This is a genomic window from Leptospira yasudae (genome assembly GCF_003545925.1).
GTDB lineage: Bacteria > Spirochaetota > Leptospiria > Leptospirales > Leptospiraceae > Leptospira > Leptospira yasudae.
This window is the reverse complement of record NZ_QHCU01000003.1, coordinates 170,001-227,520: the sequence shown is the minus strand read 5'-3', so window position 1 is coordinate 227,520 and position 57,520 is coordinate 170,001. Positions and strand designations below refer to the sequence as shown.

The window sequence follows — 57,520 nt, the reverse complement described above, 5'->3', positions numbered from 1 at the left end:
TATTCTGCGACATTCCGAAGCGAAGAATATTCGGATCTGCTGGATTAAGGAGAGCAATCATCTCGCTTTAAAAGTAATCAACGACGGAAAGAAATTCGAATTCAACTCGGAGGAACCTTCCGGAATCGGGATGAGCAGTATTCGAATGCGGGCCGAAAAGCTCGGCGCTCACTATGATTTTCTTTTCAAGAACGAAGAGAATCAATTCGTTCTATATATTCCAATTATTTAATATATAGAAATATTCAGCCTTCCAAAGTCGCTTTCGTCTATAACAGGAAAATCCTCTTACTATAACTTCCTAAGAGTTTCCGGGTTCGTAAAAAGGACGTTAATCCGAATTAGACTGATTGACCCGAGCTTCGACTTCGATCGGACCGGATAGAATCTTGATATTCACGGATCGAATCGAAGGTTCAAAACGATGCAACCGATCGAGTTTCACGAGCAGATCCCGGAGCAATAAAAGGACGACGCGCGAATTAGCGCTTCCGCTCGCAACATTTGCGGAATGTTTCCAAAACGTGCGCGGTTCTTTGATATCCCAATCGTGCATATAAAAGAGTTTTTTAGCGCGGATCGTAAAGGATTCCAAAAGCGCCGAAATCGCTTCTTGATTTCGATCGCTTGCGACGTTCAGCTCCAATACGAACCATTTGTAAAACCCCGACTCGGGATGTTCTAAGATTTCTCGATAGCCGTTTACGGAAATCGTAAGATTTTTAAGAGCGCGTTCGAAAAGAAGCTTCCGAAACCATTCGATACAAAGAATGACGGGCGGAATCAAGGCCAAAGTTTTCACCGTAGGCGATTCGAAAAAATCGGGGACCAAACAAAGGACGTAAAAGGTGGGAAGAGAAAACAAAAGTATAAATATTATAAAACTATAATTTACGATCCAGAAATCCGCGAGGAAAAACCGGAAATAACGTTTGAGTCCGATCCACAACGAAGTTTCCGCGACGAATTCAAAAGAGGACGCGAACGATCGTTTCAATCGCTCCATTCTTTCGGCCCGAGTTTTTCCCCGCAAAACCTCGGAACGTTCGATTTTTTTCAGTTTTTCTCGTTCTTGGAGCGCTTTTTTTATGGGGTCTGTCGTCATCCGAATCTTCCTTTTGCAAGTCCCAAACAAGAATTACATAAGAATTATAGAATATTCAAAAATAATCAATATTTTGCGACTAACGCCGCATCATCGGAAAGATAAAATTGATCCCGAAGATCATGCCCTGGGCTTTCACTTCATCCGGAACCTTTCCGAAATTCTGACCTCGGATGGAATCCATACACGCCTGACTGACTACGTCCTGTCCTTGACTGGAAACGAGTTTCACGTCCAAAACCTGACCGCCGTCGCTTAACATAAAAAGGACTTTGACTTGTCCCGGAAGAATTCCTTCGCGCACCACGGTTCCGGCCATATCGCGATACGCGAAATTTCCTCCGCCCGGAGGAGCGAAACTTCCTTCGATCTGCTTCAACATCCGTTTGAAGTATTCGTAACCGGCGAGTTTCTTTCTCGGAATCGATAAGGCTTGGTTTCCGTCCCATCGAAATAAAAAGTCCTGCTCGAAACGATAGTTGAACGGAATCTTCGTCATTCTTCCGTAGGTTTGCGAACTTTGTTTCGTTTCCTCGGTGGTCGTCGTTTGGACCGGATCGATTTTGTAGATCCCTACTTCAAAGGCCTTCTCGTCGTTCTTCTCTTTAGCTTCCTGTTTTTGAGCCTCGGAAGGCCTGCGAGCCATACTGCCCATGATGAATTCGCGGAACGGACTTGCGGAATGAAATCCTTCCTTCTTCGTAATCCCGCCGGCGCCCGCGGCGTCTACGTTGGAAAGGGCCTTGTATTCGTCCTTGATATTCTTATCCACAAAGTCCTGTTCCAGAAGAACCTCGTAGATCTTTTCCTTTTCCTCGTTGCTTTCCATTTTGACCATGGGCTCGCTGCCGAGAATTTTCCAGAGCATGTTGCGTGTAAGTAGATGTGCGGTAAAAAAGGACGCGAGCGCAAGAACGAGAAAAGATGCGTAGATCATCCTCTTGTCGTCCTCGGGGATTCCGGAATATTCAGAATAAAGTCGGGTCTTGTCCATGGTTTCCGGAAAATTCTTCCAAACGCTTCAGTTGCCGATACGCCTTTTCGGTCGCAACGCGACCGGCGGGTGTTCTGTTGATGAGACCGATCCGAACCATAAAGGATTCATACGTATCTTCAATGGTCTTCTCTTCCTCGCCCACGACGACCGCGATCGCCTTTAAGCCGACAGGGCCGCCCTTATAACGATCGATCATACAACCGAGGATCTGTCTATCCATAGCATCCAGTCCCAGGTCGTCAATCCCCATCTTTTCAAAGGCTTTGAGACAAAGCTCCTTTTTCACGGAAGGATTGCCTTCCACTTCGCTGAAGTCGCGGATTCTTTTTAAAAGATGGTTTGCGATCCGCGGAGTTTTTCGGGAACGTTTTCCGATTTCCAGCGCGGCATCGTCTTCGATCTTCACTCCGAGAATTTTAGAAGAACGCAGAACGATCTCCCTCATTTCTTCGTCTCCGTAATAATCGAGACGAAGTTGAATTCCGAAGCGGCTTTTGAGAGGTTCGCTGATCAGACCGCTGCGGGTGGTAGCGCCTATGAGAGTAAACGGTTTCAAAGGAATCTGAACGGTTTGCGCGGTCACGCCTTCGCCGATCACGAGATCGATCATGTAATTCTCCATTGCCGGATAGAGAATCTCTTCGAGTTTTTTATGAAGAGTATGAATCTCGTCTATGAATAGGATTTCATTTTCACCCATGCTCGTAAGAAGACGGGCCAAGTCCGCCCCTTTGGTAATGACGGGCGCGGACGTTACGGTAAGTCTGGTTCCGAGTTCGTTGGAAACGATTCCCGCAAGAGTCGTCTTTCCGAGACCGGGAGGACCGGAAATCAATACGTGATCGAGTGCGCGTCTGCGGTTCTTTGCCGCTTGAACGTAAACGCTTAGATTTTCGAGGACTTCTTTCTGGCCTATAAATTCGGAAAGAAGAGAAGGGCGTAAACCCGACTCTTCTTCAAATTCTTCTTCCGGATTGAGCGTATGGGATTTTGACAATCAGTTCGGTCTTTCCTTGAGCTGGATCGAAAGTCTCGAAACGTTTCCTTGACGAATGATCGTGATGTTGATCCGATCTCCCACCTTGCTCTTCTTCACCGTGTTGACCACTTCTTCGGGAGAATTGATCTTCACTCCGGAAATTTCGGTGATGATATCCATCAACTGAATCCCGGCACGATCCGCTGGAGAATCGTTCATGATCTGTACCACGACCGCTCCGCCGGAAATTTTCAACTGCTTCGCGTCTTCTTCGTGAAGATAATCCACTCCGACTCCGAGCCAAGCCTGCGCGGGACGTTTGACCTTGCCGGTGGTTTTCAATTCCTCCATGATCGCCTTCGCTTCGTTAATCGGAATCGCGAAACCGATTCCCACCGAACCTCCGCTTTGCGAAGCGATCATACGATTGATTCCGATGACTCGACCGTTGATGTCGAGAAGAGGTCCGCCGGAATTTCCTTGGTTGATGGAAGCGTCCGTTTGCAGATAATGAACGCCGCTGTTGTCGATTCCCGTTCTACCCACGGCGCTCACGATTCCGGCCGTTAAAGATTGTTCGTAACCGAGAGGAGCGCCGATCGCGATCGCCCAGTCCCCTACTTTCACTGCGGAAGAATCGCCGAGTTCGATCGGAACGAGTTCTCCGTCCGGTTTGATTTTTAAAAGTGCAAGGTCGATCACCGCATCGGAACCCACGAGTTCCGCGTTATACGTCTTTCCCGTTTTTAAACGAACGGTGAGTTTATCCATGGAACGAACCACGTGTTCGTTGGTGAGAATATAACCCTGTGTGTTGAGGATGATTCCGGAACCGAGACCGGTTTGTTTTTGTTTCATCACTCTTCCTCCTCCGCCTTGACCTCTTCCGAAGAATTGATCAAAGAAAGGATCTCCGAACGGTCCCGGATGAACGGGAACGTTTTGTGTTCTCTCGGTGGCGATGGAGACTACGCTGGGAGAAGCGGTTTGATACACTTCTTCGAACGCTTGCTGAATCGTGATCGCCTGACGCGTAGCAGGACTCGGTTCCTTGTCGCCTTTTGCGTTGAGAAACAACGGACTACTTTGGCCCGTTCCGCAAAACATAACAGGAGATAAGAATGCCCCGAGTAGAAGTGAAATGCTTACGACCGCAACATACTTCAGTTTTTCCATATTTTTCATTGAATTCTATCCCTCTGAAAATGAATTTCCGCTCGGTACCTGAAAGAATCGGCTCGCTTCGTTGACTGTCAAGTTGGATTTGGAAGCAAGACCTTCGGTACACATTCGGATTTGAAATTGGATTGGGACGAGAGGAAGAATTCTCCCGTCTTTATCACTTAGACCGAAAATCCCCGGAAAGAGTTTCCAATTTTCAGCGAGCAATCGCCCGAGAGAAATTACTAAGCGGAAGTACGATTCTTATTTTTCGCGGCTTCCCGGTTTTTGCGGATCTGAATCTTCGCGTTGATGTATTTTTGGATCGCGGCTTCCCCTTTTTGATGCGTGTAGTAATCCAGCTTCTCGACGGGAACGATGTCTTCGTCCGGAGTTACTTGCAAAATCGCTAAATCGATTCGTTTATCCTGACCGATGACGATCGCTTCGTACGACTTGCCCGATTTTACCCGAACCATGAGATGATCGTGCGACTTGATAACGTGCGCGTTGGTAAGAATATAACCTTGTTTGTTATAGATGATTCCGCTGCCGAGCATCACTAAAATCTTTTCGGAAAGATGTCCTCCCTTGTGGTGAATCGCGGAGGACTTGACCGTCTTTTCGGTGAAGATCGAAACGACACTCGGGGAAGAAGTCGGATACACTTCCTCGAAAATATGATGCACTCGGATTCCGCTTTTGGTATGTTTGGAAGTTTTACCGTCGGCCGGAAGATCGTCGAACTCGCGTTCCAATTCCCGTTCGGGGTCTTCCGAACCGTTCGAGGATTGCGTTTGTGTTTGAACCTGCGTCGCCGCGGAAGAGGAACAGAAGTCCAACATCACGCCGAGAACGACGACGATGGAAAGAAGTTTCAGAATTGAAAATATATGTTTCATAGAGGATTTTTTTTCGTTGGATTCTCCCTTTCGAAAAGAATCCATGTAGTAGAAGAATGATTTCTTAGAAATTCTTCTTTGTCAAGAATTGAACGGGAAACCTTAGAATGAAGATCGAAAAACCTGTGTTCGTAGTTTTTGAAGGAATCGACGGAAGCGGAAAATCCACACTTTGCAAATCATTGACCGAAAAACTCGTAGAAAGAGGAATTCCTTCCGTAGGTTTCACCGAACCGACAAACCTGGAAACGGGAAAGGTTCTTCGAAAATTTCTGCGCGGTGAAATCGAACTCGGAAGAGAAGAACAGATCGAAGCGTTCTTGAACGACAGGGAAGAATCGTTGCAACAAAACATCCTTCCTTCTCTGCAATCCGGGAAAAACGTTCTGCTGGATCGTTATATGTATTCCACCGCCGCCTATCAAAGCGGTGACGACTTATCTCCCGAAGCCATTCTTACCCAAAATTTAAACCGAAACTTTCGAGCGCCGGACCTTCTCTTTTATCTGGATTTGAATCCGGCGACCGCGCTGGAAAGATTGAGCCGAAGAAAAGAGGACAAGGAACGTTTTGAAACCCTTGCACAGCTGAAAAAAGTTCACGCGGCTTACGAGAGAATTCTTCCTAAGGAAGCGATCCGCATCGACGGTGAACGGGGGCCGGACGAGATCGCGCAGGAATGTCTTTCGATTCTTTTAAAACGAATCGAACGTTAAATTAATTTTTTTGAATCAATGACTTTCGATCTGAAATTCTTTGAGGGCGGCTTCGTGGCGTTCCGCTTGGCGATCCAATGAATCCGCCATTTTGAAAAGTTTTTCCTTACGCACGCGTGCCTGGAGAAATTTTTCGCCGCGGGAAAGTTTTGCCAACTCTCTGAGTTCGCTCGCTCTGGCTCGTTTTGCGGTCGCAGTTGCTCTCAGATAATTCGCGATCGCTTGTTTTTGACCGGGCGTAACCGCGCTCTCCAAAAGGGCTTTTTCGAGAAGACGCTCTTCTTCCTCTTCGCTCACTCCAAACGCCGGAGAAACCGACCCGCATACGAGAACTAATATAAAAACGTAAACTACCTTTCGCAGGGAGAATCCTTCCCATCGGTTCAGAATATCAACCTTCATCTCTACCTCTATCTTTTAGGATTAGGATTTCTGGTCCGATTCCTTTTTCAAGGACTTTCCTTTCGATTGTTCCTGCGGTCGATTTGCATTTGACAGTTCGACCCTCTCCAAAAGACTCACTTGTAAGCGTACCTATAGCTCAACGGATAGAGTACAGGCCTCCGGAGCCTGGGGTCCGGGTTCGAGTCCCGGTAGGTACATTGCGACCCGTAGGGAGCAGTGTAGCTTGAGGTAGCAGAGCGTTACCGAAAGCTCTCAACGAAGTTGAGAAAGCCATAGGAAGCAAAGAAACCAAACTGCAATCATATCTTTAAATCATATACACTACCGGGACTCGAAGCGAGCTTTGGTAAAGCATTTCAAGCTTCCATAAGAAGCGAAGAAATGCTTCCGAGGAATAGATAGGTTTCGATCCGTAGAGAGAAACCTGCTGAGTTTTTCGTTCCGAGGCCAAAGCGAGACGCCGTGGAGCCAAGTCGAACAGGATGTGAGACTGCGTAACGGCGAGTCCTTGAACTCATACCGATCCCACACTCTTACCGGGCTTTGATCCCGTCGATTGCACCGATAAAAATTTCAGGGGAAATGGGATAAGAAGCGGACCTGTAGTCCGAATCCATTCGTTTCACCAAACGATCTTTCACTTCTTCGGACAAAAGACGACTCCAGCAAATTAGAAAATCACGTTTCGGTAAAGCGAATTCGAAATCGTTTCCTAAACGTTGAACGAGTCGTTCGCGAAATTTAGGCAATAGAATTCGCGCCGCGTTATACGAATCGAACATGCTGACTGCGACGATACCGGAACCCACCTCTACGATCCTTACGTTTGGATTGACTCGATCCAAATTCTCAACCGCATTCCGGAACATTTCCTCTTCCGCAACCATCCAAGAATAAGGAAGCTTCTTACGAACGAAAACCTCAATTCACCAAGAAGGAAGGATCGCCAGTTTGTCCGTCAAGGGAACCGCGATTCTCCAAAAGAATTCGTTCCAAACGATCGATCTGCTATCGAGCTTCGCACAAATCCTTCAGAGCTTTTAACGCCTTGGGCCACATATCTTCGAACATCGGCTTGTATTCTTCGGCGACCTGCATCTCGACGATCAATTCCGTCTTACCGGGACCTTGTTCTTTGAACGTATAATTTTCGAAAGCGGGCGTCCACTTCTTCACCTCTTCGCTTTCCGTATCGACGACTCCGTTGCTGATCATTCCTAAATGTTCGATCGAAATAAACTGATGCGCGATGTTTTCTTTGATCCGGCTGTACATACCACCTAAGCCGCCGTTTTCATCCGGTCCCAAAAAACGAATGATACTTCCCTTGTCCCAACTTCCTTCATAATACGAACCCGCGTGAAACGCTTCCGTCCAAATCCGATAGGTTTTATCCTCGAGCATTTTGTTCCATACGGTTTTTACGTCTGCGTGAATCAAAGTTGAAAAGCTGATTGTTTCCAAAATACGGTTCCCCCGAAAAATTTATTTCTTAAATGCCGATTCATAGTATCAGTCTTTCGAATTCCAATCTTCTCCTTTTTTGAATTTAGGATCCTTTACCAATCCTATTTTCCGGTCTTGGAACAATGTTCTCTCTCCAATTCCTCGTTGATTTTTTGGATTTCATCGGAGTTTTTCCTTTGGAAATACGGAAGCGAAAGCAAAGGAATAAACCCCGGATATCCGAATCCGAAAACGATCGTTAACGAAGCAAACGATACAATCGCGTTCGTCTTCCTGTTTTCAAACTGCACCGCCTTCATCTGTCTTCTCGCGTGCAGAAAATAGGCTGCACATTCGTCCGAATCGTTCGTGGGATTTTCCGGAACCGAAACGCAAAACGTCGAGAACAAAAGGGAGAAGATTACAGATTTGAGGAAATTTCTTTTACACATCTGCTGATCGCTTTTAGATTTGCCGTTTCGATCATTTCCTCGAAGTCGGTGGTCCGATACATTCCATAAACGTAAAGTGTCAAAGAATCTTTCTCAAGGATGGAACCGGTTTTGACAACCTGATCCGCTTTCAAAAGAGTGTAGTCGATTCTTACCTCGTATTCACCGGTTCGAACCTGCGCAGGCCAAAGACCTACGAACGGATAAATGCTCGGCCAAGTCCACCAGTAATTGTAATCGTCGGAGTATTTGGGTGTAACCTCTACATCCAGCACGTAGGAGCCGTTCTTAAAAGAGATCGCTTCGTTCAAATCCAAGACTTCGTAAAAAACGCGATTCTGTTTTAAGATGGTCTTGAAGGTATACTTCCACGCACCGCTTAGATTATAACTTTCGGCCGATATTACGTCGAATTTTCCGATATAAGAAGTCTCTTTTGATTTGGCTAAGTTGATCGCGCTGAAATCGCGAGGCTGCGGTAATTGTTTTAGATCGATCTTGCAATCGGATAAAAATAGAAATGCGAGCGATACTACGCCGATACAAACGATCATTTTGAAAACGGCAGCGTTTTTGTTTTTCATTCTTTAATTTTTTTAATGGCGATCGGATCGCAGATTTATCAGACTTCCAAAAGCTTCGCTTCCGCGGAGTTTCCTCTTTCTAAAGCGATCGCTTGCGGAGTTTGATCTTCCGAACTTCGTTTGGATTTGTCCGCACCTTTTTTTAAAAGAAGCTGAATGATTTCGAGGCTCCCCGGACGGCTCGCTGCTACGTGTAACGGAGTGATGCTGCCCGGATTTTGAAGCGCGTTCGCATCGGCTCCTTTTTCCAGAAGAAGTTCGACGATCGCTTTTTTTCCGGTTGCGACCGCGGAATGAAGCGCCGTGTTTCCGAAGGACAATTTACTTTTAGAGGTGAGGCCCAGATCGGCGCCGGAGGAAATTAGAAATTTTGCAACTTCCAGATGACCGAAGTAAGCCGCGAGATGAAGCGCGGACCAACCGTCCTTGGAAAACGAATTGATCGAATCTGCAGAACTCGAAACGATCTTTTTGACTTCCTCCAAATCGCCGAGCGCCGCGGCTTCGAACAGATTCCGCTCCGGATGAATCTCGTAAATCTCTTTAGAAATATCTAATTTTCCATAATAGAGTGAAAATAATACAGGAGTGATTCCTTCTTCCGTTACACTTTGGAACAGACTCGGATCTCTTTTTAAAAGACCGATAACCTTCGCCTTGAGTCCGCTCGCGATTGCCTGAAAGATTTCCTGCATAACACACCGTCGCTTTTTTGTGAGAGGATTAAATCCCGTTTTCGGAAAAAATTCAAGAGAATTATTTCAATTCGATAATATCGTACGGCTGCAGATCGACCGAGATCGGATTCGGGGTCAAGAGTGCGTTTCCTCGTTCCGTGTCGAACATCGTCACGCCCGGTTTCTGAAACTGGGTATTCCCCACGTATAAAATCTTATCGGATGCGAGAAGAATGCTCGAAAGACTCGCATCGTAGCTCGACGGAATGGTGAGAAGCGTGGCAAGTTTTTCCCCCGTGGCCGGATTAAATACCTGAAGCGTTTTCGTAAAACCCGAATCCAGCACGGAAGCGTATCCGATCGAATCCGATTTCACCTGAACGGTAAGGATGTCGCCGCCCGCGACGGCTTCGGAATAAAGCAAACGGGAAACGAAACTCCGCGTCGACAAACGAAACGCGCTCACGCCGCCGTCGATCTGACTCAAGAAACCCATTCTCCCCGGAGTCGCGATCACAAGATGAGGTTCTCCGAAAAGATCTACGAGCTGCGGTTTATTGGCGGGATTGGAACTGGGAAACGTATAAACGCCCAGGACCGAATCCGTCGCGATGCTGATCTCGACCAAAAGAGAAGTCGTGTTCGGCGGAAAATAACCGGAAGGATCGTTGCGATCCAATCTTTGAATGCAGACAAAGAGAGAATCGCCCACGATTTTCATTCCGTTCATTTCGGGAATCCCGTCGGGAGCGCCTCCTGTGGAAAACGTTTCCGCGTAACCTCCGAGATCGATCGAACCCGTGACGGTCAAATACGTCGGGTCGACGATCAAAAGACGATTGGAACCGTAAAGGCTCACGTATGCTTTGGAAGCGCTCGCAAATTCCATGTCGACCGGATTGACTTTCAAACCGAGGGAAAGCTCCGCGATCGTCGCAAAACCGTAGTTAGGTTCCAAAACCTGAATGCTGTCCCGGTTGAGTCGGTTTAAAACGAAAACTCTTCCGATTCCAAAACGAGCCACGGCGTCCGAATGAATCGGAGTCAAACCGGGATATGAGTACAACAAAGAGGGATTTACGACCTTAAAACGCCCACCCCCTCCGAAATCGGTCGTAACGACTCCGATATTGCCGGGAGAATTCAGCGTCAAAAGAAGACTCAAAAAAGAAGGCCTTTCAATATCCCTGCAAAACACATTCAAAAAAAAGAATACAATTAAAATCTTAAGTTTTGAATTCATCTCAAAACCTCATACTCAGAGTCGCATACCAGCTTCTCCCCGGAAGAGGATAACCGATCAGATCCGAGATTCTTTTGTCCGTAAAATTCTTCACCTCGAAGGTGAGAAGGAATTCCTTTGCGGGAGCCGATTCCTTTACGTTTCCGAGAGAATCCTTTACGGGTTCTCCGGGCTCCGAAAATAAAACCCATGTGAAAAAATAATTCCAGATTTGTCTCGCGGGAATGTAGTTCACGTATTCGTTCGTTCTATCCCGAAACACCGCTCCTATATACAACAATTCGATCCCCGTTTCCAATTTCTTACCCTTCCAAGAGAACGTGCTGGAAAATTCGTGTCTCGGTCTCAAAGGAAGAATCTTTCCGTGCAGATACGGGGACGAAGAAGCGTTGACCGCATCCTGATACGTATAATTGAACAGGAACTTAAAACCGTATTTCCAATCCTCTCGATGGGAGAATTCGACGCCTCGAATTCTCGCGGAGTCCACGTTTTCGGGACGAAGGGTAAACTGAGAATTGGGAAGAAACAGGATCATATCCTTGATGTCTTTGGAAAAATACGAAACGCTCGATTTCGTTTTTAAGAAAGAATGATCGGTTTTGAATACGAAACCGGCGTCTCCGTTTCCGCTTTGTTCCGGTTTCAGATTCGGATTTGCGATGACGGTTCCTTGTTCGCCGAACATTTCCAAAAAGGAAGGAATTCTATATTGTTTGGAAACGTTCGCCTGAAACTGAACGTCCCAATTCTCCCGTTCGAACAACTTCCAAACAAAACCGAATTTAGGATTCGTGAATCCCGTCTTTTTTTGATCGCTTGCGAGAGGATTCTCCCTTCGATACCAAGGTTCTTCCGATGGAAAGCGGTCTTTGTATTGATCCCAAGTCACGGAGGGAATCAACAAAACCTTCGCTTCAAAAAGTCGGATCTCGTCCTCCAATCGAAAGGAAGAATACGTTCTTTCCTTCAACGGTTCGACGCGGCCGACGATGTTGGAAGGAGTCAGACGTTCCCGGTCGAAGGTTTCCTTTTCCAAAGAAGCGAAACCGCGTATGATCTGATAATAATCGGTAAGATACAGGGTCGGCATCACTTGAACGCCCATCTGACGGATCTCCGCTCTTGAGTTCGGCACTCCTTTGGAAAACTCGGAAGCGGGATCGAACAAATCGTCCTTGGCCGCGGTATAAAAGCTTCTCGTTTCCAATCGAAACGAATCGATCAGCAATCCTTTCGTATCCGTCGCGAACGAACCCGTATATCGATCGTATTTCCGATGGACCTGATTGGTCTGATTCGAGCCTGGTCCGGGTAAACCGTGAATTCTATGATTGAAGTCGTTTAATAATTTCAGTTCCGTTTTGCCGATCCGGTATTTGAGGGTTCCGAAAAGAGCGGCCCGTTCGAACGAAGCGTTCCTTCTTCTGTCAACGGTATCGTCTAACGTGTTTAAAACGACCGTACCGTGATCGTTTTTAAAGGAGAAGTTCTGATCCGATTTTTCGCCGAGCGCCAAAAAACTCGCTCCGACACCGTTGTAAGTTCCCGTGTGAGATACGCTCGCCTTTCCCGTGTTAAACGAACCTCCCCCGATGTTGATTCGAGTGCGCGGTTTGCCCGTATCCTTTCTCGTAACGAGGTTGACCGAACCTCCGATCGCCGAACCCGAAAATCCGATCGGGTTTCCCGAGCGATAGACCTCCACGCTTTCCAAACTGTCAAAGGGCAAATCCGCGAGATTGACTTCTCCGCCTTGGGAATTATTGATCGGAATTCCGTCCAAATAAATCCGGGATTGGTTCGGATTGGTTCCTCGGATCGAAAGAGTGGAATACGAACCCAACCCCCCGAACGAACGAACGCGCAGACCGGCCTCGCGTTCCAAAACCTCGGGCAAAGAAGTATAACGCGCCGAGGTTTCGTCTAGTTTGATCGCGGATTGAAATCCGCTCGGGTTGGACCTGAAATTTTGGGAACCGGAATCGGGAATCTTTCCGACCACTTGAACGGTTTCGGCTTTTTGAACGGAATCCGTTTTTGGCGCGGAGGGAGAATTCGAATTCTGTTGAGAATAAACGTTCGAAACGCCGAAAAATAAAAACAGGATTATAGAATATTCTAAAATTCGAATGTAATTATTCTGTCCCATTTTTCGCCCGGGAATGAAGGGAAAGAAAAACCGGAAAATCCGAGCGGGGTTTCGAGTAAACGAAAGCCTATTTTTCAAACCCGACCTTAACTCCCGAAAGTCCCATCAGTTTGTTCGGCTTGTTAGGTCTTCTGGCTTTCGCCGATTTCGCATCCTTCCCGCGTCATAACGCAGTGGTTTTATTGCAAAATCTCTAAAGGCGATTACAGCTGCGGGTTCAGCTCCGGATTTAAACCGGATTCCCTTCCTCTTGGAGGATGAACAAGCTTCCGTTCCAAGATTTCCGGGCTATACTCCGCGAGCAAGAGAATTCTAAACGAAGAATCCGAGAACGCAAAAGTTTGCGTTTTCGGATAAACTTCGAAAGAAAAAACGGGACTTTTTGAAAAGGCATTGCCGATCAAAAAACGGCCCGATCGGCATTCGAAAAAGCTTCAAGCCCCCGGAAGAATCGTTCCGTCTTCGGAAATCTTCGGCCCCTTGCCGGGGAAATCTTCCTTGGTGAGCTTTTTCATCAGATCGATGGTTTTCTTTTCGGGATCGTATTCCGGAATCGAAGCGGAGTCCAACTGCAACGGAATGATCTTTCCTTTTACGAACTTGCCTTGAGCGTCCACTTCCGCTTCCAACACGAGAGAATAACCAACGATTCCTCTGGACGACAAAGCGCGGTATCCCATAAAGTTTCCGAGAGAATACGCGATCAGTCTTCCTTTATACAACTCCATCGCGCGCACTAAGTGAGGACCGTGACCGATCACGAGATCCGCGCCCGCGTCGATGAGAGAATGACTGAACTCGACTAAGTTTCCTCTGTATTCTCCGTAAAAACGTTCCATCTGATTTTTAACGTGAAGAGCCGGACCGCCCTCCGCGCCTCCGTGAAAGGAGATGAACACGAGCTGCGCTTTTTTCTTCGCTTCTTTGACGAGTTCCACTCCCTCTTCGATTTCGTTTACGTTGTTATGCGACTTCAAATGGGAGAATCCGATCCACGCGATGGAGACGTTTTTCACGTTCATATACGTGATCATTCCCTTCTTACCCGTATAACGGATTCCCGCGTCGGAAAGATTTTTCTGAGTGTCGTCGAAACCCTGCTGGTGAAAATCCAAGGAATGATTATTAGCAATGCTTAAAATATCAAAACCCACGTCCTTCAAAACCTTCGCGTAGGAAGGAGGCGTTCTGAAGGCGAAGATCATTCTTCTCGAAGTGTCCTTGGACGTGTTCGGATAGTTGGTCAACGTGCTTTCGAAATTTCCGAAAAGAATGTCCGCGCCTTTCAGATAATTCTCCACTTTGCCGAATAAGAACGATCTCGGATCTTGGATATTCAACGGCTCTGGAAAATTCGTACCGGGAACCATGTCTCCCACGGCTTTGATTTTGATCGTCGTGTTCGCCTGTGGATCGGCGGAAAGAACGGATGAAAAAAGAAATAAAACGGATACGACGGAAAGAAATACGGACTGTTTCATGTCCTTTCATCAGTTTCAAGACGAAGATCCTCGTAAAGCAGAATTTCTATCAAAGGAATCGCGCTTCTTCCCGATACGATATATAGAATGGAACGCATCCCCTGCAATACCTGCGGCTCTTTCGAGTTCAAACCGTTATTCTCCAAATCCAATCATAAGAACGAACTCTTTCACATCGTACAGTGCAAACGTTGCGCTCTCGTTCAAGTAAGCCCTCAGCCTTCTCCCGAAGAAGTCGCGTCCTACTATTCGGAAGAATATTTTTTAAAACGAAGCGACCGAGGATATGATAACTATTTTTCGGACGGAATCCGAAGCGAGATCTCGCGCGTATTCGGACTCAATCTGAAGGACTTGGACTTCGAGTCCTGGGAAGAATCCTTGTCCGAACCGAAACGTTCTCTCGACGTCGGCTGCGCGGCCGGTTATTTCGTGGATTACATGCAGCAAAGAGGATGGGATTCGCACGGGATGGACATCGCCGAAGCTCCGGTAAAATTCGCACGCGAGAAGCTGAAACTCAAAGTGGAGCGGATGGATTTTTTAGAATGGAAGCCGTCTAACGCGGAACGATTCGACTTAATCACCCTTTGGGCGTCGATCGAACATCTCCACAAACCGAAAGAAACATTAGAAAAGATTCATACACATTTGAAACCGGGAGGAAGAATCATACTTTCCACGTGTCGATGGGGACTTCTCGCCAAACTTCAAGGACCTTCCTGGAGATACTTAAACGTTCCGGAACATCTCTACTATTATTCTCTTCCGGGAATCGTTCGACTCTGCGAATCGATCGGTTTTCAAAAGAAAAAACACGTCACGTACGGAAGCGGATTGACCGCAAAAAAAGACGCGTCCGTATTTTATAAGACCTTAAAGTGGATTGCGGACCCGGGCGTGAAATTTTTCGATCAAGGGGATATGATGGCCCTTTGTTTCGAAAAACGTTAACGGTCGTTCGAGAAACCGGCCGGGACATAAAAAAGGTTCGTTTCCCGGATTTTTTTCGTCGATTACTTCAGAAAATTCTAAAATACCATCTCGCAAAGACAAGACAAGAAATAAATTTCTTGCGGCAAATTCGCCGGTAAATACAATAATTTCTTCGATTGAGGTTCGCTTTGAAGAATACGATTGAAAAGAACGTCGTCCTTGGATTGATCGTCGTCGTATTTTTAAACACGGTCATCGCCGGTGCGACTTTTTACGGACTCAGACAATCCGAAAACCTGAAGAAGTGGGAAACGCATACGCAAGAAGTCATCATTCATCTGGAGGAAACCCTTTCCTCTTTCAGCGAACTTCACTCCGCGATCCGCGGTTATATTCTTTTTAAGGACCGATCCCTTTTTGAAAACTTTTACAAAAATAAAACCACAATCTATGAAAATCTCGAACAAGTTCGAAACTTTACCGCGGACAATCCCGTACAACAAAAACAGATCGCCGTTATACGTTCGTTAGTCGATCAAAAACTCGCTTATTTGGAGGAACAAGTAATCCAAAGGGAAATGCGCAGCCTAGCGAGTTACAGCATTCCGTTCCGTTCTCCGCAAGGAATTCCTCTTACCGAAAAGATTAGAAACCTTTTGTACGAAATGAAAGCGGAGGAATTCCGTCTGTTGGCGATCCGTCAAAAGGACTCCGAACGAAATCTCGCGATCTCGACCACGTTGGTGTTCTTAGGAATCGCCTTGAATCTTTCCTTTATCGTAGTTCAGAATCTGCTGATCTATAAGGAAAGCAAGCGCCGCAAAACCGCGGAGAGCGTTGCGGAACGATCCAACGAGGATCTAAAAAAATATTCCAAACAACTCGAACGTTCGAACAAGGACCTCGAGGCGTTTTCGTATTCCGTTTCCCACGACCTTCGGGCTCCAATCCGAGGAATATCAGGATTTTCTAAAATTCTAATGGAAGATCATGGAAACGAACTCGACAATGAAGGCAGAAGAATTCTAAACATCATCTCCCAAAATTCGGAGAATATGGGTCAACTCATCGACGATCTTCTGGAATATTCCAGACTAGGAAGAAAAGAGATCACGTTTTCCGTTGTGAATATGAAGATGATGGCAAAAAAGGTTCTCGAAGAAGTGTCGAATTATTATCCCGATATCAGGATGAATACCGTGGTGGGCGATCTTCCACAGGCAAGGGCGGATTCCGGTCTCCTGAAACAGCTTCTTTTCAATCTCGTTTCCAATTCCTTCAAGTATTCCAAAAAGAAGGAACAACCGAAAATCGAAATCGGTTCCTATCAAAACGGCGGCGAAACGGTTTTCTTCGTCAAGGACAACGGGGCCGGATTCGATATGAAATACGGACACAAGCTTTTCAATATGTTTCAAAGATTGCATCATTCGGATCAGTTCGAAGGTACCGGCGTAGGTTTGGCGATCGTCAAAAGGGCGGTCGAAAAACACGAAGGAAGGGTTTGGGGAGAAGGCAAATTGAACGAAGGCGCCTGTTTTTATTTTACGTTAGGAGTTCATGAAAATCATGAATAATCTTCAGGACAATCTGATTTCGATTCTTTACGCCGAAGACAATCCGCAGGATTCCGAACTCACTCTAAGAAGTTTAAAAAAACATAATCTAACCAATCAGGTAAAACTGGTCCGCGACGGAGAAGAGGCGTTGGAATATCTTTACGCGACGGGACGTTACGAAAATCGGGATAAAAATCAACTCCCTTCCCTCATTCTTTTGGATTTAAAGATGCCGAAGGTGGACGGCATAGAGGTTTTGCGTAAAGTAAGAAGCGAAGAACGCACCAAAATGATTCCAGTGGTCATCCTCACGTCTTCTGCGGAAGAAAAAGACATCGTGGAAAGTTACAGACTCGGTGTGAACAGCTACGTGGTCAAACCTTTGGAGTTCGGCAAATTCAGCGACGTCGCAAGCGAAATCGGATTTTATTGGATTCTAATGAACAAAAGCGTATCCTAATGATTCAAAAAAAAGTTTATATCATCTGCATCGAGGACAATCCGAACGATCTGGCCCTGATGATCCGGCAGATCAGCTCGAGCGGTCTGGATTTTTCCTATAAACAAATTCAAACCAAGGAAGAATTGATTCAGGAATTAAAGACCAGCGAACCGGATCTGATTCTATCCGATTTTTCCTTACCTTCCTTCGACGGAATGGAAGCCTTATATGCGGTTAAAAAATATCATCCGAACGTTCCCTTCCTTTTCGTTTCAGGTTGGCTGGGAGAAGACGCGGCGATCGAAGCGCTCAAACAGGGAGCGACGGATTATATTTCCAAAAACAAGATCACCAAACTGATGCTCGCCGTCGAACGTGCGCTCAAGGAATCCGAAGAAAGACAACTTCTCGAAAAAGCCGAAAAGGAAAACGAAACTCTCAAGTCTCAGCTGATCCAAGCGCAAAAACTCGAAGTCATCAGCCTTCTCGCGACCGGTGTCGCGCACGAGATCAGCAATCCGTTGACGATCATGATCAACTACGCGCAGCTGATTCTCGCGCAAAGCAAGGACGATTCGATTCTCAAATACGCGAGCAATATTTTGGACGAAGGCGAGCGGATCTCAAAGATCACGAAGGATCTTTTACGATTGGCAAGGCAGGAAAAGAACGTTTTTTCCCAAGTGAATTTTCAGGAAATCATTCAAAAGACAGTGACTCTTTGCGAGCAATTGTTTAAAAAAGATATGATTCGTATCGAACTCGATATGCATTCTTCCATCTCGGAAATACAATGCGTCCCTCAACAGATCCAGCAAGTCGTATTAAATCTTTTGAACAATGCGAGAGACGCGCTCAATCTGAAATATCCGAAATTCGATTCGAATAAGGTGATTCTAATTCGTGCGAACCCGTTCGACAAAGAAGGAAGATCCTGGATTCAATTGAGCATAGAGGACCACGGCGTCGGAATTCCTCCCGAAGAAGCGATGAAGATCTTCAGCCCGTTTTTTACGACCAAAAAGGTCGATCAAGGAACCGGATTGGGTCTTTCCGTCAGCATCGGAATCATCAAGGATCACGGCGGAGAACTCTATTACGAAAGTATAGAAAACGAATATACTCGTTTCTTTATAGACCTTCCGATCAATCCCGAAAGACGCAACGGGTCCGGCGGCAGCGTGCAAAAGAACTTCGCTTGAGAATTTTCCGTCGTTGAACGATCCTTCTTTCGTAAACTGCGGGGCGATTCCGACACGAAAAACATCTTCTCTTTGAAAGACAACTCGTACGCCGTTATCCTTTTTCTTTGACGATGACGTAATGGCCGCGAGCGCGCTTCTTTGTGGGAAAGATAAAGTGAAGATATGCGTCCTCACTTCCGTTGAAGTAACGAATGGAGAGCCCATCGTAACCTTCCGGAAGTTCTTTCGACGAATTTAGATCGAAAACTTCCAAGGGTAATCTCGCTCCCGGTTTACATTCCGAATCGGGAGATGCGGAAGTGAATTCTATCATGCAGCTTCCGATCATCGTATGTCCCGTTTCACAATCGATCGGCAGACACTTTGAAGTAATCGTCCCATCATACCAGCGATAACGGATTTGGAGATCAAAATTTTCGTACAGAACAAGTTCTTGAAAGGGAGAACCGGCGGGAAGTTTTGTCGGAACCGCAATAAAACAGGAAGATAAAGCGAATGCAACAAATACCGTATAGAGCATTCCGAACAAGAATATTCTTGAAATCTTATTCATGCACTTTCGCTCCACCGATTTTTCCACGCCCATTGATCTCAAAGTCAAAACCGTATCAGAATTAAATTCACCTAACAAAGTTTAGGTGCAATGATTGCGATTGAAAACCGAGCCAATCCCTACTCCGCTCCGATTCCAAGATACGTTCTTATTTTCTCCGATTCGTACAATTTCTGTGCCGTTTCCTCCGGGAAGAATTTGGAGAACACATACGCGCTGAAAAACGAAAGAGTCATCGATACGACGGCAGGATTTTTCAACGGGAAGATCGCTTTTTCAAAACCGAACACGTCCACCCAAATCGTCGGACTGAGTATGATTAAAAGAACTGCGGAAACGGAACCGGTTAAGATCGAGACCACTCCGCCGACCGTGCTGAAATTTTTCCAAACGATGGACAAGAAGAGCGCCGGGAAGTTTCCGCTGGCGGCCACCGCAAACGCAAGTCCGACTAAAAACGCGACGTTCTGATCCTTGAACAGGATTCCGAAAAGAATACTCAAAATTCCGAATGCGATCGTGGCCTTTTTTGCTAAACCGACTTCCTCTCCTTCCGTCGCCTTTCCTCCCTTTACGACGTTCACATAGATATCGTGGGAAATCGTTGAAGCCGCCGCCAAGGTCAATCCTGCGACCACCGCAAGAATCGTAGCAAACGCAACCGCCGCGATAAATCCCATCAACAGAGTTCCGCCTAAAAGTTCGGCCAACAACGCGGCGGCCATGTTTCCACCCTTATCGATGTTTGCGATCGGTTCCCTTCCGATCAGCACGGCCGCGGAAAATCCTACGATCGGAATGATCAGATAAAAATAACCGATAAACGTAGTCGCGTAGGCCACGGACTTACGGGCTTCCTTCGCGTCGGGTACGGTATAAAAGCGCATTAGAATATGAGGAAGTCCTAATAAACCGAGCATCAACGCAAGTCCCAAAGAAATCGCGTCGATCGGATTGGCGACCAATCCGCCGGGCTCCAAGGAACTTTTGCCGAATTTCTGATCCACCGCTCCGTATAAATTTTCCAAACTGAATCCGAAATGCGACAAGGATAAGACCGTAAGCAAGGTTACGCCGAACAAAAGCAGACAAGCCTTGATGATCTGAACCCAAGTCGTCGCAATCATCCCTCCGAACAAAACGTAAAGAAGCATAACGACTCCGACGGTGATCACCGCGATTTCATACGGAAGACCGAACATCAGATTGATGAGTTTGCCGGAACCCACGATCTGCGCGATCGAATACGTCAACGTAACGAGAATTCCTCCGATCGCGGCGGCGATGCGGATCGGTTTTTGTTTGAGTCGATACGCGACCACGTCCGCAAACGTGAACTTTCCCAAGTTACGCAGAGGTTCCGCGACGAGAAACAACAACGCGGGCCAGCCTACGAGCCAACCCACCGCGTATAACATTCCGTCATAACCTTTTAATGCAACCATGCCCGAAATTCCGAGAAAGGAAGCCGCGGACATAAAATCTCCGGATAAGGCCAATCCGTTTTGAAAACCGGTGATGCTTCTTCCCGCAGCGTAAAATTCGCTCGAGGTTTTGGTTTTTTTCGCGGCCCAGTATGTTACGCCTAACGTGAACGCGACGAACAAAAAGAAGAATAGAATGGATAAAAAGTTCGGTTGTCCTAATTGCGATTCCATTTTCAATCCTCGAGTTTCTTTTTTAAGGAATTAACGCTGCGATCATAGGATCGATTCGCCCAAAAGACGTAGATCAAGGTCAAGAACCAGGAGAATAAAATGACGAGAGCGCTCCCGAGAATTCCCACGTTGGAAAACGTTCCCACTTTACGGGTCAACAATTCGGGGTAAAACGCAACGATAAGAATATATCCGTAATACGATGCGAATAGGAGCGCAAGCAGACCGAAGCTTACGATCCAACGCGTTGAAACAAGCTTTTTAAATTCGGGTTCGTCGACGAGTTTGTGTGCCGTGATTTTCATTTTCCTTTTTCCTATGCACGTAAAACGAAAGAGTTTCCAAAGAACGGGCTTTGCACGCTTATCCCGCGAAACGGAAATATAAAAACGCCGCCAAGTTCCTCAAGGAGAATTTATTTTCGAATGGAAAATATAGTTCATTCCTTCAAGAACGCAGCGATTCTTTCCCAAACCTTAGGGTCGTTTAGAAGATCCGAATGTTCCGCTTCCGTGATAAAACTTTGATAAGCGACCTCATCGGGAGGAATCGAACTCTCGAACGTAACCCTTCCGTCTCCCGGCGCGCGGATCGAATTCTTAAAATCCCACATCCAATGATCCGGAATCTTTTCGGGTAAAAGGGTGCGCATCGTCATTCGATTCTTAGCATGAATCACAAGAGCGGGAGGAAGTTTGTTTCCTTTTCGGATTTCGAGAGAATTCCGAAACGCAAGAGCCAAATCCAATCTGGATTGAAACTCCTTCAACGATGGAGGAGGTTCGCAATGCGCTTCGTGAGAATACGGGCCCAATTCGTATTTTTCCCAATCGGAAGCATTAAAAAAACGGAATGGAATCGTTTTGCGATCCGCGTCCTGGATGGCGTCCTTGAGGTCGAAACTTCCTTCTCTCGGAAAAAACGTATAAACCGAAATGAAACTCGAAACGACACAAGCGCTCGTGATCTCGGGATTCAATCCGGTGGGAACTCCCGAGATCAAGTCTTCCATAAATCCGATCCCTCCTCGAAACGGGACTCCCGCAAAAACCGCCTTCGAAACGAGATCCGGTCTTCGATGGATCACGGAAAGGGAAAGATTTCCGCCGTTGCTATGACCGACTAACACGGGTAATACGCCATTCTCCCTTTGAACGGTTTCCAAAAACGTTTCTAACTTTAGGGAATTCTCCCCGTTATCCTTGCGCCAATCGTACGGGAACACATACAACTTTACCGTTCCTAACGAGGAGATAAACCGTAACCACGGCTCGTAGACTTTCGCTTCGATCAAGGAAGGAATCAAAGTCACCGAGGTCAAAATTCCTCCCGCTTCGATTCGATCGTTCTTTTTGAGAGTCAGATCGGGAACGGTAAGATTGAGAGCCTGCCAAGGACTGAGCCACAAACGGTCCCAAGAACCGTCCTCGTTTTTTTGAAAGAGTTCCGAACCCTTATACCCGGGAACGAACACGATCGGAATCGGAGTTCCCGCGACGACGGAATGACTTCCAGGTTCTTTCTGCCATAACCCCGGACCGAACCCGGTTCCCTTCGAGACGGAACAAGAAGAAATCAAAAAAGAAAAGACGATCAAAACGCTTGGAAAGAATTTCACGGAAGCAAGAATCGTTGCGGGAAGAAACTTTGTCTATGGTAAAAACGTTCCGATTTTCTTTTTAGCTTGTCAGCGCTTCGGATTCTGGTATTGGTGAGATCAAGGTTCCGCTTGATGAAATTCGTTTTTTGGACGACGCTTCTATCGCTTTCTTTATTGCGTTGTGCCACGTATTCTACTTCCGTTTATTCCCAGTTCGAACAGGAAAAACTCGTCAACAGCAGCAGCGTTTCCTCGAACAAACTCAGTCTCCTTACGACTCGGTATTTAAAGAGCAACGATCTCTTCGAAAAGTTCGAACGCGATCCGTTAGTCGTCATCTACGATTTGGACAATCTTCTTCTCGCACACAAGTCGAGAGAACTCTCCTACTTCCTTTCCGAACTCTGTTATCTCACCGGAAACGAAATGGATATGGAGGATCCTCAGTTCGCGAAGATGTATGCGTCGGCTTTGGTTTACGCATATACGTATTTATTCGATAAGAAAGCGAGTCCCGCTCCCGATCCGTTTTCGGCGGAGTTTCGATTCGCGCTTCTTACGTACAACCGGTCGCTCGCACAGTTGGTGCGTTATGCGAAGAAGAACCGCAAACTCGCAAGCATCACCGACTTAAACCTTCCTTTGATTCGGGGAACCCTGGAGATGATCGGTGCGGAAACCGAATCCGCTTGGAGTCCGCAGAATTTTCTGCAGGTAGAAGTCGCCTACGACTATCGCGTCAAAGGTTTTTCCAATCACATCAGCAAATACGGAATCGGAACTCCTCTGATTCTCAATCGAAAATTTCCGCAAGACGGATCACAGACGGAGCGAACCAAATACGAATTCATCGCCGGAGTCGGACAAGCGTATCCCGCAACCGCGTTCATTAGTTTAGAAGAATCTTATTTAGGAAATCGTGATTTAATGAACCTTAAAGCGAAGATTCACGTCTACGATCCAGTGTTTCGAGACCGCATTCAGTTGGACGGGATGGATCTTCCTTTGGAAAGCGATACGACGACTCCGCTCGCCTACATGCTGACGATCGCGCAACAACGAGACGATCTGCTTTCGGTTTTTGACGGAGAAACGGCGATCACCCGAAAAGGTTTGTATCTCGTTTATCCCTATCACAAGAAAAAAATTCCGGTCGTATTTCTGCACGGACTCGCTTCTTCTCCGTTCATTTGGTTTCCGATGATCAACGAACTTCTGTCCGATCCCGCCATCAAGGAGAAGTATCAATTCTGCGTTTATTGGTATCCGACCGCGATGCCCATGGTCTTTTCCGCCGCAGACTTTAGAGAAACATTATATGATTTACGGAAGACATACGATCCTAAAAACGAAAATAAGAATTTCGATCGAGCCGTTCTGATCGGTCACAGCATGGGCGGACTCGTTGCCAAACTCGCAGTCACCGAAAGCAGCGTGGAAGAATGGATGGCGGCGGCCGAAATCCCGCGCAGCGTTTTCGATTCCTTGAACGAAGAATCCCGCAAGGAAATCAAAAAGGTTCTGGAGTTCAAACCGGTTCCTTTCGTCAAAAGAGCCGTGTTCATCGCGACTCCGCACCGAGGCTCCAATCTCGCGGAAGGAATTTTCGGAACCATCGCTCGGTTCGTCTTTCGGTTGCCGAAGGAAGTCTTAAAGAAAATCGAATACGGGTTTGCGTTCTTAAACGCGACCCACAAAAAGGGAGAATTGGTCGCAGGCGTTTACGGAGTAGACGGACTCGCTCCGAAAAGTCTGTTTATGAAAGTGACCGGAAATTTTAAACCCCAGGTGAAATTTCATTCCATCATCGGAAATTCCAAACTCGCGGATCTGGATTGGATCAGCGACTCCGTGGTTCCGTATGAAAGTTCTCATCTGGATCATCCGGAATCGGAAATGCTGATCGAATCCGAACATTCCGTCCAGAACCACTTGCCCACGTTCCTCGAAGTCAAGCGGATCCTAAAGGAACACGCGAAAGAAAATTAGAATATTATTGATTTCTTAATTCTTCCGCTTTGTCGATCGCCCGTTGACGGTTTTCCATCATCGCTTTTTCCACGCCTATACGCGCTTCCTCGAAACCTTTTTCGTCGAGTTTTTTCGGAATGAGAATCGGTTCGCCGTAGGAAACGACGAACGTCGTAAACGGTTTCGGAATTCTATGTTTGTCCCAAGCTTTTTCCGCGATCCACTGACGCGTACATTCGTAGTGCATCGGAATGATCGGAATTTGGGAAACCTGAGCGCAAGCGATCAAACCGGGCTGCACCACAAAAGCCGGACCTCTCGGACCGTCGGGCGTGATCGCCGCGGGAAGATTTTTTTTAAGATGAACGAATAAGGCCTTGAGAGCTTTGGAACCGCCCTTGGAAGAACTTCCTCGAATGCTGTAATTACCGAAACGATGTACGACTTCGTTGATAAAGTCTCCGTCCTTGGATTCGGAAATCAAAACGGCCGCACCTGCGTTCTTATTGAGATACGGAGAATAAAGAACGTTCGTATGCCAGATGGAAAGAATGTAAGGTTTTTTTTCCTTTCGGATTTTAGCGAGACTTTCGTCTCCGATGTTGACTCGGCGGGAAGTAAGACCGATCAATCTTTGCAGATTGACGACGAGAAACGGAATCAACCAAATTAAAAACTTTCTTTTGAACGATTGTTTTCCGTTCAAGTTAGAATTTTCTGCCATGCAACACGAGAATTTTCGGAATTCGGAAATTCATCACCTCTTTTTTGAACCGACGGAACGGCCGTTACGGCGGAAATTCGGAGGATTTATAAAGACTTGAGAATTCTTTTCCTCTCGGAAACAAAAGAAGCATCGCAACGAAGAATATTCCCATTCCGATCCAGTGAATCGAATCGGAAGTCACGAAATAAAACACCCCGTTGATCGTATAACCCGCTTCCGCAAACATCGCGGAAAGAATTTTAGACTGAGAATACGAAACGAATTTTTCCTTCGGTCCCAAATCATCCTGAATCATCTTCTTTTTGGCGAAGAAGAGAGGAACATACCAGGCGACCGGCAACAGAAAAACCGTAACCGCCAAAATGATTACACTCATTTCGCTCGGAAGAGTTCCGTTCGAATTTGCAAGAAACACGAAAAATCCGCCGAACACGACTAAGCCGATTACAAGCGCGGTATAAATGATTTTTAAGTTTCTCATCGTTTTCCCTTTATCATACAACGGAAACCCGGAAATTTATTTCCTTATTTTTCGTTCAAACGTTCGATAAAAAGGAAATTCGAAACGTAAAATTTATAAAATCCGAAAATTCCTCTGGACTGGATATTCGAAATTCAATATAGAGTTCGAAACAAAAAAAATAGGTCGTTCACTATGGAATCCAATTTGCTGACAGACGTATTTCTCCCGATCGCGTTAGGCATTATCATGCTCGGAATGGGGATGACTCTTACGATCGCCGACTTCAAAAGAATTTTCGTCCTTCCCAAGGCCGTGATAACCGGTCTTACGTTGCAGCTTCTGCTTTTACCGATCACCGGCTGGATCATCGCCAGCGTTGCCGGTCTTCCGGGAGAACTCGCCGTGGGTCTGATGCTTCTCGCGATCTGTCCGGGCGGCGCGACTTCGAACCTAATCACGCACTTGGCTAAAGGAGACGTGGCGCTTTCGATCACGTTAACCGCAATCACGAGCTGCATCACCGTTCTTTCCATCCCGTTTCTTCTGAACTTTTCGATGCATCATTTTCTAGGCGCGGGTCAGATGATCGAACTCGATATTCCGAGAACCATTCTCCAGATTTTTTTGATCACCGTTTTACCGGTAACACTCGGGATGATTCTCAACGCGAAAAAACCGGAGTTGTCTCGGAAGTTCGAAAAGACGGTCAAGATTCTTTCCGGAGTCTTTCTCGTGCTGATCATTGCAGGAGCGATCATCCGCGAACGGAACAACATCATTCCGTATTTCATCCAAGTCGGTCCCGCTTCCCTCGCGTTGAACCTGATTACGATGGTGTTGGGATTTATCGGTGCGACGATCATGAGAGTCACTCAATCCCAAAGAACCTCCATCACGATCGAAGTGGGAATTCAAAACGGAACCCTCGGAATCGCGATCGCGAGTTCGATCCTGAAAAGTCCGGCGATGGCCGTACCTTCGGCGATTTACAGTTTGATCATGTTTGCAACCGGAGCGCTCTTTTCTCTTTGGATGCACAGAGTTCCCGATTCTAAATAAGGAATTTTACGACTGAAAAAAGCGTTTCTCATCCTTTTCTGCACGGTTCAGTTTTCCTGTACGACGATCGGTTTTCATCGGGAAGCCGTACGGAAGGAAATCGACTTCGGAAAGGAGGAAACGCTTCGTCTCTGCGTCTGGAAGGACGTGAAGGTTTCCAAGGAAGAATTGATCGAACTGATCGGAGCCTGGAACCAAGAATTAGAATATTATAAAATCCGTGTTTTGTTAAGCGAAGTCCAGGATTGGGAACGTCCCGGCTGGACCGGAATGGCGATCATGGATCGGGTTTTTGCCGCAGCGCTTCCGAGCCGATGCGATCGGCTTCTCGCCGTCGCGGGCGGAAAATTCAGCGATACGGCGTTCGAACTCGTCGGAATCTTTTTGGCGTTTTTGGGAATTCCCAGCTTTCAGGTTTTAGGAGCCGTGGAAACAAAAACCGGAACGAGGGGTTATATTCTCGGTCAGACAAGAACCCTTTCGCATTGGCTGGCGGGAGGTTCAAACGGCACGTTGATCCACGAAGGTTATCATTTACTCGGATGCGGCCACGCATTCTTTCTCAGCGATTGTTACGTTCAAATCCGAAAGATCAAAGAATTAAAACGAAAAAATGCGGAATCGGGAGTTCCATTCTTCCCTTCCGTCGATGAGGACGGAAATATCTTTCTTAAAAGCCCCTGGGAATAAGTCATGGTTTTATGGAAGCCCCGGAACCCAGATGGAAACCTTTTTTAGGAGCCTCGCTCGTGCTTGCCGGAGCGGTTTTCTTTTCCGCAAAAGCGATCTTCGTAAAACTCGTCTATCGATACGAAATCGATTCGATCACCGCTCTCGCTCTTAGAATGTTGTTTGCGATTCCGTTCTTCGCTTGGATTGCGTATCGTTCGGGAAATTCGAAACCTTCCGCCGCCCTTACCAAAAAGGATGTCGCTCTAATTTTTGCGCTCGCGTTCTTAGGATATTATCTCGCGAGTTTGTTCGACTTTATGGGTTTGGAATATATTTCCGCGGGATTGGAAAGACTTACCTTATTCGTCTATCCCACGATCGTCCTCGTGATCAGCTCCTTGCTCTACAAAAGAAAGATCAAGGCCGTGGAAGTGTTCGCGATTCTTCTTACTTATTCGGGAATCGCGATCGCGTTTATCGGAGACATTCAAACCGAAGGCCCCGAAGCGAGCAAAGGAGTTCTGCTCGTATTCGCGTCCGCCGTCGCCTATTCGTTGTATCTCGTAGGAAGCGAATCCTTGATTCCGAAATTAGGTTCGGTCCGTTTTACGTCGTATCTTATGCTTTTGTCCGGTATGATCGTGGTGATTCATTTCTTTACAGTAAAGAATCCTGCGGCGCTCATACAACCCGTACCCGTTTACTTATACGGACTGGCGCTCGGAGTTTTGACGACCGTAATCCCCGCCTACTTTACGACGGAAGGGATTCGGATGATCGGTTCGGGAAGAGCCGCGATCGTCGGCTCGGTCGGCCCGATGTCTACGATCCTGCTTGCATGGATTTTTTTAGGAGAACCCATCACGTCCTCCGGAATGGCCGGAACGGTTTTGGTGTTGGCTGGAGTTCTTTCCATCGGAAAGAAAAAATCGGAAACGACTATAAAAGAATCAGCACCGGCTGCAAATGGAACGGCGGAGGCAAACGGAGCCGCATCGAACCCAAAAAATCAAGGTGAAGAAATTTCCGAAGACGCCGACAACGCCGAAATCACGATAAACTAAACGTAAAAACGCCGGAAGAACGAGAGACGGACCTGGCAAAATAAACCCGATCCGACGAATCAGTACATTCTAATGTTAGAATGTACTAAAATTAAGGTCCGTCTTTGACGCAGCGGATCGCCGCGGTAGTCGCCAAAAAGGAACTTAAAGAAATCGGACCGTAGACGAAATCCATCAGAAACAAATTCTTATTGGAAGGGTCCGGATTTGCACTGCTCGTGAGATACGTCACGTTCACGGGATTATTCTTAAAATACGCGGTATCGATCACTCCGTTTCCTACGGTAAATCCGTATTCGACGATCGAACGAAGCTCGTGAACGTTCGGAAGTCTCCAAGGTTTTCCGTCGCTCGTCGCAATGTTCGCGCAGAATTGCAGACCCGCCTGACGCGCGATGTTGGTTAACGTTCCGCTCGAGCAATTCGTTCCCGATTGTCCGTACGAACACTGAGCCCAACGAAGATTGGAGGTTTTTTCCAAAATCGTTCCGTCTCCCATGTCCACAAATTGTTTCGCGGGAAACGCACCGCTTACGACACAACGCACGGGAAGCGATCCGGTTTCGGAAAGATTGCTCGAAGTTCCCTGCGTAAAATTAAACGTCCATCGACTTGAACCCGGAGTTGCGACCGCGGTCCCGGACCAAAACGTTTGGGAAGAATTCGGAAAGAATGCAACGTCGAGATACGGGCTCGGAGTCGGATTCTCGTAAGTGGAAATCGAATACAATTCTTGAACGGATGGAATTCTCCAGGACTTATAACCCGCGTAACCGTTACCGGCGTTTAACGCGTCGCAGGCGGCAACCGCGCTCGCATACGAATGTTGAGAATTCGTTCCACTGCAGTCGATTGGATTTGTGCCTTCGGGACAATACTTCCAGGCAAGTCCCGCAATCTTATCGTGAACCACGGGCTGGGAAGAATATTCGGGAAACACGGTTTTTACGAACGAAGCCTGTGGTCCGTTTTGAAAATCCGCATCTTGATTCGGATGAACGGTGCCGCCGCAAGGAATCGAATTCAAAGTTCCGTCATAACAAATCTTTTGCCCCGCGTCCGTGATCGGGTTTGTAACGGAAACGGTAACCGTATAATTTTGTTTGGTTCCGTTTCCCGCAATGACGGTATAAGTCACGGGACTTGAAAAGTCGTTCCAACTGACTCCGCTGATCTGAGTCATTTCTCCGACCTTGACCGTTGCGTCGGCGGAAACCGTAAACGTCGGTCTAAGCCGGGCGACAACTCCGTACGGAACCGTTGCGGTAATATTCGTTCCGTTGACGACTGTCGGATAATCTTGAGAAAGAAAATTCTCCGTAGCGGAAAAGGAAAACGAAGAGAATGCGGTTCCCGATCCGAGATTACGGATGATTCCCAAACCGCCTTGCAGTAAAAGTCCGGCGTTTGAAGAAGAATCAAAACTGATCTTGTCCGCTTGCGCGCATGAAATCAAAATCAATACGGAAGAAATCCAGAAGCTACGAGTTAAGGAGCGCATGATGCTTATCTTATATATTAGAAACATCCAAATGATAATCGTTCGAATATTCTTTTATAAGACAAACTAACGTTCAAGGGGGTCAACGCTTTTCGAGGAAAAATTGGAATTCTCTCGTAGAAAAGAGGATTCTGCTCAAAAATTGCTTAAAATCAAAGCAACCTTTGTCATTCGAAACGCTACAGACAATCGAAACATCTTTTCGATGTCCGATGAAAATCTTTGAATGCGATTCCAAAAGCGATCGCAAAAAGAGAGGAAGAGTTACGACTTACGAAAGCAAATTCAGTCCGTAACACACCGAACGTAATTCTGCGTACTGACCGCCGTCGTATCGATCCGCGCATCTCCGAAACGAACACGAAATACATGGATTCCAGGATTGGAATTGCTCGTATGATAAATTCCGGTCGGCGGGGTATTGGGGAACGCGCTTGCGTCGATTTTCGCGCCCGAAGAGGGGGATGTAAAATCCACAAGACTTATCAATTCATGTGCATTCGGAAGCCTCCACGATTTTCCCGCCAGATTCGAAGTTCCGCATGTGATCAAAGCTGAGGTCCAATTATGAATCGTGGCCGTTCCGGACGTGCAGGACGGAGATCCGGACGACCAAGTTTGTCCCACGGAACATTTCTGCCAAACGAGTCCGGTCCGATTGTCTCGAACACTCCCGTCATTCAAGTCGGAATAGGAACGAGCCGGCATAGAGCCTCCGGTAACACAACGCACATAATAACCGGCGTTCGTGTCTTGAGAAAAATTCAAGCCGTTCGTATAATTAAAAACCCAACGCTTGCTCGAATCGGACTGGTCCGTATCGTTAGACCAATATCCCCCGAGCCCGTTCGGAAAATCCGCCGTGTCGATAAACGCCGAGGCTCCCGAAGTCTTAAACGTACTGAGACTGATCAATTCTTCGATGTTAGGCAATCTCCAACCTTGAAGTCCGGCGTAACCGGACCCCGCATTCATAGAATTCAAACCGGTGCAGTAAGAAGAAGCGGTCGGCTGCGTATAATTGTAAATCGTCGAGCAGGATACGTTCGACGATCCGGCCGGACAATTTTTCCAGATCAACCCGGTTTGACGATCAAACGTAACGGGCTGCGGAGAATAGCTGGATAAAACTACATTGGATTGAAAGGACGCGGGAACTCCCGTCGTATAAGCCGCATCCTGACCGGGATCGGCGGCACAAGTGGAATAACAATTCGTTTGTCCCGCGTCCGTTAGACGAAATGTCGGAATTACGTTTACGGTGTAATCGGTAAAACTCCCGTTCTTTGCGGTAACACGATATACAAGGGAAGAACTAAAATCGTTTTCGGTTTGTGCACTCGTTTGCGAAACTCCGTTGACCTGAACCCCCGCTCCCGTGTTTGCAAACGTCGCTTTCAAACGACGAATCGCTCCAAACGGAACGGAAACCGTGATCTGTGTTCCTGAAATTTCTCCGACAAAGTCGGCAGCAAACGAATTTTCGGCCGCGTTGAATCGAAACGAAGTGATTTCTTTGGAATCGGGTGTGGCACCGCTTCGATTTCGAGAAGCTTCTACTCCGCCCTGAAGCAATAATCCGGCGGTCGAAGAAGCGTCGATGCTGATCCGTTCCGCTTCGGAACAAGAAGTAAGAAGAAAAAGTCCGGCGATCAGCCGAGACAAAACCATAAGAACCTGTCCCAAAACCGGGACAGAGCCTTGCAGCTTGTTCTTTCTGATACACGAAAAGAATATTTGGGAACGCGCTGTAGATCGATTCATAAAAAAGTAATTCCCTTTGTTATGAAAATTATAGGTCGATCTTCAAGACTGATCCCACCAGTTTATAAGCTAAATCATTTTATTGCGAAATGAACAATAGAAATCGATTCAATTTCGAAAACGAAGGAGTTCCTACATTCTCCTTTTATTAAAAAGAATCGATCTATAAAAATCGAACTGCGATTTTGAAAGCAAGAACGGATTCTTTGCTTAATAAATATCTAAAATCATTAAGGCAATATCGTCTCCGAAGTTTCCGCCCGAATACGCGAATAGATCCGATACGATCAACTCGATATAATCTTCGATGGATTCCGTATCGAGATATTCTTCCAGGATGGAGATCAAACCGGGAAGATCCAAAAGTTCTCCCTGAGCGTCAAAGATCTCATACATCCCGTCCGAAAAGAATACGACCCGATCCCCGTGTAAAAGATCGATGGATTGATCGTAATACTGCGCTCCTTCAAACGCAAGAAGAGGAAGATTCATTCCGTCGAGTTCGATCCGTTTTCCGTCTCGAAACAAAAGAATCGGAGGATGTCCCGCATACGAATAGACTAAACGTTTCGATTCGGGAACATACTTCACGCGCACCGCGGAGATATGATGATCGACGACGAGAGGTTTGAGGTCTTCCACGATTCGACTTAGGCCCTCGGCGGGGGACAATCCGATTCGGGAAGAATTTTTAAACGAAATCACGACCATTCCCGAAACCATCGCCGAAGAAATCCCGTGACCCGAAACGTCCGCGAATAAGATGTCGATGCTTCCGTCCTCGTTTTCGATCGTGCTGATCACATCCCCGCCCACTTTTTCAAACGGACGAAAGTATGTTTCCATACGGAAGTATTTCGAATCGGGAAACGTTCGATCGACAAGGGACCGCTGCGTAAGTCGTCCGAGTTCGAGATCGTAGTGCATGCGATCGTAGAATGCGTTTAAGGTTCCTTCCTTTTCTTTGCGATCGAAAGCGAGAACGATCAAGTCGCCGATCAAACCGAGAATGGAGATCTCCTCTTCGGTCCAAGTCCGATCTTCCCGCACCATATCGATTCCGAAAAAACCGATCTCCTTTCCTTCATACGTCAACCGGATGACGAGCAACGATCGGATTCCTCTCGGAAGAATCAACTCGCTCAGGAAAGAATTCTCCCGTTCGATTTCTTGAACGGAATTGAACGCGATGTATCCGTCCTTTCGTATCTGTTCGAATCGATCGGCGGGAAGATTTTGCACGGGAATATTCTGGAAGTATTGAAGCTGAGAAGGGATTCCTTCGCGGCACCATTCGTATGTGTTGGAAAGAAATTTATGAGTATTCGAGTATTCTATAATATAAGCGCGGTCCGCGCCGCAGATTCTCCCTGCCTTTTCGATCGAGTTGCGGATCGCGACGTCCAATTCCATCGGAGGAAGCGTGATGAAACTTTTGGAGATTTCGGTGAGATTGCTCTGTAAAAAAAGCGAATACTTGAGTTGATCCTCGGATCGTTTCAAAGGAGTGATATCCCTCTGCGATCCCCAAATCTGAACGAGTTTTCCGTCCTTAACCACGCCGACTACGCTGTTCAGAAAGTATTTCCAGTTTCCGAACCGATCGGATTCCTTGGATTCAAAATCCTTCATATTGTATGAAGCGCGGATAAACGCGTAATACGGCTCCAGATCTTCGGGAGAATCGGACGGTACGAGCTGCGAAAGTGTTCGGCCGATCACTTCGGAAGGACCGGAATAACCGTACATTCTCGCCATGGAATCGTTGCAGATCGTCAGTCTAGCGTGTGTTAGGAGATGAGTTAGCTGTTTCGTTTCGTTTTGTTTCGTATCGAGAGGCTGATCGAGATCGAAACACCAGATTCCTTCGGCGCTGCTCAGGAAAAATTCCCGATACCGCTCCAATTCTAAAGAATCCGATTTTATCCGCATAACGTAGTCACCGAAAATCCGCCCTTTATTCTTTCCGTCGGCGATAAAGGTCAAAGGTTTTATCGAAGAAATCCGAGAAATCCGTTCTCCGTTTCGAAAAAAAATTCGAAAAAAACCTCCGAACACATCTCGTAGTTCGGCTTTTTGTCCGGGGGAAATCGTATTCTGAATCTCAGATCGGAGGCAACACCAATGCAAACCACAATGAATCAAGAATGGATGGATGAAAGAATCGAAGCGATCGCGGAAATTCTCGCGGACAAACTTATCGAAGAAATCCGCAAAAGAGCGCTCGAAAAAGAAGCAATTCGCAAAGCAAGGGAAGCGGCTTAAAACGACCGCACAAGGAGAATCGAATATGGCGGAATACGCACTCAAAGAAAAGAAAGGAAGTCTCTTTAGTAATGCAACCAAGGAAAAGGAAACACAACCCGATTACACGGGCAAGGTGCTTCTCGAAGGGAAAACCTATCGCCTGGCGGGTTGGATTCGAAAATCGGCCACCGGAAAGAATTATCTTTCTTTAAGCCTTTCCGAACCGAATCCTGAAAAAAAATCCGAAGGAAATTCTCCCGTCGGCGAAACGGACGGGAACGACTTTACGGACATAGAAGAAGATTTTCCGTTTTGAAGAATGAAAATTCGATTTACGATCGGGGTCTAATCGTAAAAGAATTACACCTCTACAGGAGAAAGAAATTTCTTGAAAACGAAGATTCGAACCAGGTTGTTTTTGGCGATTACGCTCACACTCGCGGTCTTGGGTTCCACCAACTGCGGTTATAACGCGATCCAGGAAGAAGACGAGGCCGTCACTGCGTCTTGGGCCGAGGTTTTGAACCAATATCAAAGAAGAGCCGATTTGATTCCGAACTTGGTCAACACCGTGAAAGGATACGCGGCTCAGGAAGAAAAAGTGTTAACCGAAGTGACCCGAGCCAGAGCCGGAGTCGGTTCGATTCAAGCGGACGAGAAGACTCTGAACAATCCGGAACTTTTCAAAAAATACGCGCAGGCGCAGGCGCAGATGACTTCCGCGCTTTCCCGTTTGCTCGTCGTCGCGGAAAATTATCCGCAATTGAAATCCAACGAAAACTTTCGGGACTTGCAGGCGCAGCTCGAAGGAACGGAAAATAGAATCACCGTGGCGCGCAACCGATACATCCAAGCGGTGCAAAAATACAATATCACAATCCGAAAATTTCCGAGCAATCTCACCGCAAAACTTTTCGGATTCGACGTAAAACCTTCGTTTACGGTCGAAAACGAAAAGGAAATCTCCAAACCGCCCGAAGTTAAATTTTAAGAATTTTGAATATGATCCGGTTGAAATTCGGAATCCTTTTCTTTATTTGGCTTTTTACGTTCAGCGCGGGCTGGACTTTGAAAACGGGAAATTCTTCCATTCTTCTCCTAAGGGAAGAATGGAAAGCGGAAGATCCCGTCATTCCTCCGCTGCGCACGCAGATCACGGATACGACGTCCACGCTCACCGACAAACAAAAGGCGATCCTCACTTCCACGTTAGTCGCCTTTGAAAAAAGAAAAGGAAGTCAGATCGCGGTCCTCGTAGTCGGCTCCACTCTCGATTGGACCGTGGAAGAATACGCGGTCAAAACCTTCGAGGCTTGGAAACTAGGACGCAAAGGAATCGACGACGGAATTCTGATCGTCGTCGCCATCGGCGACCATAAAACGAAGATCGAAGTCGGATACGGATTGGAAGGCGCGGTTCCCGACGTAATCGCAAAACGAATCATAGAAGATTATATGATTCCCCGGTTTCGCGACGGAAATTACTACGAAGGAATTTCGGACGCGATCGACGCGCTCATCGCAAAGATCGACGGTGAAGAACTTCCCGCAGCGAGCGGTAAAGTAGCGGGTTCCGATTCATCCTCTTCCGGCGACGGGGATTTCGAACCGGAACTTCCGAATAAACTCGTAACCGCATTCATCATTCTTGTCATTCTCGGAAAATTGTTCGGACTGATGTTCGGCAACGGATTCTCCGGAGGATTCGGAGCCGTCATCTTCGTGATCCTCGGTTTGTTTTGGTCCATCACTCTTTGGTTGTTGATTCCGGGCGCGTTCTTACTCTGGTTCTTCGTTCTCGCGAACGGAGGCGGAATCGGAGGAAGCGGCGGTTCGTCCTGGGGTTCTTCGGGAGGAGGAAGTTCCTGGAGCGGCGGTGGCGGATCGTCGGGAGGCGGAGGCGCCTCGGGAAGCTGGTAAAAAGGATTCAAATAGTATGATAAAGCAATATACGTCCGAACCTTCTCTTCTGCAAAGAATTCTGAATCACTGGCTGGAATCGATCTTCTCCCTTTTTTCCTTTACCGCGGACAAATCGAAGACCTATCGATTCAAACGGTATTTCAGCGCGGAGGATTTAAAAAGAATCGAATCCGCGGTTTCCAAATCCGAAAGTTCACACAAGGGAGAAATCAAAGTGATCCTGGAATCGGGCCTTCCCGTTTCCAGAGTTTTGTTCGGCCTGGACGCAAAACGAAGAGCGGCGGAACTCTTTTCGGAAAAACGGGTTTGGGATACGGAAGAAAACACGGGGATTTTGATCTACGTTCAACTCACCGATCGAAGGATCGAATTGCTCGCCGACCGGGGAATCTACAAGAAGATCGGACAAAACACGTTAGACGAAATCTGCGGCAAAATGCAGAACGGTTTCCGATCGGGTTCGTATCTCGAAAGCATTCTCACTGCGATCGAAACGTTTACGCAGCTTTTGCAGAAACATTTTCCGCCGGGAAAACAAAACCCGAACGAACTTCCCGATCGTCCGGAAGTCATCTAAGAAATGGTATCGATCCGAACGACCAAACCCCGTCCGGGGCGGGCTTATGACCTTCTACCGTCTCAACTATTCCGAAGAATGTTGACCATCGAATAGAGACCGTTTCTGCGAGACATGGAAAGATGTTTGTCGAGACCGATCTCTTTTAGAAATTCCAGAGAAGCGGTTTTGATTTCTTCGCGGGTTCTTCCCGAAAAAACGCGGATCAAAAGAGCGATCATACCGCGCGTAATCGCTGAATCGCTGTCGGCCTGAAACTCGATCTTGCCGTCCTTTTCTTCGGAAACGATCCAAACACGGGACTGACAACCGGGAACCAAACGCTCCGAAGTTTTGGCTTCATCGGGAAGCGAACCGAGTTCGTCTCCCATCTCGATCAAAAGTTGATAGCGTTCCTGCCAATCGGTGCATTCCGAAAATTCGGAAACGATTTCTTTTTGAACTTCCGCAACGCTGCTCATAAACTCACTTTCCAGCTTTTCCAAAACGCCTCCGCGAGCAATCAGAAAAAGAGAAGCTGATTCTCATAGCTTAGACGATGCCGGTACCGCGAAATCGATCGATCCTTTCGAAATCAAAAAATGGTTTTCTTAAAGTCCGTCCGAAAATTTGATCCTCTCATGAGAGTTTACGAAGTTCAAAATCAATTCGGTCTGGAGAATTTAAAAATCGCGGAACGCCCCGATCCGGTTCCGGGACCGGGAGAAGTTCTCGTCCGTTTCAGAGCCGCTTCTTTGAACTACAGGGATTATCTGATGGCGATCGGAAGATACAACCCGAAACAAAAACTTCCTCTTGTTCCTCTTTCGGACGGAGCCGGAGAAATCGCGCAAGTCGGTCCGGGAGTTACGAAGTGGAAAGTCGGCGACAAGATCTGCGCCAACTTCGCGCAAACCTGGCTCGACGGAGCGCCGGACAACGATATGCTGCGCAACACGCTCGGAGGTCCGCTCGATGGAACTCTCAGCGAATATAGAATTTTCGGAGAACAAGGAATCGTTCCCATGCCGGAACATCTTTCCTTTGCGGAAGCATCCACTCTTCCTTGCGCAGCGCTCACCGCTTACACCGCAATCATCACACACGGAAACATTCAACCCGGAGGGACGATCGTCGTCCAAGGAACGGGGGGCGTTTCCATATTCGCATTACAATTCGCTAAAATGATGGGGATCAAGGTCATCGCGACTTCCTCCAGCAACGACAAACTCGCAAAGCTCACCGCGCTCGGAGCGGACGAAGTCATCAACTACAACGAAAAACCGGATTGGGATAAGGAAGTCCGCAAGATCACGAACAAGAAAGGCGCGGATCTGATCATCGAAGTCGGAGGCGCGGGAACTCTGCAAAGATCGATCTCCTGCACGAGACCTTGGGGAACGATCGCATTGATCGGAGTTTTAGCGGGTGGAGAAAGCAACAACCTCTCCCTGTTTCCGATCCTGATGCACGGAATTCGAATTCAAGGAATCATCGTAGGAAGCAAACGAAACTTCGAAGATATGAACAAGGCGGTCGAAGCCAACAAGATCAAACCGGTAGTCGATCATATCTTTAAATTCGAGGAAGCTCCGCAGGCTTACGACTCGCTAAAATCGGGAAAACATTTCGGAAAAATCTGCATCGAAATTTAGAATAAAACGTTATTCTAATATAGATTCCGGAATAAACGTCGCCGCAAACGACCTTTTTCTGGCCGACAGAACCGCAAAAACGCGTCGCGTTCTTAACCGCCGCGTTTATCCACCCTTCTCCGCACCCAATCCCCGAACCACTGAATCAATTGAACTAGGATTACGAGAATCGCAACGGTTGCGAACATGATTCCGTCTTCGTAACGGTAATATCCGAAACGGATCGCAAGATCCCCGATTCCTCCCCCGCCTACGATTCCGGCCATTGCGGAAAAACCCAAAAGACTGACCGTAGTCAGAGTAATTCCCGCGACGATACCGGGGAGCGCTTCGTAAATCAGGATCTCCCGTATAATCAGTGTTAGACTGGCTCCCGTGGAAACGGAAGCCTCCAAAACTCCTTCCGGTATTTCGCGTAACGCGGATTCCACGAGTCTCGCTAAGAACGGAATCGCCGCGACGGATAAGGGAACCGATGCGGCCAAAGGACCGATCGTCGTTCCCGTGACGAATTGGGTCAAAGGCAAAAGAGCGACCAGAAGAATGACGAACGGAACCGAACGGACGATATTGGCGATCGTATTCAAAATCGAATGAAGAATCCGATTGCGGATAAAGATTCCTTTATCCGTGAGATAAATCAAAAGTCCGAGCGGGATTCCGAAAACGATAGCGACGGATAAGGAAATTCCCACCATCCAAAACGTTTGGATAAACGCCTTGGCAAATTCGTCCGAAGGAAGAGTTTCGAAGATTAAATTCATAGAATGGAATCTCCCGTTGTCGCGCGACTCGGATCCGAAGAAAAGAATTTGCCGTTGCCGTTGGAACCGATGATTTTTTTAGCCGCTTCCGATTTAGGATTCGCAAAGAAAGAATCCGTTCGATCCGATTCGACGATCTTTCCCTTTTCCATGATCGCCGTTCGATCACAAAGCTCGCGAACGACTTCCATTTCGTGCGTGACGATCAACATCGTGATCGAAAGTTTTTCCCGAATTTGTTTCAAAAGTTTTAATATGGATCTCGTGGTTTCCGGATCGAGGGCAGAAGTCGGCTCGTCGCAGAGTAGGAGCTCTGGATGATTGGCAAGAGCCCTTGCGATTCCCACTCTTTGTTTTTGTCCGCCGCTCAACTGCGCGGGATAAACGTTTTCCTTTTCCGGGATCTCGACCAAATTCAAAAGTTCCCGAACCCGAACCGCGATCTCCGCTTTGGAAAAACCGGCGGCCTTTAACGGAAAGGCGACGTTGTCGAAGACGGTTCTGCTGGAAGCGAGGTTGAACTGTTGAAAAACCATTCCGATCTTCTGACGGTGTAATCGAAGATTCTTTCCTTTGAGATCGGTTATATCCATACCTTCCAAAAAGATGCGGCCGTGATCCGGTCGTTCGAGAAGATTCGGAAAACGTAATAGAGTGCTTTTCCCCGCGCCAGTGGTCCCGATGATTCCGAAAATCTCCCCTTTGGAAATTTCCAGACTCACATGATCCACCGCGGTAAAAGAACGTCCTTTTGTTAAGCGAAACGTTTTGGAAACGTCTTTGAATTCTAAAAAGGGAATTTGAGTCATAGCGAAGAAAGAGCGAAGGCGCCTTTCTTCGATTGAAAAAAGACGCCGTATCAAAATCAAACCGGAAATCGGTTTATTTTCGATTTAAAAGCCAATCCGGTTTCTGAAACCCTTGAAAGTCGGAATCGATCACCTTTGCGAATTCGGGAGAATGAACAGCTTCCACGACGTCCTTAGCAAAGACCGCTTCCTTTTCGTTGGAACGAACCACGATGATGTTCTTGTGTTCTTCCGCAAGAGATTCGAGTTTCAACGCTTTCGTAAGATCCAAACCGGAAGCGATCGCAAAGTTTCCGTTGACCGCCGCCAACTCAGCGCTCTCCAAGGATCTCGGCAACTGAGCCGCTTCCAAAGGACGGAGATCCAACTTCTTAGGATTTTCCGTGACATCGTTTAACGATGCTTTGGCGGGGTTCGCGTTCGGAGACACTTTCAACAAACCCAATTCCTGAAACAACTTGAGCGCCCGTAACTGATTGGTCGGGTCGTTCGGAAGAGTGATCGTTCCTCCGTTCGGAACGGCTTGGATCGTTTTACTCTTACCGGCAAAAATCGCCATCGGCGCTGTAGGAACGGAAACGATCGGGGAAAGATTCAGATTCTTATCCTTGGAGAATTTATTCAGATAAACCGCGTGCTGAAACAGATTCGCGTCAATATCACCGTTTTCTAATGCAAGATTCGGCTGGATATAATCGCTGAACTCCACGATCTCGATCTTGTATCCTTTCTTTTCCAAATTCGGAAATACCGCTTTTTTTAGAAGATCGCCGTATGGTCCGGGGCAAATTCCGATCTTGAGGGACTTGCGATCGCCGGGCAACGAAGGCGCCTGCGCTTTTTTACAAACCGCAACCGATACGAAAACGGATGCGAACAAAAGGATCAAACCGAGTCGAATGGATTTCATGATGAATCACCTTATATAAATTTGAAAACGTACTGCAAAACAAAAACCGTTCTCTGAAATGCACGCAAGTAGGTTTCAATCCACGCGAACGAATCGTTAACGGCTCTTCAAAAGAAGCCGACATCAAAAGACCCGATCGGACGGACCACGTCCAGGCTAAAGCTTTAAGAGAGGCCATCGTCTTTTTCAAGGGAAGAATCGAAATTCTCCCAAATTTGAGGAAAGATGCAATTTTCAAGATTGCAACTATTTTCCGTTTTAACAGATTCTTTTTCTCAAAAACTGAACCGGACTCGAAGACCTTAAATCCAAAGGCAAAAGATTTTATGCACGATGAAGAAGATTTTGGAAGTACGTTAAAGATCAATAGGCAGAAGATCCTGAACGAAGTCAGAGATTTCTTCTTTGAGGAGTTCCCACAATCTCTGTGAAACAAGCTGTATCCATTTTATTAAATTTTTATCCACTATAGCAAATATTCCTTGCGTCTAAAAAACAGCAAGTCTTCATCGTACTTAAAAAAGACCTTTTCCAAATCCATTCCAAAGTACGATCTGGAAAACTTTCGGGGGACGTTATTCGCCATGGCAACCAAAACTCTATCCAAACCCAAAGCAAAAAGTAAGACACAAACGAAACCGAAATCTAAAACGACATCCGCTCGAAATACGAAATCAAAGTCAGTCTCCACTTTATCCAAAGGATTTATAGATTCTAAAAATCCGCTACCTGTCGTTTATCAACCGAACACGGCCGACCAAAAAAGCAAACAGGCTTTGATTCAATGGATCAAGTCCAACAAACGCGCGTTAACCGAAGACCTCAAACAATACGGCGCGATTCTTTTTAGAGGCTTCGACGTGGCTTCTCCTCAGGATTTCGAGGACGTAATCTTCAACGTGGATTCCAACTTGAAGAACAACTACTTGGGAACTTCCCCCCGCAATCAAGTTACGAAATACGCATTCACTGCAACCGAACTTCCTCCCGCATATCCGATCATGCAGCACGCTGAAATGAGCTTTCTCGATTCTCCTCCTCGGAAACTTTTTTTCTATTGCGGCAGAGCTCCCGGTCGATTCGGAGAAACTCCGATCACCGATTTAAGAAAGGTTCTTCAGGAAGTTCCTCAATCCATCCGCGATAAGTTCGAAACGAATAAAATCCGTTATTCAAGAGTGTACGACGGACCTTCCAACAAATCCCGTTTTCAGTTTTGGAAAACTAAACGCTGGGACGAAATGTTCCAGACCACCGATCGTGCGGAAGTGGAAAAGATTTCCAAAAAACAAAACTTCAACGTGGAATGGTACGGAGAAGACAATCTCAGACTCGTCAATACTACATTAGCGATTCGTAAACATCCGGAATTCAAATCTCTGGCTTGGCACAATCATTCGCAGGTGTTCCACATCGACGCGGCGCGGAAAGAATACTGGAGAATCTTCGCTCGTCAAAAAACGATCCGCGGTTTTTTCGTCGGGATCGCACTCGAAATTCTAACGTTCTTAAAAAAGATCACTACGAAAAAGGAATACTTGGACACACACTGCTCGTATGGAAACGGTCAGGAGATTTCCTCTTCCGAACTGAAACAGATTCAGGACGCTTTCTGGAACAACATCTCCCTTTTCTCTTGGCAAAACGGAGACGTGCTGGTGATCGACAACTATTCGGTTTCCCACGGAAGACATCCGTTTTCCGGTCCTAGAGAAATCTTCGTGGCTTGGGCGGATTAAAACGATGACGGAACTCGACGCGGTTCGGATCAACTTCAACGAAAGCGGTTTAGTTTTTTTGAATATTCTTCTGGGGCTGATCATGTACGGGATCGCCTTGGATCTCAGATTGGAAGACTTTAAACTGCTCTTCGAAAAACCGCGTGCGTCTTTAACCGGAATTATTTCCCAGTTCGTTTTCTTTCCGTTTGCGACGTATCTTCTGCTTTGGATCTTAAATCCGCCTCCGGGAGTGGCTCTCGGAATGCTTCTCGTAGCGGCTTGTCCGGGCGGAAACATCTCGAACTTTATCACCTCGGTCGCCAAGGGAAACACCGCGCTTTCCATTTCTCTGACGGCTTTTTCCTCCGCGCTTGCGATCGTCGCGACTCCGTTCAACTTCTTCTTCTGGGGAAATTTATATCCTCCCGTTCAGGCCACATTGAAGGAAATCAGCCTCAATCCGTGGGATGTCTTTCGAGCGATTTTGGTGATTCTTTTGATTCCGATCGCATTGGGGCTTTTAACGCAGAGATACTTACCGAAAATTACGAAGAAGATCGAAAAACCGATCAAAATTCTTTCCGCGCTGATCTTTGCCGCGTTTCTTGTGATCGCACTCGCAGCAAATTTTTCGGTCTTTTTAAAAGTGATCAACAAGGTCTTTCTTTACGTTTTTCTAATGAACTCGACCGGGTTTTTACTGGGATATTTTTTCGCAAAGCTCATGCGCTTGGATGAAAAGGACGCGCGCTGCATTTCCATCGAAACCGGAATCCAAAATTCGGGACTTGGTCTCGTATTGATCTTCGCGTTTTTCGGCGGTCAGGGAAGTATGGCGATCATCGCGGCGACTTGGGGAATCTGGCACGCGATCGCTGGTATCACTCTCGCGTGGTTCTGGTCCAAGAGAACTTCGTCTCTCGGAGTTCAGGCCGTTTCGAAAGGTTTCTGATTCAGATACAACTCGGAAACTTTCGGACGAATTCTGGACTTAGTAAAGAAACGATTGTCGTTCAACTTGCCCTTTCTCATTTCCTTTTGTTGTTCTTTGGGTAAATGAAGAATCGTTCTGCATTCTTCCGTGCAACATCCCTCGAACGCGGTCGAACATTTCTCGCATTGAATGAAAAGAATATGACATCCCGGGTTGGCGCAGTTGACGTGTCTGTCGCTCTTTTCACCGCATTGATGACAAACGGAAATCACTTCCGTTCCGATGGATTCCTGAAGGCGACCGTCGAACACGAAATTTTTTCCTTTGAATTTGGATTCGAGACCTTTCTGCGAAACCTCGTGCGCGTAGGAAATAATTCCTCCGTGAAGCTGATTCACGTCCTTGTAGCCGTGATGTTTCAACCACGCGCTCGCCTTTTCGCAGCGGATTCCGCCGGTGCAATACATTAGAATTTTCTGATCTTCTTTTCCGTTTAAAAGTTCCAGAAGCATCTGCAATTCTTCGCGGAACGTATCGGATTGCGGAAGAATCGCGTTTTCAAAATGACCGATCTCGCTCTCGTAGTGGTTTCTTACGTCGACTACGATTGCATTTTGATCCTCGAGGTGACGGTTGAATTCCTCCGCGGAAAGATGTTTTCCAACGTTAGTCACATCGAACGCGTCGTCGTCCAATCCGTCGGCTACGATTTTCTTTCTTACTTTTAGATCGAGTTTTAAAAAGGACTCATGATCGTCTTCGACGGCGATCTTAAACGGCATGTCCCGGAACGATTCGCGAGAATCCAAATTCTTACGAAAGGATTCCATATTGTGGGATGGAACGGAAAGCTGTGCGTTGATTCCTTCTCTCGCGATATAAATTCTTCCCAGAACGCCGAGAGCTTCCCATTCCAAATAGAGAACGTTTCGAAGCTCTTCCACGTTTTCCAAAATGACATAACGATAGAAGGAAAGAGTGGTTCTCGGGAAATTCTCCGCTTCGAGACGCTGTTTTAGAATCTCTTTTCCGTAGATGTTATGAAGAGGACGTTTCTTTGTTTGCGTCTTCTTTTGAGAATCTTCCCGATTTGCCATACATTCTTAACTCTGAAATTAAGACCGATCTTGACAAGCGTTTCTTAGCGGAATCGACCGGTTACTACCTTTCTTGTTTGTCCTCTAAGGAACAACTTTCGAAATTATTTCGGTCTTTCATACGTCGTAGATTCTCTTTTCGTCGAGCTTCTGACCTAGGATCGCAATCAACGTATAAAGAAACAAAGCCTGAATCGCAAACGCGTAGATGTTGTCGGGCACGGGTGCGAACGGATTGATCAATATCAGCAGAAGAAAGAATCCGCCCAAAGACAACATTCCCCACTTGCCCGCAAAACCTTCTCCCGGCTTGCTTCCCTTGAAATAATAAGCGAAGGATACAATCGTTAGCGCAGCTTCGATTCCGACGGTGAGCCAAAGATTGTTCCACAATCCGAATCCGAGCTTGGTTCCCGAATCGGACAGAACGGGAAGATCGGGAGTATGCACGGGAAGATCCAAAAAATAATGCGACATTACGGAAATTGCAACTGCCAAAGCCACCTTCCATCTTGTGTTTCGATCTTCTGAACTTTTCCAAAAATAGAAAAAGACGAACGCGAACGAGGCCCAAAGGAACGCGGCCGCCAAACTATGCGTATACGGCATAAAATAAAGATCGAACGGATTGCTCGCGGTAAATCCAGGAATCAAACGCATGTGCTCGACTCCGATCATGATGAAAATCATAAACAGAAAATCGACGAATTGGACCCCCACCAACAGAGACCAGAGAGGAGTTTTGGGAACCGTTTTTTTAAGCGCAAACGCTACGCTATAATGTCCTATGAACATAAGATTCTCCGAATAAACAAATGCTTTTGAAACGCAAGAATTCGATCCCCTTCGCAACGGAAGTCAATCGTTTCCCGATTTTTCCACACGGAGTTTTACGATTTTTCGAAAAACCGATTGCGAAAGAAGAAAGCGACTTTATCACAGAACGATGACAAGCGCAAAGAATTTTGGAAAGGCCGGAGACGTTCAAAAGGCTCTTCAGAAATTGAGCGATCCGATCAAGGCGGATTTTTTAACCCGATTTTTCAAAACGGGTCCGGGAGAATATGCGGAAGGCGACGTATTTCTCGGCATCGTCGTTCCCGACCAAAGAAAGATCGCAAAAGCCCATAAGGATCTTCCTTTAGAGGAGATCGAACTTCTTCTGCGCTCTCCGATTCACGAGGAAAGACTTACGTCCTTGTTCATTCTTTGTAATCGATTTGCCAAAGCGAACGAAACGGAAAGAAAAGCGCTGCATGCGTTTTATCTGAAACATCTAAAACACGTCGATAATTGGGATTTGGTGGATCTGAGTTCACGGGTTTTGATCGGAGAATTTCTTTTGGACAAGGATCGAAAGATTCTCTATAAACTTTCCGAATCCTCGAATCTTTGGGAACGCAGGATTTCGATTTTATCCACATACGCATTCATTCGAAACGGAGACTTCAAAGATACATTAAAAATCTCTAAACTACTTTTGAACGATTCCGAGGATCTCATCCACAAAGGGGTCGGCTGGATGTTGCGCGAAGTCGGAAATCGCGACCTCAAAACGGAGACCGATTTTCTGGACAAATACGCGGAGCAAATGCCGCGAACCATGCTTCGTTATGCGATCGAAAAACTCCCCGAAGCTCTCAAAAGGAAATATATGAATTCCGGCAAAAAAGAGAATTCTTCCCCGAAAAAGAAGGTTTCAAAGAAGCTTTCGGGACGGACCGCAAAAAAGAAAGTCTCCTAAAAAAGATACTTTACCCTTCGGTGCGGACGGAGATCCTAAACCACGGAAAAATCGAATGAACCACAAAATCGGATATATTCTAATTTTATTATATAGCATCTTGTCGATCGGTTGCGGAAGCAACCTCAGAGGGAAACCCATTCCTCCGAATCCGGACTTAGCCGGTTTCTATATTTCTTCGGAAAGCGCGGAATGGGCTAAAAACGATAAGATGAGAATCGAAGTCTTAAGCATTTTCCCGAAGGCGAACGGCGATCTTTCCTTTGAAAGAAAGCTGATCGTTCGACTCAGTTTTATCGCGAGCGATAACCGAGAAGAGTGGAGAATTCGAACGGGCGGAGTCGTCACAAGCGATACCGAAATTCTTCTGCAGGAATCCTTGTATCAGGAATATCACCAACTTCACATGGGCGCCCGAGAATCCGATCCGACAAAATGGAAACTGAGCGAGATGGGCGCCGCTTCGAAAGTCAGAGAAGTGGGTAACGTTACGGCCAGCGGAAATCTTTTGGGGGAAATCTCTCCAGACGGAAAGTCTTTGAAGTTCGGCAAGAACGTCTTTACGAAAATCGGAGAACCGTTTCAAGGGAGAATCACGACGACCGTGAATCAAAAAAGCGTCACGGTCGACAATGAAATCGCCGGAGTCGTTTTTTATAAATCATCCGCGACCTCGGATGAAAAAATCGTGGCCGTGTTTTCCAAAACCGAATTGATCAAAGCCGGTATGATCTTCCTCGTAGGCAAGGATCAAGTTCCGTACAAAGTTTCGGAAGTGTTTCAGCAATCCTGCGTACTAGAACCCGTGGACGTAAAAAAGATCGCCGTCTTTTCCGTAGGTTCGCCGGTTCTTCTCAAAGGAACGATCGACCGGAAAGCCGTTAACAAAAGAGCCACGGCCGACGAGCTGATCCGAAAATTAAAGTCGGACCCGAACGTCAGCAAGGAAGAACTCATCCGAGAAATCGAAAAATTGAAAAACGAAAGATAATATTTTTCGAATATTCTCAATATTGCGGGTATTCTAGGATCAAAGCCACGAATGCCGCGGTGGAACGTCCGTAAATCTCCGCGATCTGCGACAGGGTTTTATCCAGAGCCGTGACCGCCGGAGCGGAATCGAACTCCGCCAACATTCGATCGGCCGCGTCGTCCTTTCCGAAAACTCGATCGGGAATCAGATTCAAACCGTTCGCCGTCCGAATCGTATCCTGAGACGCTGCAAACGAAACCGCCTGAGAACGATACGTTCTCGAATACGCGTCCGCAACCAAGGCCAACTTGATTTCGTCCACACCCGGAGCGACGCCGATTCCGATCTCTTCGTGAGACCAAAAAGAAACGGTGTTGGAAAGAATCGTATAAACCGAGCCGATTGTTAAGCGAAATCGATTACTGTCATGGGCCGGATTCCAATCGGACACGCCGAGTTCTCGGGCGACTTTCGACGCACGATCCTTACCCGCTATCGCTTCAACCAGAGCGAGCGAAACCGGAATCGAGGCCGTAACGGCGGTTGTCGTTATGACGTTTCCGTCCGCGATATATCTTCGATTCCGAACCCACTTCGTGTCCTTGAATTTCTTTTCCAAGTCGTTTAACGAATACCAAAATCCGGTGGCCTTCTTTCCCTTTAACAATCCCGCGTTGGCTACGACCCAAACTCCGTCGCAAACTCCGATGACAGTCGCTCCCTTGGATGCTTGTCGATTCAACCAATGCAAAAGCACGGGAGAATCGGAATGATGAACCGCAGGAACCACCACATAATCCGCGCCCTCGGGAAATCGTGAGTCAAATGAAGCGATTGATTCTTGCGGTCGTATTTTAAGAGCGGGATATAGATTCATAATTCCCGAATCGGTTCCGATCGCGAACACATCGGCCGACTGAGAACGAGTTAAAACCGAATACGGAATTACATAATCCGTAAGTTCGGTCATATAGTTGTCACCGACTACAGCGACAACCGGACGAGTTCTTCCGAACCTACTTTGATACGCGGGGATTTTTTCCGATACATGAATCGCATCTTTGCGATCCGGTCCGGTAATTTCCGTTTGACGTTGATCGGCAAAGACCGAACAAGAAAGAATCGCAACGATTCCTAAAAGAAGAAACGCGATCCGCAATTGCGCGAACCGCGTCCCGAATTTACGGAACGTTTCGAGGACGAGAACGGGAGAATGGAAGTTGAACTGAGTTGCTTTCATGATTCGATTCTACGCATTTTTCAATCCGAAGTCGTCCTTGCGGATACGGACGGACTTCCCTCCGGGTTAAAGATCAAAAAAAATCTCGACTCTAAGCGGGAATCGCCTCCCAATACCTGCATGTATTCCTTTCTCGCGTTCGGAGCAGGTCTCGCCTTCTTACTTTCTCTATCCGAATGGATCACTTCGATTCGGGGCAATAACGAATCCCGAATCGAGCGCATGAATACATCGACGAAAAACGAACGATTTCGTTTAACAATTTCCCCGCTGCGAAACCAAGTCGTATCGTGTTTATTTTTTTCCATCGGAGTCGTGCAGCTTCATATCTTCTTCGAATTGTCCGATCGACTGATTCGATTCGCTTGGATTGCGGAAACGCACATTCCGTTTATCTTCGCAATCGGTCCGTTAACCTATTTGTATTTTCGAAATTTAATCGGAGAGACAATCGATCGTTTTTCTCCCGTACATTTATTCCCTTGCGTTTTGAGTGCAGCCACGATGTTCCCGTTTTATCTGCGCGACTTCGTATCCAAACAAAATTTCCTAAAGATGGAGAATCCGAACGACCCCTATCACAATATCGTTTTGATTCTTCTTATCTTAGGAACCATTCAGAACTTTCTGTATCCGATCGTTTTATTTCGCAGAATTTGGGCTTGGAGAAGCGGCGCAAACTCGGAACGAAGAACCGCATTCACCCCGTTTCTGCTTTTGTTTGCGGGAACTTTGTTCGTGTTGATTTTATTCGTAATCGCACAAAGCCTTTTTATGCCTTTATTTTTTGCAGCATCTTCCGGCGTCACTTTGTTGCTGTGTATCGTGTTTGTCACCGGACACGCGCGGATTCCCTGGGTGGAACAATTCAAAAAGGAATCGAGAGAAGCGCGATACGCGGAAAGCAGAATCCGAGGTCTGAATGTGGACGCGGTTCTTTTGCGTCTGAACGATTTAATGCGAAATGAAAAATACTATGCGGACGAGGATCTGACATTAGGAAAACTTTCCGACTCTTTAGGAATTCATACACATCAATTGTCCGAAATTCTAAACAGCAATATTAAAAAGAGCTTTCGAGAGTTCGTAGCGGACTTCCGTCTCGAAGAAGCCGCGCGAATCCTTTTAGAAGAACCACAACGATCCGTTTTATCGGCGGCCTACGCGTCCGGATTCAATTCTAAATCCGCGTTTCACAAACTCTTTCAGGAGAAATTCGGATGCACCCCCACTGAATTTCGGACAAACCGGAGCTTCCGAATTAACGCCTAAGAATGGGTTTGCGCTACAAGTTTCATCCTTGTCTTTTTACGAGGAAGCATTCTCGTCCGCAAATATTGGAACGGATATTCAATGAGAATGTAGAAAGGAATCGAAAGGATCACGATTAGAATCAGCACCGCGCAGAACTGAAACAAAAAAACGATCGTCGATGCGGGTTCGGATCGGATCCCCAAAATGGAAAGAGAAACTCCGATCAAAACCAAATGCCAAAGATAAATCGTAAAACTCAATCGCGCAATCGGAACGAAAATTTTCATACTTAAAAAACGGCTCAGCCAGCTTTCCAATCGAACGATAGAAAGAAGAAGAATTCCAGCAAATCCCAGATTCAAGAGATTGAATTTAAACGTGTGCGAAAAGAATCCGCTCGGACCTTGATGAACCCAGTGAGCAATAAATAAGAAAGAAAAGAACAAACACAAAAGAAAGTAATACAACCTGTCCTTTTTCAAACGATCCATCAGAGTCGTATGACTCACGTATAGATCCATCGCAATGATTCCCATCAGCAAAGAATCGAATCGGGTTTGTGAGGGAAAATAGATCTCGTCGAAATAGTCCGGAGTCGTCGGCGTGGAGGTCGTCCAATAAACGAATACCCGCAGCGAAGTAGGAATCAAAACCAAAGACCAAAGAAATAGCTGTCTATGTTTCAACACTCGTTTGAAAAGAATCAGACTACAAAACAAAGGAAAAATCAGATAGAACTGCTCTTCGATGGAGAGCGACCAAGTGTGAATGTTCGTCCCCGCATAGTAGTTTCCTAAAAAAACGAAGTCGCCCCAGGAGTTATCGAGACTCAAGGAAAGAATCAAGGCTTCCACTTCAAACCCTTTGGCTTCCGCCACTTTTAATGCGAACTTGGAAACGACCAAGCTGAATAGAATGAAAAAATAATACGCTGGAAAAATCCGCAGCGTTCTTTTGAGATAGAACGCCTTAAAATCGATTTTTCCGTTTCGCTTCCATTCGCTGAAAAGCCCTTTTGAAATCAAGAAACCGCTCAAAACGAATGATAAATCCACGCCCGACCAAAAGAACGAATCCGATTGAAAGGTTCCAATCGCTTTCCAAGCCAAGGCATAATGATTTAGGATCACTAGGATGATCGCAACGGCACGCAAGCCGTTGAGGGATCGAATCTCATTTTCCCTATGAAACCAAAGATCTTTGATAAAAGCTTTCATGCTTTTTCCGATCTCCTATGAAAACCAAACACTCTTTCCGAAACGGAAAACTTTATTCTAATTCGAAACACCATTTTATCAGCAAAATATTTCCAAGAGACCTATTATTTATACGTTTTCCGATTCAATTCTAGGACAAAAAATTTTTGAATCGAAACACGGCAAACCTTTCGCTTATCGAACAAAAAGCGTAGAAAGTATTCTATATGTTTAATGAATACAAGGACTAAAAGGGAATCCGTCTTTGGCAACACGTTTCACCGCTAAAACTTATCATTCTTATAAAAAGAACACATTGAAATCATAAAGGTCGAAACAATGATCAAAGTTTTTACCATCCAACTCAAAACTTCAAGAAACTATATTTAAATATTTGAATATACTTTATTGTTTCAGAGATGCTTGTTCCCAAAAAAGTTCCCGATTTTTCGGCTTTAATATCTGGCTTTATAATTTGATAAATCGAATTCAAGAACACGATTAAAAAAGACAGGAATCCATCCAGAAAAAGACGAACCTATGGAATCGATGATACCGAAAGCGGAACCAACGGACGCATAACGTTCCCAAGCTTTCCCGTTTAAATAGCGATTAGAAACTTAAAAGACACACCCAAAGAACGCGACGCAAAAAGTATGCGAATCTTTTAAAAAAAGAAGCGATCCGTACAAACAAAAAGGCCTCGGAGGAACATCCAAGGCCTTGTGAAGTTTTTCAGAAGTTATTCTGATTCTTCTTATTTGTTGCGTTTGCGCATCGTAGCGTCGAGGAACTTCTTGCGAAGACGCAAACTTGCTGGAGTCACTTCCAACAATTCATCGTCGTCCAAGAACTCGATGTTCTGCTCGAGAGAAAATTTTCTCGGAGGAACCAGACGAATCGCTTCATCCGCGCCGGAAGAACGAACGTTACTCAGCTTCTTCTCTTTTACTGGATTCACTTCAAGATCGTTCTCACGAGAATGGATTCCGATGATCATTCCTGGATAAACCGCGGTGTTCGGCCCGATTACCAATTCTCCCCTTTCCTGGATTTTCCAGAGAGCATAAGCGGTGGATTCTCCGGAGTCCATGGAAATCAAAGCGCCGTTCTTACGGCCTGGGATCTCACCTTTGTAAATATCGAATCGTAAAAAGCGGGAGGACATTACTCCCTCGCCTCTTGTTTCGGAGATAAAGAATCCTCTAAAACCGATGATCCCCCGTGTCGGAATTACGAATTCCACGCGGGTCATTCCGGACGGATGCGCGTCCATCAACTGAAGCTCTCCCTTTCTACGATTGAGTTCCGCGATGATCTGACCCGTAAACTGATCGGGGATATCCATGACCAAATATTCGTAAGGCTCGAGTTTTTGGCCTTGCTCGTTGGTTTTTAAGATTACTTCGGGACGAGAAACTTGGATCTCGAACCCTTCTCTTCTCATCGTTTCGATCAGAACGGACAAGTGAAGTTCCCCCCGTCCCAGAACCTTAAAACGGTCCTTGTCTTCGGTTTCTTCCAGTCTCATCGCCACGTTGGTTTCGAGTTCGCGGTCCAGACGTTCGCGAATATTTCGTGTCGTTACGAACTTCCCTTCTTTCCCTGCAAATGGAGAATTGTTTACCATGAAGAACATGGAAACGGTCGGCTCTTCAACTTCGATCGCCGGTCTTGGAGCCGGTTTTCCCGGTTCGCAGATCGTATCTCCGATAAACACGTCGGGAAGTCCCGCAATCGCTACGATGTCTCCCGCTTCCGCGTTGTTGACTTCGTTTCGTTTCAGACCTTCGAAGTTGTATAATTTCGTGATTCGAAAAAGAGGGGTATCGGTTGGAGCAGCAGCTTCTCCCTTCTTCGCCGCGAGTTGGATAACGTTCATTCCGAGCGCCATCTTTCCTGCGTAAATTTTTCCGACCGCAATTCTTCCGACGTAGTCGTTGTAATCCAAAGAAGTCACTTGGAACTGAAGAGGAGCTTCCGTATCCGCTTGAACGGGTGGAACGTGTTTGAGAACGGTATCTAAAAGAGGGTCTAAGTTCGTGCCCGGAGATTCGCTCAGGTTATGAACCGCCCAACCTTGTTTTGCGGAAGCATATACGATCGGGAAGTCGAGCTGTTCGTCGGTGGCTCCCAGGTCGGAGAACAGATCGAACGCCATGTCCACAACGGCTTCGGGTCTCGCGCCGGGACGATCGATTTTATTGATGACGAGAATCGGTTTGTGACCGAGTTGAAGGGACTTTCCTAATACGAAACGGGTTTGAGGCATCGGTCCGTCGAAAGCGTCCACAAGAAGAAGACAGGAATCCGCAGTTGCAAGAACGCGCTCCACTTCCCCGCCGAAATCCGCGTGACCGGGAGTGTCTACAACGTTGATTCTGGTTCCTTTGTAAACCACAGCCGTGTTCTTGGCTTTGATCGTGATCCCTTTTTCCTTTTCCAGGTCATTGGAGTCCATGATCCTTTCTCCGTCTTCCTTAGCGGTTACGGCTCCGGTTTGACGGAGAATTCCGTCCAAAAGTGTGGTTTTCCCATGGTCGACGTGGGCGATAATAGCGATGTTGCGGATTTCCATTCTAAGACCAAAAATTTCGGAAGCCTCCTGGTGTAAACCGGCTTTTTCTGTCAATTTTTTAAAGGCAGAATATTTTAATCGGTTTGAAACGAAGAATCTTCGACAATGCCTTGGTTAGGCCGTAGCCTTCTGTTTCTCTGTACTTAGTTGGGTTGAAGGATGTTTTCCTGAGAATTTGTGGTAGTTCCCACAATCCTTGGGACCAGAAAGTTTTCTCGAACTCGGGAAACGTAGTAGTTCCCACATCAGTTGGAAATCGAAAGTATTCCTGATTTCCAACTGATTCTCCGTTCTTAGGTCCGATCCTCAAACCTTTCGTTCCATCATGAATTCATTTCCGGAGTCGTGCTCCGCGTGAACAAAGAAAAACACGGGCAACTTTTTCACCTTTCGGAACCCAGGACTTTGAATCATTCGATCGACCATTCGCTCAAAAGAAACCGGAGCATAAATTCGATCCCTTTTGTTCGAGATTGTTTTCATAGACCGTATTTTTATCGGTTCCGTGATATTCCGAATATCGTTTGCGCGCCTTTTCCAAGTTTTGATACGTTTCCAGACAAAGGTAATAGGAGAATCCATCGTCCTCATAATCCCATTCAACCAGCAAGGCTCCCAAGTCGGCCGTTTGAGAATCTGCGTATTCTGCTAAAACAGCGTCAAGTTCGGCTGCAAAATCGTTTTCCACTTCCAGGATTTTTGAAGAATCCAGTTTCCAACCGGAACGGATATATCCATCCTCCAATTCCGAAAACTTTAGCAACGCTTCATGCGGAGAATCCAATTTAAAATCGTTTTGGGAAACGCCTTGTTCCGCAAATTGATTTCGCTCGATGACTTCGTCGCCGTTCCAGATCAGTTCGATCGAATCCTCTCCGCGAGATACGGTTTCGCTGACGCGTCGATTCGAAGGGTTGCGGATCAAAACTCGAAACGCGGTCGCTTGCGCCAAAGGTTTAAGATCCTCGTCTTTTATCAATTTTTCGATCGGATAATTGCGTCGAAGAGCTTCCATCACGGCACGAATCGCAGAAGATAGATCACCTAACTGCGCATAGATGCAAGCCAAATTGAGGTAATACGTATCGACATCCGTCGAAACGCTCCAAGTATCTCCCAAATCCTGAATCGCTTCGGAATACTTTTGTGTCGCAAAATAAGCCCAAAGGACGTTCGTTAAAACGGTTCCCTTGTCCGATTGATTTTCTTGAAACGAGGATTTGTATTCTTTCCACGTCGCGATCGCGCCCTCCGGATCGGATTTGTGAATGTGATCGGTTAAGATCAAATTCAAAGCGTCGAGATTGAATTCTATCTCGAGAGTTTTCCGCGCCCATTCGGCGCATTCGTTTAAGGCTCCCAATTTCCAGTGCGCGAACGCGATATTGTAAGGAATTCTCCAGTCGTCCGGGAAAGCGGTGATCGCCTTGAGACCGGCCTCGATCGATTTACTCCATTCTTCTTTTTGAATATTCTTAGATTGGAATGCCCTATAAATCCGAAGAGTCCTGTCTTGAGCGCCCAATCCGTTCAACCATTCCACGATTTCGTATTGTTTTCCCTCGAAAGCGGTCAAATACGCGTTTAGATTCTCTTTCGGATTTTCCGCCTTAACATCGGCTCCCGCTTCGACCAACAGTTTTGCTAAGTCAAGATTTCCGTTTCGAACCGCCCACATGAGCGAAGTTCTTCCCTTCCAGGTTTCCCGAACGTTTACATCCGCGCCCGCTTGGATCAAGGAAGCCACGATTTTCAGCGTCGCATCCAGATCCCGATCGGAGTTGATACAGGCCCGAATCAAAGGAGATTCTCCGTCTTTTACGTCGATCGTGTTCGGATCGGCTCCTTCTTTGAGAAGGAACTCCACCTTTTCGAAGTTCCTCGATGATACGGCGCTGTAGAGAGCGGTTCTTCCCGTTTCCTTCCCCTCATTCAGATTCAAACCGAACGAAACGAGAATTCTTACGGCTTCCGAAAACCTTCCGATGTCTTTACAATAATATACGAGACTGGTAAGGGCGTTGCTTCCTTTCGGATTCGTTGCGTGTACGTCGGCTCCGTTTTGAAGAAGTACGAAAAGAGATTTGGTTTTTAAAGTCACGCCTCCGGAGAAACTGATCGGCAACGCGCTGAACCAAAGCGGAACTTCTAGACTTTTAACATACGTTATACGATTCGGGTCGGCGCCCGCGGAAATCAATTCGATAATTTTCGATTCTTCCTCAGCTCGTATGGCTTTGGAAAGGGATTCTTGCAATTCGTGTTCGGACTGGGACATGTTCGATCCTTTCTAGGTTTGAATGAATCAACACGTTTGAAATCCACTTTTTGACGTCGGGTTATAAAATGATTCCGTAGAGCTCGATACACTTCGTTTCGATTCTATTCGCCCGGAATAAAATCCGGTTCTAAAATGCGGGGACAATATTCAAAGATCGCACCGAAATAATGCCGAGCGATCGAATGAAAGATCCATTCCCCCGCGGCTTTGAGAGATTCGCCGAACTCAGGAACGGCGTAACCCTTTCTGCGAAAGAGAGAATTCAAATCCCAATCTTCTTCTCCCGGAATCGTTTGGATCTTGAGCATTGCATAGAAAGATTGTTCCGACGGATCGTATCGAAATACAAGAGATCGCGATGCGAGCGTATTGCGAACCGTAAACGTGGCCCAATTTCCTTTCGGCCCGGATTCTCCGCCGCTGATCGAATAAAGTTCGTAACCGAGATCGGCTTCCTCTCCGAAAAATTCCCTAAATTGCAAATAAAAAGCTTCCGCGAAATCCTTTTGCAACTTTAGATTTGGGTCCGGTTCTACAGACATACGGAAATGATTTTGAACCCATCGCTGCTGCAAAGCTTTTTGAACGAAGGAGTTCCTACTTTTTAGACATGAATGCCGATCCATAGGGAGGCAATTCGCTGAGTTTAGTCGAATGACCTATCGAACGACCCATAGGGAGTGAGATAGCCAACGAGCAGCGGAGCGTTGCGAGTGGCTTCCAACGAAGTTGGAAAAAGAAAGAAAACCATTCGCACAACGAGCAGCGGAGCGTTGCGAGCGGCTTCCAACGAAGTTGGAAAAAGAAAGAAAACGATTCGCACGCGACACCCGTAAAGAGCGTTCTGCCGAGTTCCCGCAAGCGACACGCAAGGCTTGGTCCGAGTCTGCGAGGACCGAGCGGGACTCCGCGAGCCTGGAGTGGCGCGACCGCGTGGGAAAACGCAAAACCTCTCTTCCTCGGATCGATCCACGCGGTTGCGGCCGAAACCGACTTCGGCAAAACGAAGGAGTTCCCACACTTCGGATTTTCCTTGCGAACGACCGACGAAACCGATAAAATCCTTGCTCAATTGACGATTCGGGATTCTATCATGGCATTCAAAAGAGAGGGATTTCTATGAGTTCACAAACTCACTATCGTTCCTGTACGCTTTGCGAAGCGATGTGCGGCTTACGCATCGAAGTCGAAGACGGAAAAATTTCCGCGATTCGAGGCGACAAAGAAGATCCGTTCAGCCGCGGACATCTCTGCGCCAAAGGACCCGAACTCAAAAATCTCTACGAAGATCCGGACCGGTTGAAATTTCCCGTCAAACGAACGGACACGGGTTGGGTGCAAGTTAGTTGGGTGGAAGCCCTTTCCGAAACGGCCAAAGCCCTTTTTGAAATTCAGAACCGATACGGATTCGATTCCGTCGCGGTCTACAATGGAAATCCGAACGTTCACAACTACGGTTCCATGCTTTTCGGAGATCGTTTTTCCAATCGCCTCAAATCCAAAAATCATTATTCGGCGACTTCGGTGGATCAGCTTCCGCACCAACTCGCTTCGTATTTGATGTTCGGTCATCAGCTTTTGATTCCGATTCCGGACATCGATCACACGAAATACTTTTTGATTCTCGGCGGAAATCCGTTCGCGTCTAACGGCAGTTTGATGACCGTCCCCGACGTCAAAAAAAGACTGAAAGAACTGCAGGAACGCGGAGGAAAGTTCGTTGTCGTCGATCCTAGAAAAACGGAAACCGCTTCCAACGCGGACGAACACGTTTTCATCCGGCCGGGCGCCGACGCGTTCTTTTTATTAGCGATTTTGAATGTGTTTTTTACGAAGAATCTGATCCGGCCGTCATCCCTTTACGACGACTCGGAGCTTAAAAAGATTTCCGATCTCGCGTCGCAGTATTCGCCTTCTCAAGTGGAAACGGTCACGGGAGTCAGCGCGTCTACGATCGAAAGAATCGCGATGGAATTCTCCTCCTCTCCAAGCGCCGTCTGTTACGGAAGGGTCGGAGTTTCCACGCAGGCCTTCGGAACTCTTTCACAATGGCTCATCAACCTCGTAAACGTTTTGAGCGGGAACCTCGACAAACGAGGAGGAGCGATGTTCACTCTTCCCGCCGTCGATCCGATCGATCCGAAAGGCGCGTTGAAAAGTTCTC

General features: G+C 46.7%; 54 protein-coding genes, 1 tRNA gene, 1 pseudogene and 1 riboswitch (2 of these 57 only partly in view). Of the genes and pseudogenes, 23 read left to right on the top strand and 33 right to left on the bottom strand.

Translation table 11 applies throughout. The annotated features are described in order from the left end of the window. Positions 1–232, top strand: partial view of a sensor histidine kinase gene (locus DLM76_RS09815; RefSeq protein ID WP_118965093.1) — the 3' end only. 1,616 nt of this gene lie to the left of the window's left edge; 232 of the gene's 1,848 nt are visible here — the last part of the coding sequence; its start codon lies beyond the left edge, outside the window; its stop codon occupies positions 230–232. Between the two features lie 99 nt (positions 233–331). Here DLM76_RS09815 and DLM76_RS09810 read toward each other — a convergent pair whose 3' ends face one another. The 5 genes from DLM76_RS09810 to DLM76_RS09785 form a co-directional block, all read right to left on the bottom strand. Continuing rightward, on the bottom strand, positions 332–1,105 hold the full coding sequence (locus tag DLM76_RS09810) for a hypothetical protein (RefSeq protein WP_118955507.1): 774 nt from the start codon (positions 1,103–1,105) through the stop codon (positions 332–334). A 79-nt stretch (positions 1,106–1,184) separates the two neighbouring features. Continuing rightward, on the bottom strand, positions 1,185–2,099 hold the full coding sequence (locus tag DLM76_RS09805) for an energy transducer TonB (protein WP_118965092.1): 915 nt from the start codon (positions 2,097–2,099) through the stop codon (positions 1,185–1,187). Continuing rightward, positions 2,074–3,099 carry a Holliday junction branch migration DNA helicase RuvB gene (ruvB, locus tag DLM76_RS09800; RefSeq protein WP_118955509.1) on the bottom strand — a complete coding sequence of 342 codons (1,026 nt, stop codon included), beginning with the start codon at positions 3,097–3,099 and terminating at the stop codon, positions 2,074–2,076. The genes DLM76_RS09805 and ruvB overlap by 26 nt, the downstream gene beginning before the upstream one ends. Further along, positions 3,100–4,266, bottom strand: a complete 1,167-nt coding sequence (locus DLM76_RS09795; RefSeq protein WP_118955510.1) for a S1C family serine protease — start codon at positions 4,264–4,266, stop codon at positions 3,100–3,102. 221 nt (positions 4,267–4,487) lie between these two features. Next, entirely contained in the window at positions 4,488–5,144 is a 657-nt protein-coding gene (locus DLM76_RS09785) for a trypsin-like peptidase domain-containing protein (RefSeq protein WP_425528953.1), read from the bottom strand. A 107-nt stretch (positions 5,145–5,251) separates the two neighbouring features. Here DLM76_RS09785 and tmk point away from each other — a divergent pair, with 107 nt between their 5' ends. After that, complete coding sequence (gene tmk / locus DLM76_RS09780; protein WP_118965090.1) at positions 5,252–5,860, top strand: dTMP kinase; 609 nt, start codon at positions 5,252–5,254, stop codon at positions 5,858–5,860. Positions 5,861–5,875: 15 nt separating this feature from the next. Here the strand turns inward: tmk and DLM76_RS09775 are convergent, their stop codons facing one another. Next, positions 5,876–6,262 carry an LIC10421/LIC12816 family protein gene (locus DLM76_RS09775; protein ID WP_118965089.1) on the bottom strand — a complete coding sequence of 129 codons (387 nt, stop codon included), beginning with the start codon at positions 6,260–6,262 and terminating at the stop codon, positions 5,876–5,878. A 128-nt stretch (positions 6,263–6,390) separates the two neighbouring features. Here DLM76_RS09775 and DLM76_RS09770 point away from each other — a divergent pair. Further along, positions 6,391–6,462 (top strand) — tRNA-Arg (locus DLM76_RS09770). 336 nt (positions 6,463–6,798) lie between these two features. Here DLM76_RS09770 and DLM76_RS09765 read toward each other — a convergent pair. The 7 genes from DLM76_RS09765 to DLM76_RS09730 form a co-directional block, all read right to left on the bottom strand. Beyond that, entirely contained in the window at positions 6,799–7,134 is a 336-nt protein-coding gene (locus DLM76_RS09765; RefSeq protein WP_147455790.1) for a DUF1444 domain-containing protein, read from the bottom strand. Between the two features lie 139 nt (positions 7,135–7,273). Then, a complete protein-coding gene (locus tag DLM76_RS09760; RefSeq protein ID WP_118955516.1) occupies positions 7,274–7,729 on the bottom strand; it encodes a hypothetical protein in 456 nt (151 codons plus the stop codon). A gap of 403 nt (positions 7,730–8,132) precedes the next feature. After that, positions 8,133–8,747 carry an LBF_2127 family putative lipoprotein gene (locus tag DLM76_RS09750; RefSeq protein ID WP_118955518.1) on the bottom strand — a complete coding sequence of 205 codons (615 nt, stop codon included), beginning with the start codon at positions 8,745–8,747 and terminating at the stop codon, positions 8,133–8,135. A 38-nt stretch (positions 8,748–8,785) separates the two neighbouring features. Further along, complete coding sequence (locus DLM76_RS09745; RefSeq protein WP_118965087.1) at positions 8,786–9,442, bottom strand: ankyrin repeat domain-containing protein; 657 nt, start codon at positions 9,440–9,442, stop codon at positions 8,786–8,788. Positions 9,443–9,503: 61 nt separating this feature from the next. Beyond that, positions 9,504–10,667, bottom strand: a complete 1,164-nt coding sequence (locus tag DLM76_RS09740) for a YncE family protein (protein ID WP_118965086.1) — start codon at positions 10,665–10,667, stop codon at positions 9,504–9,506. A 1-nt stretch (position 10,668) separates the two neighbouring features. After that, the gene (locus tag DLM76_RS09735; protein ID WP_118965271.1) at positions 10,669–12,819 is read right to left on the bottom strand and encodes a TonB-dependent receptor plug domain-containing protein; all 2,151 of its coding nucleotides are present in this window, start codon (positions 12,817–12,819) and stop codon (positions 10,669–10,671) included. A 104-nt stretch (positions 12,820–12,923) separates the two neighbouring features. Beyond that, positions 12,924–13,100: riboswitch (cobalamin riboswitch) on the bottom strand. A 153-nt stretch (positions 13,101–13,253) separates the two neighbouring features. Beyond that, positions 13,254–14,300: a CapA family protein gene (locus DLM76_RS09730; RefSeq protein ID WP_118965085.1), complete on the bottom strand. Its 1,047-nt coding sequence runs from the start codon at positions 14,298–14,300 to the stop codon at positions 13,254–13,256. An 87-nt stretch (positions 14,301–14,387) separates the two neighbouring features. Between DLM76_RS09730 and DLM76_RS09725 the strand changes: the two genes are divergently transcribed. From DLM76_RS09725 to DLM76_RS09710, 4 genes are all read left to right on the top strand, one after another. After that, entirely contained in the window at positions 14,388–15,254 is an 867-nt protein-coding gene (locus DLM76_RS09725) for a class I SAM-dependent methyltransferase (RefSeq protein ID WP_118965084.1), read from the top strand. A gap of 170 nt (positions 15,255–15,424) precedes the next feature. Next, positions 15,425–16,813 (top strand): sensor histidine kinase, encoded by a 1,389-nt coding sequence (locus DLM76_RS09720; RefSeq protein WP_118965083.1) that lies wholly within the window; start codon positions 15,425–15,427, stop codon positions 16,811–16,813. Beyond that, the gene (locus DLM76_RS09715) at positions 16,806–17,255 is read left to right on the top strand and encodes a response regulator (RefSeq protein ID WP_118955658.1); all 450 of its coding nucleotides are present in this window, start codon (positions 16,806–16,808) and stop codon (positions 17,253–17,255) included. Before DLM76_RS09720 ends, DLM76_RS09715 begins: the two co-directional genes overlap by 8 nt. After that, the gene (locus tag DLM76_RS09710; protein WP_118965082.1) at positions 17,255–18,439 is read left to right on the top strand and encodes a hybrid sensor histidine kinase/response regulator; all 1,185 of its coding nucleotides are present in this window, start codon (positions 17,255–17,257) and stop codon (positions 18,437–18,439) included. Before DLM76_RS09715 ends, DLM76_RS09710 begins: the two co-directional genes overlap by 1 nt. 94 nt (positions 18,440–18,533) lie before the next feature. Here DLM76_RS09710 and DLM76_RS09705 read toward each other — a convergent pair whose 3' ends face one another. The 4 genes from DLM76_RS09705 to DLM76_RS09690 all read right to left on the bottom strand — a co-directional run bounded on the left by DLM76_RS09705 (position 18,534) and on the right by DLM76_RS09690 (position 22,271). Beyond that, positions 18,534–18,995, bottom strand: coding sequence for a hypothetical protein (locus tag DLM76_RS09705; protein WP_118965081.1), 462 nt, complete (start codon positions 18,993–18,995; stop codon positions 18,534–18,536). Positions 18,996–19,114: 119 nt separating this feature from the next. Further along, complete coding sequence (locus DLM76_RS09700) at positions 19,115–20,653, bottom strand: sodium:solute symporter family transporter (protein ID WP_118965080.1); 1,539 nt, start codon at positions 20,651–20,653, stop codon at positions 19,115–19,117. A 2-nt stretch (positions 20,654–20,655) separates the two neighbouring features. After that, positions 20,656–20,958 (bottom strand): DUF485 domain-containing protein, encoded by a 303-nt coding sequence (locus DLM76_RS09695; protein WP_118955526.1) that lies wholly within the window; start codon positions 20,956–20,958, stop codon positions 20,656–20,658. A 134-nt stretch (positions 20,959–21,092) separates the two neighbouring features. Further along, a complete protein-coding gene (locus tag DLM76_RS09690) occupies positions 21,093–22,271 on the bottom strand; it encodes a lipase/acyltransferase domain-containing protein (protein WP_158586380.1) in 1,179 nt (392 codons plus the stop codon). A gap of 114 nt (positions 22,272–22,385) precedes the next feature. Between DLM76_RS09690 and DLM76_RS09685 the strand changes: the two genes are divergently transcribed. Beyond that, complete coding sequence (locus DLM76_RS09685) at positions 22,386–24,242, top strand: esterase/lipase family protein (protein ID WP_118965078.1); 1,857 nt, start codon at positions 22,386–22,388, stop codon at positions 24,240–24,242. Between the two features lie 4 nt (positions 24,243–24,246). On the opposite strand, the gene DLM76_RS09680 is transcribed toward DLM76_RS09685, so the two are convergent. Both DLM76_RS09680 and DLM76_RS09675 read right to left on the bottom strand, forming a co-directional pair. Next, positions 24,247–24,948: a lysophospholipid acyltransferase family protein gene (locus DLM76_RS09680; RefSeq protein WP_118955529.1), complete on the bottom strand. Its 702-nt coding sequence runs from the start codon at positions 24,946–24,948 to the stop codon at positions 24,247–24,249. Positions 24,949–25,012: 64 nt separating this feature from the next. Continuing rightward, positions 25,013–25,432: a hypothetical protein gene (locus DLM76_RS09675; RefSeq protein ID WP_118965077.1), complete on the bottom strand. Its 420-nt coding sequence runs from the start codon at positions 25,430–25,432 to the stop codon at positions 25,013–25,015. A 174-nt stretch (positions 25,433–25,606) separates the two neighbouring features. Between DLM76_RS09675 and DLM76_RS09670 the strand changes: the two genes are divergently transcribed. The 3 genes from DLM76_RS09670 (at position 25,607) to DLM76_RS09660 (ending at position 28,209) form a co-directional block, all read left to right on the top strand. Continuing rightward, on the top strand, positions 25,607–26,473 hold the full coding sequence (locus DLM76_RS09670; protein ID WP_118955530.1) for a bile acid:sodium symporter family protein: 867 nt from the start codon (positions 25,607–25,609) through the stop codon (positions 26,471–26,473). A 147-nt stretch (positions 26,474–26,620) separates the two neighbouring features. Next, positions 26,621–27,163 (top strand): hypothetical protein, encoded by a 543-nt coding sequence (locus DLM76_RS09665; protein WP_241548216.1) that lies wholly within the window; start codon positions 26,621–26,623, stop codon positions 27,161–27,163. A gap of 11 nt (positions 27,164–27,174) precedes the next feature. After that, the gene (locus DLM76_RS09660; protein ID WP_118965075.1) at positions 27,175–28,209 is read left to right on the top strand and encodes a DMT family transporter; all 1,035 of its coding nucleotides are present in this window, start codon (positions 27,175–27,177) and stop codon (positions 28,207–28,209) included. 91 nt (positions 28,210–28,300) lie between these two features. Here the strand turns inward: DLM76_RS09660 and DLM76_RS09655 are convergent, their stop codons facing one another. The 3 genes from DLM76_RS09655 to DLM76_RS09645 form a co-directional block, all read right to left on the bottom strand. Continuing rightward, on the bottom strand, positions 28,301–29,710 hold the full coding sequence (locus DLM76_RS09655; protein WP_158586044.1) for an Lcl C-terminal domain-containing protein: 1,410 nt from the start codon (positions 29,708–29,710) through the stop codon (positions 28,301–28,303). Between the two features lie 285 nt (positions 29,711–29,995). After that, on the bottom strand, positions 29,996–31,381 hold the full coding sequence (locus DLM76_RS09650) for an Lcl C-terminal domain-containing protein (protein ID WP_118965270.1): 1,386 nt from the start codon (positions 31,379–31,381) through the stop codon (positions 29,996–29,998). A gap of 303 nt (positions 31,382–31,684) precedes the next feature. Continuing rightward, the gene (locus tag DLM76_RS09645; protein WP_118965269.1) at positions 31,685–33,406 is read right to left on the bottom strand and encodes a SpoIIE family protein phosphatase; all 1,722 of its coding nucleotides are present in this window, start codon (positions 33,404–33,406) and stop codon (positions 31,685–31,687) included. A 192-nt stretch (positions 33,407–33,598) separates the two neighbouring features. On the opposite strand from DLM76_RS09645, the gene DLM76_RS21710 reads away from it, so the two are divergent. The 5 genes from DLM76_RS21710 (at position 33,599) to DLM76_RS09625 (ending at position 36,221) form a co-directional block, all read left to right on the top strand. Further along, on the top strand, positions 33,599–33,739 hold the full coding sequence (locus tag DLM76_RS21710) for a hypothetical protein (RefSeq protein WP_167450751.1): 141 nt from the start codon (positions 33,599–33,601) through the stop codon (positions 33,737–33,739). A 25-nt stretch (positions 33,740–33,764) separates the two neighbouring features. Then, positions 33,765–34,037: a DUF736 family protein gene (locus tag DLM76_RS09640; RefSeq protein WP_118955534.1), complete on the top strand. Its 273-nt coding sequence runs from the start codon at positions 33,765–33,767 to the stop codon at positions 34,035–34,037. 72 nt (positions 34,038–34,109) lie between these two features. After that, positions 34,110–34,712 (top strand): LemA family protein, encoded by a 603-nt coding sequence (locus DLM76_RS09635; protein WP_118955535.1) that lies wholly within the window; start codon positions 34,110–34,112, stop codon positions 34,710–34,712. Between the two features lie 11 nt (positions 34,713–34,723). Further along, complete coding sequence (locus DLM76_RS09630; protein ID WP_118965074.1) at positions 34,724–35,641, top strand: TPM domain-containing protein; 918 nt, start codon at positions 34,724–34,726, stop codon at positions 35,639–35,641. 16 nt (positions 35,642–35,657) lie between these two features. Further along, entirely contained in the window at positions 35,658–36,221 is a 564-nt protein-coding gene (locus DLM76_RS09625) for a TPM domain-containing protein (protein ID WP_118965073.1), read from the top strand. Between the two features lie 62 nt (positions 36,222–36,283). On the opposite strand, the gene DLM76_RS09620 is transcribed toward DLM76_RS09625, so the two are convergent. Beyond that, the gene (locus DLM76_RS09620; RefSeq protein WP_118955538.1) at positions 36,284–36,682 is read right to left on the bottom strand and encodes a SufE family protein; all 399 of its coding nucleotides are present in this window, start codon (positions 36,680–36,682) and stop codon (positions 36,284–36,286) included. Positions 36,683–36,841: 159 nt separating this feature from the next. Here DLM76_RS09620 and DLM76_RS09615 point away from each other — a divergent pair, with 159 nt between their 5' ends. Beyond that, a complete protein-coding gene (locus DLM76_RS09615) occupies positions 36,842–37,855 on the top strand; it encodes a zinc-dependent alcohol dehydrogenase family protein (RefSeq protein WP_118965268.1) in 1,014 nt (337 codons plus the stop codon). A 92-nt stretch (positions 37,856–37,947) separates the two neighbouring features. Here DLM76_RS09615 and DLM76_RS09610 read toward each other — a convergent pair whose 3' ends face one another. The 3 genes from DLM76_RS09610 to DLM76_RS09600 form a co-directional block, all read right to left on the bottom strand. Beyond that, positions 37,948–38,619, bottom strand: a complete 672-nt coding sequence (locus DLM76_RS09610; RefSeq protein WP_118965072.1) for a methionine ABC transporter permease — start codon at positions 38,617–38,619, stop codon at positions 37,948–37,950. Then, positions 38,616–39,428, bottom strand: coding sequence for a methionine ABC transporter ATP-binding protein (locus DLM76_RS09605; RefSeq protein WP_118955540.1), 813 nt, complete (start codon positions 39,426–39,428; stop codon positions 38,616–38,618). Before DLM76_RS09605 ends, DLM76_RS09610 begins: the two co-directional genes overlap by 4 nt. A gap of 73 nt (positions 39,429–39,501) precedes the next feature. Then, positions 39,502–40,338, bottom strand: a complete 837-nt coding sequence (locus DLM76_RS09600) for a MetQ/NlpA family ABC transporter substrate-binding protein (RefSeq protein WP_118955541.1) — start codon at positions 40,336–40,338, stop codon at positions 39,502–39,504. Positions 40,339–40,922: 584 nt separating this feature from the next. On the opposite strand from DLM76_RS09600, the gene DLM76_RS09590 reads away from it, so the two are divergent. Together DLM76_RS09590 and DLM76_RS09585 are read left to right on the top strand one after the other, a co-directional pair. Continuing rightward, the gene (locus DLM76_RS09590; protein ID WP_118965070.1) at positions 40,923–42,077 is read left to right on the top strand and encodes a TauD/TfdA family dioxygenase; all 1,155 of its coding nucleotides are present in this window, start codon (positions 40,923–40,925) and stop codon (positions 42,075–42,077) included. 4 nt (positions 42,078–42,081) lie between these two features. Next, positions 42,082–43,011, top strand: coding sequence for a bile acid:sodium symporter family protein (locus tag DLM76_RS09585; RefSeq protein ID WP_118965069.1), 930 nt, complete (start codon positions 42,082–42,084; stop codon positions 43,009–43,011). Here DLM76_RS09585 and trhO read toward each other — a convergent pair. Beyond that, positions 42,987–44,090: an oxygen-dependent tRNA uridine(34) hydroxylase TrhO gene (trhO, locus tag DLM76_RS09580; RefSeq protein ID WP_118955544.1), complete on the bottom strand. Its 1,104-nt coding sequence runs from the start codon at positions 44,088–44,090 to the stop codon at positions 42,987–42,989. The genes DLM76_RS09585 and trhO overlap by 25 nt on opposite strands. Positions 44,091–44,207: 117 nt before the next feature. Then, positions 44,208–44,885: a hypothetical protein gene (locus tag DLM76_RS09575; RefSeq protein WP_118965068.1), complete on the bottom strand. Its 678-nt coding sequence runs from the start codon at positions 44,883–44,885 to the stop codon at positions 44,208–44,210. 151 nt (positions 44,886–45,036) lie between these two features. Here DLM76_RS09575 and DLM76_RS09570 point away from each other — a divergent pair, with 151 nt between their 5' ends. Next, positions 45,037–45,834 carry a DNA alkylation repair protein gene (locus tag DLM76_RS09570; RefSeq protein ID WP_118965067.1) on the top strand — a complete coding sequence of 266 codons (798 nt, stop codon included), beginning with the start codon at positions 45,037–45,039 and terminating at the stop codon, positions 45,832–45,834. Between the two features lie 55 nt (positions 45,835–45,889). Beyond that, positions 45,890–46,825 (top strand): LIC12353 family lipoprotein, encoded by a 936-nt coding sequence (locus DLM76_RS09565; protein WP_118965066.1) that lies wholly within the window; start codon positions 45,890–45,892, stop codon positions 46,823–46,825. Between the two features lie 16 nt (positions 46,826–46,841). Here the strand turns inward: DLM76_RS09565 and DLM76_RS09560 are convergent, their stop codons facing one another. After that, positions 46,842–48,047 carry a DJ-1/PfpI family protein gene (locus DLM76_RS09560; protein WP_118965065.1) on the bottom strand — a complete coding sequence of 402 codons (1,206 nt, stop codon included), beginning with the start codon at positions 48,045–48,047 and terminating at the stop codon, positions 46,842–46,844. Between DLM76_RS09560 and DLM76_RS09555 the strand changes: the two genes are divergently transcribed. Next, the gene (locus tag DLM76_RS09555) at positions 48,021–49,319 is read left to right on the top strand and encodes a helix-turn-helix domain-containing protein (protein WP_118965064.1); all 1,299 of its coding nucleotides are present in this window, start codon (positions 48,021–48,023) and stop codon (positions 49,317–49,319) included. The two genes, DLM76_RS09560 and DLM76_RS09555, sit on opposite strands and share 27 nt — an antisense overlap. Here DLM76_RS09555 and DLM76_RS09550 read toward each other — a convergent pair. From DLM76_RS09550 to DLM76_RS09535, 4 genes and pseudogenes are all read right to left on the bottom strand, one after another. Continuing rightward, positions 49,316–50,518 (bottom strand): acyltransferase family protein, encoded by a 1,203-nt coding sequence (locus DLM76_RS09550; RefSeq protein ID WP_118965063.1) that lies wholly within the window; start codon positions 50,516–50,518, stop codon positions 49,316–49,318. The two genes, DLM76_RS09555 and DLM76_RS09550, sit on opposite strands and share 4 nt — an antisense overlap. 736 nt (positions 50,519–51,254) lie before the next feature. Beyond that, the gene (typA, locus tag DLM76_RS09545) at positions 51,255–53,075 is read right to left on the bottom strand and encodes a translational GTPase TypA (RefSeq protein ID WP_118955552.1); all 1,821 of its coding nucleotides are present in this window, start codon (positions 53,073–53,075) and stop codon (positions 51,255–51,257) included. A 306-nt stretch (positions 53,076–53,381) separates the two neighbouring features. Further along, a pseudogene (locus tag DLM76_RS09540) lies at positions 53,382–55,353 on the bottom strand (ankyrin repeat domain-containing protein). 104 nt (positions 55,354–55,457) lie between these two features. Beyond that, positions 55,458–55,898 carry a hypothetical protein gene (locus DLM76_RS09535; RefSeq protein WP_118965062.1) on the bottom strand — a complete coding sequence of 147 codons (441 nt, stop codon included), beginning with the start codon at positions 55,896–55,898 and terminating at the stop codon, positions 55,458–55,460. 622 nt (positions 55,899–56,520) lie between these two features. Here DLM76_RS09535 and DLM76_RS09525 point away from each other — a divergent pair. Further along, positions 56,521–57,520 carry the beginning of a molybdopterin-dependent oxidoreductase gene (locus DLM76_RS09525; protein ID WP_241548227.1) on the top strand. It continues 1,109 nt past the right edge of the window, so the window shows 1,000 of its 2,109 coding nt (coding positions 1–1,000); its start codon is at positions 56,521–56,523; the stop codon falls past the right edge of the window.

Excerpts from the sequence above, each read along its gene's own strand:
- DLM76_RS09565 (WP_118965066.1), top strand. The coding sequence starts at position 45,890 with ATGAACCACAAAATCGGATATATTCTAATTTTATTATATAGCATCTTG.
- DLM76_RS09605 (WP_118955540.1), bottom strand. The coding sequence starts at position 39,428 with ATGACTCAAATTCCCTTTTTAGAATTCAAAGACGTTTCCAAAACGTTT.
- DLM76_RS09575 (WP_118965068.1), bottom strand. The coding sequence starts at position 44,885 with ATGTTCATAGGACATTATAGCGTAGCGTTTGCGCTTAAAAAAACGGTT.
- DLM76_RS09700 (WP_118965080.1), bottom strand. The coding sequence starts at position 20,653 with ATGGAATCGCAATTAGGACAACCGAACTTTTTATCCATTCTATTCTTC.
- DLM76_RS09570 (WP_118965067.1), top strand. The coding sequence starts at position 45,037 with ATGACAAGCGCAAAGAATTTTGGAAAGGCCGGAGACGTTCAAAAGGCT.
- DLM76_RS09775 (WP_118965089.1), bottom strand. The coding sequence starts at position 6,262 with ATGAAGGTTGATATTCTGAACCGATGGGAAGGATTCTCCCTGCGAAAG.
- DLM76_RS09765 (WP_147455790.1), bottom strand. The coding sequence starts at position 7,134 with ATGTTCCGGAATGCGGTTGAGAATTTGGATCGAGTCAATCCAAACGTA.
- DLM76_RS09535 (WP_118965062.1), bottom strand. The coding sequence starts at position 55,898 with ATGTCTGTAGAACCGGACCCAAATCTAAAGTTGCAAAAGGATTTCGCG.
- trhO (WP_118955544.1), bottom strand. The coding sequence starts at position 44,090 with ATGGCAAATCGGGAAGATTCTCAAAAGAAGACGCAAACAAAGAAACGT.
- DLM76_RS09645 (WP_118965269.1), bottom strand. The coding sequence starts at position 33,406 with ATGCGGATAAAATCGGATTCTTTAGAATTGGAGCGGTATCGGGAATTT.
- DLM76_RS09555 (WP_118965064.1), top strand. The coding sequence starts at position 48,021 with ATGGAAGTTGAACTGAGTTGCTTTCATGATTCGATTCTACGCATTTTT.
- DLM76_RS09745 (WP_118965087.1), bottom strand. The coding sequence starts at position 9,442 with ATGCAGGAAATCTTTCAGGCAATCGCGAGCGGACTCAAGGCGAAGGTT.
- DLM76_RS09810 (WP_118955507.1), bottom strand. The coding sequence starts at position 1,105 with ATGACGACAGACCCCATAAAAAAAGCGCTCCAAGAACGAGAAAAACTG.
- tmk (WP_118965090.1), top strand. The coding sequence starts at position 5,252 with ATGAAGATCGAAAAACCTGTGTTCGTAGTTTTTGAAGGAATCGACGGA.
- DLM76_RS09685 (WP_118965078.1), top strand. The coding sequence starts at position 22,386 with ATGAAATTCGTTTTTTGGACGACGCTTCTATCGCTTTCTTTATTGCGT.
- DLM76_RS09795 (WP_118955510.1), bottom strand. The coding sequence starts at position 4,266 with ATGAAAAATATGGAAAAACTGAAGTATGTTGCGGTCGTAAGCATTTCA.
- DLM76_RS09640 (WP_118955534.1), top strand. The coding sequence starts at position 33,765 with ATGGCGGAATACGCACTCAAAGAAAAGAAAGGAAGTCTCTTTAGTAAT.
- DLM76_RS09735 (WP_118965271.1), bottom strand. The coding sequence starts at position 12,819 with ATGGGACAGAATAATTACATTCGAATTTTAGAATATTCTATAATCCTG.
- DLM76_RS09660 (WP_118965075.1), top strand. The coding sequence starts at position 27,175 with ATGGAAGCCCCGGAACCCAGATGGAAACCTTTTTTAGGAGCCTCGCTC.
- DLM76_RS09630 (WP_118965074.1), top strand. The coding sequence starts at position 34,724 with ATGATCCGGTTGAAATTCGGAATCCTTTTCTTTATTTGGCTTTTTACG.
- DLM76_RS09695 (WP_118955526.1), bottom strand. The coding sequence starts at position 20,958 with ATGAAAATCACGGCACACAAACTCGTCGACGAACCCGAATTTAAAAAG.
- DLM76_RS09560 (WP_118965065.1), bottom strand. The coding sequence starts at position 48,047 with ATGAAAGCAACTCAGTTCAACTTCCATTCTCCCGTTCTCGTCCTCGAA.
- DLM76_RS09650 (WP_118965270.1), bottom strand. The coding sequence starts at position 31,381 with ATGGTTTTGTCTCGGCTGATCGCCGGACTTTTTCTTCTTACTTCTTGT.
- DLM76_RS09680 (WP_118955529.1), bottom strand. The coding sequence starts at position 24,948 with ATGGCAGAAAATTCTAACTTGAACGGAAAACAATCGTTCAAAAGAAAG.
- DLM76_RS21710 (WP_167450751.1), top strand. The coding sequence starts at position 33,599 with ATGCAAACCACAATGAATCAAGAATGGATGGATGAAAGAATCGAAGCG.
- DLM76_RS09610 (WP_118965072.1), bottom strand. The coding sequence starts at position 38,619 with ATGAATTTAATCTTCGAAACTCTTCCTTCGGACGAATTTGCCAAGGCG.
- DLM76_RS09725 (WP_118965084.1), top strand. The coding sequence starts at position 14,388 with ATGGAACGCATCCCCTGCAATACCTGCGGCTCTTTCGAGTTCAAACCG.
- DLM76_RS09740 (WP_118965086.1), bottom strand. The coding sequence starts at position 10,667 with ATGAATTCAAAACTTAAGATTTTAATTGTATTCTTTTTTTTGAATGTG.
- DLM76_RS09590 (WP_118965070.1), top strand. The coding sequence starts at position 40,923 with ATGGCAACCAAAACTCTATCCAAACCCAAAGCAAAAAGTAAGACACAA.
- DLM76_RS09710 (WP_118965082.1), top strand. The coding sequence starts at position 17,255 with ATGATTCAAAAAAAAGTTTATATCATCTGCATCGAGGACAATCCGAAC.
- DLM76_RS09585 (WP_118965069.1), top strand. The coding sequence starts at position 42,082 with ATGACGGAACTCGACGCGGTTCGGATCAACTTCAACGAAAGCGGTTTA.
- DLM76_RS09715 (WP_118955658.1), top strand. The coding sequence starts at position 16,806 with ATGAATAATCTTCAGGACAATCTGATTTCGATTCTTTACGCCGAAGAC.
- DLM76_RS09550 (WP_118965063.1), bottom strand. The coding sequence starts at position 50,518 with ATGAAAGCTTTTATCAAAGATCTTTGGTTTCATAGGGAAAATGAGATT.
- DLM76_RS09615 (WP_118965268.1), top strand. The coding sequence starts at position 36,842 with ATGAGAGTTTACGAAGTTCAAAATCAATTCGGTCTGGAGAATTTAAAA.
- DLM76_RS09705 (WP_118965081.1), bottom strand. The coding sequence starts at position 18,995 with ATGAATAAGATTTCAAGAATATTCTTGTTCGGAATGCTCTATACGGTA.
- DLM76_RS09750 (WP_118955518.1), bottom strand. The coding sequence starts at position 8,747 with ATGAAAAACAAAAACGCTGCCGTTTTCAAAATGATCGTTTGTATCGGC.
- DLM76_RS09805 (WP_118965092.1), bottom strand. The coding sequence starts at position 2,099 with ATGGACAAGACCCGACTTTATTCTGAATATTCCGGAATCCCCGAGGAC.
- typA (WP_118955552.1), bottom strand. The coding sequence starts at position 53,075 with ATGGAAATCCGCAACATCGCTATTATCGCCCACGTCGACCATGGGAAA.
- DLM76_RS09670 (WP_118955530.1), top strand. The coding sequence starts at position 25,607 with ATGGAATCCAATTTGCTGACAGACGTATTTCTCCCGATCGCGTTAGGC.
- DLM76_RS09785 (WP_425528953.1), bottom strand. The coding sequence starts at position 5,144 with ATGAAACATATATTTTCAATTCTGAAACTTCTTTCCATCGTCGTCGTT.
- DLM76_RS09675 (WP_118965077.1), bottom strand. The coding sequence starts at position 25,432 with ATGAGAAACTTAAAAATCATTTATACCGCGCTTGTAATCGGCTTAGTC.
- DLM76_RS09730 (WP_118965085.1), bottom strand. The coding sequence starts at position 14,300 with ATGAAACAGTCCGTATTTCTTTCCGTCGTATCCGTTTTATTTCTTTTT.
- DLM76_RS09600 (WP_118955541.1), bottom strand. The coding sequence starts at position 40,338 with ATGAAATCCATTCGACTCGGTTTGATCCTTTTGTTCGCATCCGTTTTC.
- DLM76_RS09625 (WP_118965073.1), top strand. The coding sequence starts at position 35,658 with ATGATAAAGCAATATACGTCCGAACCTTCTCTTCTGCAAAGAATTCTG.
- DLM76_RS09620 (WP_118955538.1), bottom strand. The coding sequence starts at position 36,682 with ATGAGCAGCGTTGCGGAAGTTCAAAAAGAAATCGTTTCCGAATTTTCG.
- DLM76_RS09655 (WP_158586044.1), bottom strand. The coding sequence starts at position 29,710 with ATGCGCTCCTTAACTCGTAGCTTCTGGATTTCTTCCGTATTGATTTTG.